Genomic DNA, 57,671 nt, shown 5'->3' on the forward strand with positions numbered 1-57,671 from the left:
ATGAGGTACAGCTTAGATTTTACTTTAGCGTAAATAAGAAGAAAAAAGAGTCCAATGGCCCCAACTACAAAAGCGGAAAGGCTGCGAAACTCACCGCCCCAAAACTGGTAGAAGGATACATAGTCATCTTGGTTTTTGTAGGACAGCATAGTGAAGGGTAATTGATACACTCCCTTCATGAGGTTTGTGGTGATGCGAAAAGCGATAACCTGTCTTTCTTGGCTTATGGTAAATATGATGGGAATTGGCTGGATCGAAAAATATTTCTCATAGGAGTTGGATGAGCCTCGTTGGTAGATTTCCTTACCATCGAGAAAGACTTCCACCCCACCCATATAAGCATCCAGGAGGATCGTCACCTTCTGACCGATCAATTCGGGGGCAAACACGAAATTACCCCGATACCAACCTACCATGTAAGGGCTCTGCTCGGGATAAGCCTTCTCCCAGCCTCCTGGAGTCATCACCGTTGTCCACTGAGATGTATCCGCCTCTGGTGACGCGTGACTTGGCTGGTCCGAATTGGTAAACAGCCATCGGCCAGTTAAATCAAGGGGCTCACTGAGATCCGTAACTTTGATCTCGCACGAGAAGCAGTCTTGTTGTGGCTCTGCGACGAGGCGCGTGGAGTAAACCACTAAGAGAATCATAATGAATCTAAAGCATGTCATGCGTAAAAAGCCCTTGCCTAATTCTTCCATTGAGTTGTCGGAGTCTGGATTGCCATATTTAGGTGACTTGCTGATTCTTTGTTAAAGGCCTAGTTATTTCGATGGCTTCAGGTGCGATGTCAGTGAGGGGAGTGGCTTGTTTAATTAAAAAATTAGCCCTCATCAAATGATCATCATGCAATATTTAAAAATAACCTTTGTCCGATTTTTTAATGGGCTTCCATGCAACCCTGTGATTCCCTGATAACCGAATCTGATTGAGGCCTGTGTCAAATTCTGTTATCACCGAGCCATAGTTTTTCTTGGGATAAAGGATCTCTTATGAATGCAACAACTCTAAAATCACTTCCTGCTTTTATAACTAAAGAACCAAGAAGTTTTTCTGAATCTCTCATGGCGAACTCCATTAGCATTAAAGACCAAGGGATTTGGTTGACCGTTGGTGAGGCTGCGCAGATGGTGGCCCCCGATCATAGCCGTGCCTTTGGTGGTAATTTAAGGCAGCCTAATTTTCGTCGTTTAGTAAAAGCCGCGATCGCCTATACCCTAGGCGCAGGGCGCCATAAACTTGACCTCGCTCTGGCTGCCAGTCAGCAACACTTCAGCGGATTCACGGACGCCAGCAACAAATTTGATCGTGAGCAACGAAGCATTCTTGAAGAAATTGTCAGGGATATCGAATTTCGTACTCACCCTTTAGAGGAAACACAACACTGCCAGCTTGAGTTGGAAAATGTTCATCTCTTGTACGAAACTCAAGCTGTGTTACAGGCAGTTCCAAGGGATCTTCGCAGCTATATTTTGTGGCAACTTGGCCATGGGGACTTGCAGCAAATTACAATGTACGATGGTCGCCCCATCCCTAATACACATGCACGGGTCGAAGGCTTATCGTCAGCAATTCGAGACTTTGCTCAGTATGTCAAGCTTCCATTGGCCGATGCGGTGATTGCTTGGCAAAATGGCCAGAAGGCGCGGAGTGATTCTCTAGAATCTGAAACCAGTGACATTTTTGAAGAGAAACAACGGGCGATTCGTGAGTACTTTGCGACGGCAACTCAGGATCTCCTTAATCTTAACGAGCCCTACAAGCAGCGTTCTGTTGCGATTGTATTGTCTGGCGGTGGTGCAAAAGATCCGATGGTCGTGGACTGTTTGCGACAGGAGATCGAAAGTGGTGGTCATTACAAACTATTTGCAATCGATCAACTTCCTCACAGCACGCCCGAGCTTCAGGACCCTGTTTTTACCTGCGTTCAAGGCTTGCTTAAAACAGCAAGCCTGGCTCTCGATATTGGCAATTCGTCCTTGAAAACGGGCTTTGTCAGTCGCGAAACCGATGAGCCTTACAGGCAACCTATGATGCAGGATAATCTGTTTGGACAGGTAAGCTCTACAGGGATGGCGTAATGATGACTGAACAGCAACTGATTATTCGAATCGCGAACTCGGGTCGTCAGCAGGATTTAATTGATATCTTGCTGACTGAGGACGAATCTCAGTTGCCGTTCTCTCTACCAGATTTAGTCACGTGGCCTACTGGCCAGCGAGCCTGCTCAGAAAGGGCGATTCTACTAATTCGTGCTGGCCTGCGATACTTGGAAGCTAAGCAAGAGCAAAACCCCGAAGTACCAAGGGCCAAGCTAAAAGAGTGTGAACCGTCACCTCAGCCGCAAGCAGTGGCTAACCCACCAAGCCCGGAGCCTCAAGTGATGCAACCAGCGGTGGCTCCCCAAACAAAACCAAAGAGCGAGGTCAAGGCTGGTCGTACGGACTTTGACATTTCCCTATTCCAATAGGAAGCTTTGCGATGAAGCGCTATATCAGGCAAGAGACTTTGGAAACCATAGCTCGCTTTATGAAGCTGTGTTTTCTTGAAGAGGAAGATCAGCAAGGTGTGGCCCGGCTCGTCAGCGTTCACAACGATCACCAAGAAGCGCAGCAGGCACTAGAAAGGCGGTATCAGGGATTCGCTTCGGAAGCTCATTTCGAGGGCTCGCTTCGCGAGGTTTTAGCTTATGTTGCTCATCGTGAATTTGACACCCGGTTTTCCTGGCCGTTACTTCGCGTCTTGAGTAGTCAAGACGTTTTGGAATACTATGGGCTTTCGGCTTTTTTAGATCTGATGCCGATGCAGGAGTTTCCTTTAAGTTAGTCTTTGGTAGGAGTCGTTGTGGATAAGGTTGTCGTTTTGAATCCCCATGCTGGAGATCACGATCGAGATCTAGAATCTTGGAAAGAATTGTTACCCTGGGACATCAGAGTAAGTCAGGAGCCGGGCGATGCTGGGCGTATCAGTCGCGAACTTGCGGAAAACGGTGTTCCTCAGATTATTGTAGGTGGTGGTGATGGCACCATTCGGGAAGTCGCTGATAGCCTAATGAGCCTTGCGAAAGAGAAACGTCCTCAGCTCGCTGTTCTACCATTAGGCACGGCCAATGACTTTTGTAAATCTATCCATATTGGTCCTGAATTAGAAACTGCGATCAAGGCTATCAAGGAAGGTCTGTCGGTTCCGCTAGATGTGATTCAAGTAACCCTTAATGATAAAACCTTCTATGGGATGAACGTCGCTTGCGTAGGGTTTGTGCCCGAGATGACCAAGCGCGTCAGCGGCAGCGATAAGGAGCTTTGGGGTTCTTTAGTCTACGCTTTGAAAAGTGTCGAAACAGCCCAGGAAAGTCGGTGCTATCACCTAGCAGCTCAGCTTGATGGTGAATCCTATGAATGGGATTCATGGAATATCGTCTTGGGCAATGGGCGATTTGCAGGCGGGGGAGTTCCAATTGCTCCCGAGGCAGAACTTGATGACGGATTGCTGGATGTCTATGTGTTTAATGGTGAAACAAAGCTCGACTTTTTGGTCGAGGGAGTTCTGTCGCTCCTTGGGCAACATAGCCAATCCGTAGGAGTGGAAAGCCTAAAAGGCAAGTCATTAAAACTGAACAGCGATCTGTCGTTACCCATTTCGCTGGATGGCGAGCTACTGGGTGAAGGGGACGTGGAGTTTCAACTCATGACAGGTGCTTTAGATGTTGTGGTGGGTCAAAAGACCCAATGAGGCGTATATCTCCTTGAAATGTTTTAATATTTAGCTGGGTTGTTTACCTACTTACAACGTAATTAATTTTCTTTCAGCAGACTCTCACCCGCGAAGGCTGCCGCCACTCAGGCCCCCGCCACAATCAACTTTAACTCATTAAAGTTTGTAATATCAGTGTTATAGCTCACCTTGCGAGGCTCCGTCGGGGCTAGCAGACAGCGTCGTTTGCAGCCTCGATGACTCGTGCTGTTCGAGTAGGATGGCATGCCCTTATGAATATTCGAAAAAATGGTATTTACCATCACAAAAATGACAATTAATATCGGTGTGGAATTCATCTTGTAAAAATGTCTTAGCGACGTTATTTACAGTTTGGGAAACACGATAAATCTATAACATGTTGAAAAATAAATTAAATTAGCTTATCCCAGATGGGCAGACATAACGAGTGTGGCGGGATTGAATTAGGAATTCCTAGTTAAAACAGCGCAGTATATTTTTTTGTAAACGTCACAAACATGGGAACGTACCTTGCAAACTCTAAGGCAGAGATTGCACGATCTCGCAACAACAAGTTGAATGTGGCAGCAGGAGCTAATAAATGGATGAGTTGATAAAGAAGTTCTGTGATTCTTACTCCCTGACAAATAAGGAGCAAAGTATTGTCTTTGCACTCGTGTCGGGATACGCGCAAAGTAGCGATCTGGCAGAAGAGTTTGGTATCTCTGAAAACACGGTGCGGGTTCATATCAAGAATATAAACGCCAAGCTCCGGACCAACTCGAAAGCAGAGATCTTATCCAAGTTTGTACGCTATTTGTATACAAGCTTAAAAGGTCCCGAACTTGATGCTAAGGATACGCCCTACCTCCAATCCCCTCATGGTCAAAATCACCTCGAAATCTAGTCCCAATTCCTATCGCCAGCCTCTCTATGGAGGCTGTCTTAAGGCGTATCAGTGCTAAGCAATAAGAGCCTCTCCTTGTGGGAGGCTTTTGCTGTATCAATGGCTTGTTCTAGGCAAGGTTTCCCTATCAGGTAGATTCGCTGGCAGTCGAAAGAAAGACGAAATTCTTTCGAGGAGTGATGAATATGTTTGTTGTTCGGCGGTTTTTTCTGCTGCTTTGCTTATCCACGCCAGCTCAGGCCATGCATCTGGGTGTTGGGTTTGCAAGCCACACCTCGGGTAGGATGGTGCCTTCTTTTAATGGCGGCTTTGGCTTAGGTAGCAGTTTACTTGTTAGTGGTACCTCCTCGGGAGTCGCAACCAAGGCCTACTATAGCAATCAATACTCACTTAGCTTTCTCTATCGGTTTGACTTTGGCAAACACTGGTTTGGCCAACTCAAAGGTGGGATGGGAGTGGGAGCCACTTACGGCACCAAAGCAGTTGCTGCGAACCCGGATGCAGATGAACAAGATGGAGTCGAGTCAGAAGAACAGGGTGATGTTGATTCAGGGCTTGGGCCTGCGTTTCGCATTGCTTTCAATCCCTTTTCTGGATTCTACATTGGTTTGGACTATGTGCTTGCCATTGGCCCAGGAGCCATCGGTAATGGCTGGGGCGATGTGGGGATGTTTGCCTTGGGATTGGAGATTTAGATGATGACTTCAATCCTAAAAAGTTTCGTTCTTAAAGGCCTTGCTCTACTTTTTGTGTGGTCATCACATTCTACAGCCAGAGCATCAGCAAGTACGTCTTCTGTGGTTCTTCACTTGGGGGAAGCTTTCAGTCCGAATCACTTTCGTCTCAACCTTAAAACCTTCGATATTGGCTACGATGGCAAGGGTGGAGGCTTATACTCCGGGAAGCGTTTATGGAAGGGAAATACCTACGGCGGGGCTGGGTTCTGGGTCGGGTTCTCCAATGACTTTGGGCTATACGGAATGCTTGGTATGGACTGGACGGCCTTTGGTTTTTTACTGACATCGTTTGAATTTTATAGCGTGGGGACCGTGATGGGATCGACCTATGCCATTGCGCAGTTGGGAGTGGGGTTCGAATGGTAAATCAATATGTAGCTCAGGCTTTGTGTCTTACTGTGATTATGATTTTTTCAAGTGGCTTTCGGATTCAACAGGACCTCAAATGGGACATCAATGAGAATGACCCCACCGTCTGGCTTGATGTCGATGCTGCTGTTCTGGCTTTTACCTTTAGCAATAGCGATTTTGATGACGGCTACGATGCTCTCACTGGGGTTGCCGCTGAGAATCAAGCCCGTGTCGTTATCCAAGAAATCATCAACGATTATAATAATATATCGACATCGTACCTTCGTCTCGCCCTGCCTGATGCTCCGGCAACAGAAGACAGTGCGGTATCCACTTTTGATCTGCCAGGGAGAACCATAAAGATTGTATTTGGAAGTCCTTCAGCATTGGGTGCCTCAGGCTATGCCACTTACTCAGGTTCCGCCTATATCGACGAATGTACAGTAACCCTTTCTGAGACTGCCCTTAGCAGTGCTCAGGAATTCAAAGCGACATTGACACACGAGCTTGGGCATTGCATGACCTTGGATCACACCCATGCGGATCGGGACTCCATTATGAGCTACAATCGCACTTCTGGCATGCATCGCCTTGGTGTTGATGAGAAGATCGCTATGACTTATCTCTATCCCACAGATGACGACTACGCTGAGGAAGTGGCGACTTTGGGGCTAAGCTGTAGCCGACTCTGAAACCGACCCCGATACTCATTCTGCCTAGCCTGCCCCTCGATTAGGCAGATATGAGACCAGCTATAAATGGGGATTCCAGCCTCCCGATTTACGGTGTCGATTCTGTAGCGTTCACCTCTAGAGAACAATTCCTAAAAAGTTATCCCAAAATATATTTTCTAAATGTTCTTTTTCAATCATAACGGCAACATCCCAAAGGGGATGAAGCACATCAAAATCCAGTGTTTTGTTTAGATTCGACTGGCTTTGGTAGGCTGGAGCCTGACCCAAAAGCCCGTTGCAGAACGACAAAATACAAGGTGTTTGAGTAGGATAACTTTTTAATATCAGATAGGATGTTTAACCTCCCATCTGATCCTCTTTTACCCTCTTACTCGATCCTGATCCTAGGCGAGATAGCCGCCGTCCACATTGAGGATGGTACCTGTGGTATAGGATGAGGCTTCGCTTGCCAAATACAATGCTGCACCAATCATTTCTGATGGCTGTGCAACGCGGCCCTGGGGAATCAGTGGCAGAATCTGTTTGAGGATAGATTCGTTCTGAGTGATGGCAGACGCAAATTTAGTGTCTGTCAAACCTGGAAGTAGAGCATTGACGCGAATTTTAAGCCCTGCTAACTCCTTTGCGAAGACTTGAGTCATGGCGATAATGCCAGCTTTAGTGATCGAATAGACGCCTTGCATGGGGGCTGGTCGAACGCCGTTCACAGATGCTACATTAATTATGCTGCCCCCACGATCTTTCATAAGCAAAGCCCCTTGCTGGCACATGAAGAAGCTGCCTTTCAAGTTCACATCCATGGTTTTATCGTAGATTCCCTCATCGACTTCGATTGCAGGGCCAAAATGGGGGTTGGTGGCAGCATTATTGACCAGAATATCCAGCTGGCCTACCTGATCGCGAACGAAGCTAAACAGCTCTTTGATGTCGCTCATCTCCCCTGTGTTGCAGGTTTTTATGAGAGCCTCACCGCCGTCTTTTTGAATTTTATCCTGTACGACTTTGAGCCCATCTTCCTTTCGGCTTACAAGAATGACTTTGGCACCAGATTTTGCAAAGCCCTGGGCAATAGCTTCGCCAATGCCACGGCTTGCGCCTGTAACCAAGGCAACCTTCTGATTCAGTTCAAACATAGCGATCCTTTCGAGTCTAGTATTGTCCAGTAGCAATGGAGTGTTGACAGGCTTTTTCCAAGCCTTTGACGCCATGGATCAGTTGGCCAAAGCGAGGGTCTTTGGTTTGGCCAAGTGAAAAACGATAATAGATTTGCTGAGCAATGACAGCTAAACGAAAGAGGCCGAAAGTGTAGTAATAGGAAAAGTGATCCACATTCAGCTGACGTTGCTCGCCGTAATAAGAAACGATCTCGCGTCTGGTGGGGTAGCCCTCCAGATGACTAGGAAGTGTTCGAAATGCCTTCATAAATTCGGGGTCGTCCCCTTGTACCCAGTAGGCTAGGGAATTACCCAGATCCATCAAACTATCGCCAACTGTAGCCATCTCCCAATCCAATATGCCAATCACTTGGCAGGGATCTTCTGGATTGAAAATGATATTATCGAGCTTAAAATCATTGTGAATGAAGCTCGTATGTGATTCTTTGGGCTGCTCATCTTTAAGCCAGCTCATTATCTCTTCATAGTCTGGGGAGTCGTCGGTTCGCGCAGCTCGATAGCGCTCAGACCAGCCTGCCACCTGGCGAGCCACATATTGTGCGGGGTCCGATCGCGATTGCCACTGGCTTGCGTCTAGCTTATGGAGTGCGATCTGTGCATCCAGCGCAGCAAAGCCCTGTCGTCTTCGATCTTCAGGGGGAAGATCGAGGTCTTTGGGCAGGTCTCGACGAATAATCAACCCCACTTTATTTTCCATAATATAGAATTCTGAGCCGATAATGCTTTCATCATCGCTGTAGAGAAGGGCTTTCGGGGCAAGGGGGTATTTGTCTTCGAGAAAGTTGAGGACTCTAAACTCTCGCTTCATATCATGAGCCGTTTTGGCTTTGGTTCCATTGGGTGGCTTGCGCAATACAAAGCTTTGGCTGCCTTGTGAGATTCGGTAGGTAAGGTTCGAGAAGCCTGATGGATACTGCTCAATGGTGATGGCTTCCCCTTCGTCAAAGTCGAGACTCGAATTTGCAAGGAACTGGCGAAGCTTGCTTTCATTCAATTCTTCACCGGGCCTGACATTACTTGGCTGGTCGTTAAGTGTCATCGTTAACCTTCGTCTAGTTTATCTATGATTTTAATGGATCGTTGGCGATGCCTGTCGAGCCCCTTGGGTCACGGTTTCGATCAGGCTCATGATCTCCTTATGGTACTGCCGTAAGGAGACTTTTTTCTGACGGTACTTCCAACGTTTCATATACCAATCTTGGATCAGAGCTTTAATCATTCCGGCAAAAATATCAAAAGACATGGATTCGTGAATGAGCTTCCGTTCTGCGCTCCTTTGCAAGCAATCCAAGATCATAGCTTCCACTTGCAGCGCTCGGTCCAAGGTTTTGCGTCGCGCACTCTCAGGAAAGGAGCGAATCTCCCTAAAGCAGAAGTAGAACCAAGGGTGCATGTCTTCCGCAAGTTGCAAATGATAGTAGATAAGTGTGGACAGTCGATCCATGGGGTCGTGGCGATGATCGAGATAACGCTGGAGGCTATGCCAAACAACGTCTGCTCCGTGGTCGATGATCATAGCTAGGAGGGTGTCTTTGCTACCGATATAGGCGTAAAGGCCCCCCATACTGAGGCCAGTTTCACGGCATAAGTCTCTCAGGGATAGGCTCGAAAACCCCTTGTGGAGACAGATGGTGATGGCCGACTCCATAATGATCGGCAAGTTCTTATGAAGCAGCTTGGTCTTCTTGATAGCGATGTTATCCTGATAATTGTGGATAATAGTATCGAGGGACGAGCGCTTTTGTAGAATCAAGTTTTCTTTGAATTGATCTGGGCCCACATAGGGGGCGATATCAACGATGGTCATGGAGTACCCTCTTGGCGATGCTTAATTTGTGAACTTCATCCGGACCATCATAGATCCGTGAGGCCCGCTCCTCCCGATAGTAGAAGGAGATCACTGTTTCGTCGGTCATTCCTAAGGCGCCGTGCACCTGCACGCCTTTGTCAAGGACCCTTGCTAGCACAGAGGCAACGTAGAACTTGATCATAGAAATCTCATCTTTTGCACCATGACCTTGGCTGAGCTTGTAGGCGGCGTCCAAAACCATCAGCCTAGCGCTGTGGATATCGCACTTAAGCTCTGCGATCCAAGACTTGATCACGTCGCTATCCGCCAGACGTTTGCTGCTGCTGATTTCCCTCGACATCGCACGCTCACAAATCATTTGGAATACTCGTTGGCAAATGCCCAGCCAACGCATGCAGTGGTGAATTCGCCCTGGGCCCAGGCGATCTTGAGCAAGCAGAAAGCCACGACCTCGCTCGCCAATAAGGCTTTCGTCTCCCACAATGCAGTCCTTGAGACTCAATTCTCCATGACTAAAATACCCAGTGCCTCGGTGCCCCATGACGGAAATATTCTGAACCAAGTGAAAGCCCTCTTGGTCTGTCGGGACAAGAAACATACTGGCTCTTTGATGGGGGGAAGCTTCCGGATCTGTGACCGCCATAACAATGCAAAATGCAGCACCGTCGGCAGATGTAGTAAACCATTTCTCACCGTTGATACGGTAGCCACCATCAATTTTTTCAGCGCGGGTTTTAAGAAGGGTTGGGTTGCTGCCCGCTGTTTGGCGTTCTGTCATCCCAAAGCAGCTGCGTAGCTCTCCCTTAACCAGTGGATCTAAAAAACGCTGCTTCTGTTCTCGGGAACCCCATTGGTGAAGTAACTCGATATTGCCTAAATCGGGTGCTTGGCAGCCAAAAATGTAGTGGCCAAGGGGCGAGCGACCAAGTTGCTCAGCAATATATGAAAATTGGTAGATATCAAGAGCTTTACCTCCAAACTCTTTGGGTAGACAAAGCCCCCACAGGCCATCGCCTTGGACTTTGCGGCGAAGCTCTTGAAGTTTCTCCCACCACTTGTCATTCCAATTATAAGATAGAAATTCTTCTTCCAATGGATATAAGTTTTGTTCTATAAAACGAGCAACTCGCTCGCAGATAGCTTTCGTTTCTGGGCTAGGAGTGAGCAATGAATACCTCTTGCATTCCATTTAAAATAGAGCGATTGTTCGATTTTCATCCTTACTACAGAAATGTTTGATGGTCTCTTTAATTTTACTAAAGAGCTAACTCTTATCATCAGTAAGATTTCTCGCCTGAACCATTGCCAATAGATCTGTAAAAAAAGTCGACAAATATTTCCCTGAATCAAATATTTATGCCTAAATACAGCAACTTAGATATCGAGATGCTGAGCACGGATCTTGCTCCTTAAGACTAAGAATCACAGGAGCAGGATCATGTTAATTGCCATTACTGGCGCAACAAGTTTTTGGGGTAGTTCCCTTGCGATGAGCTTTCTTATGGAAGGCCAAAATGTTTTGGCGTTGAGCCCCCATGATCCTGAAGGTGTGTTCACGAAGCGAGCCATTCTTAACGCTGCCAAAGGCTTTAAGTACGATAAGTTCGAATTAGATTGGAACCTCCTCCAAGTGGTTTCGTTCGACCCTGATGGGATTGAGAAGCTTCGTGGCGACAGCCGACTGAGCGACGTTGATGTGGTTTGGCATCTGGCTGAAGATGAGAGCCATGACGCGCACGATTCAGTAGCAACATTTGGGGTCAATCTTACTTTGACTGGCCAGCTACACGATATTTTTTCTCGGGCTTCACCCTATTGCCAGCGGTTTTACTTTGGATCGGTCTTGGGCTCTTGGGGGCGCGACCACGATGCTCTTCGAGAAGTGATCCCCAAGACTCCGAGCTTTCGTAACATGTATCACGCTAGCAAGTGGGCAGCGGAAACCAATCTTTTTATCCAGGCGTCCCAGTACGGGATTCCTGTCACGATTTTAAGAACTCCTGCCATACTTGGCCATGCTCGTACGGGATGGTATGGAAATCAAAAGACGCCGTTATACGACCTGATTGAGGCTGCACTTTATGGAACCAAGCAAGGCAAGAAAGCCATTCGTTTCGGTATCCCAAAAGACCTTAAAATTCCTATGGTGCCCATCAATGACTTGATCGATATGGCGATGGACCTCACATTCCTAGCGAGAGACCACCACAAAAATGAAGTGGTTCATTATAGCAGTGAAAAGCTGATCGAGGTCGAGCGCATGATGATGATGGTTAATAAGCTATTGGGCACCAAAATTAGGCCAGGGCAGCCCAAAAAAGCCTATGAAAAAGTTGCAAACGATATCCTTCACCGTAATCAATGGTTTGATCACAGTCAGCCCCGGATTGAGATGCGGGCTGCAGCAGAAATTCTTGGTCCTCGGTTTCAAGCTAGCCAGCTAGACGAACAAGCCGTTTATAAGTTGGCCAAGGTTTACGTTTATGATTTGATTGCTCAGTTTGAAGGGAAGAAAAAGGGCTTCTGGCATCGTCTGATCCAGAACCTTTCTCTACTGGGGATTCAAGTGAAATTTTCCCGTCCTGTGCTCACTCTTAAAGAGCTAATCGGTTCTAAGATTCTATAGAAGTAGAATTTGACTGATTGAAATTTCTAGTGTCTTTCTAAAAGTAAAAAAAATTTATCTCCGCAACAATCTCTTTACCAATGTTCGTAATAATCCTAGATTCCCCAGCTCGTGAGGTTTTCAATCTTTAATCGGGAGGCTAATTTGAGGTTTATTACAAAATTGCTTATTGTTGCTTGCAGTGCCTTATCGACTGTACAAGTTTACGGAAGCGAACTCTTTGAGTATCACGGCTATGCTCGTGTTGGAGGAGGGTGGTCGGAGCGAGGCACCAGCCAAAGTTGCTTTGCTCTCGATAACACTTGGGGGAAACCCTTTCGATTGGGTAACGAGTGTGGTGGTCTTTATGCGGAATTAAGTCTTGTCAATTGGATAAAGCCCAGCTCGGAAACTGTGGCAGAGCCGTGGTTCAAGTCGGTCTTTACCTTAGCCCTTGCATCAGATCTTTTTGATACTTGGGAGGCTACCAATGATGAAGACCTAGTGGTGGCCTTGCGCGAGGCTTACATCATTGGCGGGAACCTTTTGCCATTTGAAGCAGACCTTTGGATGGGTAAAAGGTTTTATCGACGCTACGATATTCATATGCATGACTTCTTTATTGTTGCCAATACTGGCGGGCGCGGTGCAGGAATTGAAAATATAAAAATCGGTGACGATAGCCTCCACTTAGCCCTCGTCCAGTATCGGGGAGATGGGGACATTACAATTGGCGACAAGACCGCCAATCCTCCGATTGAAACCACCCTTGATGCACGATACGCCAGCGGCCCCTTGGAATTCATCTTGATCCATGGCCAGCACTCGGCTCATGATAGTAGTACTGGTGAAAAACTATACGAGGGCCTCAATGGTCAATCACTTACCAGCATCTATACCATGAATTTAAAGGAAGGATTCAATAAGATATATGCCCAGTATGGTCGTGGTATTTATGGCGCTAAAACTGGAGATGCGAACGGCTTTTTTAACTTTGCCAATACTGGGGCTGTAGTTCAAAAAGAAGATGACATCACAAAAAAGGTAGTCGAAGAGTCCAATAGCTATCGTATCGCAAATCAATATGTTCAGGGTTTCGAAGGCTATGATCTTGCTGCTTCGATCATTTATCAGGGAGACGATTTTGGCGGCTACACGCTAACTTCAGGTAAAGAAGCAGCGAATCGCAGCCTGATCATGGTTGGTGTTCGACCATCTTATTATTTAAGCAAAACATGGAAAACGACTCTCGATCTTGGTTTCGTTGCGATCAGCGATAACATTGTGTCAAGTAATGACGAGAAGATTCAAAAAGATCAACAACTAACAAAGGCAACCCTAGCTTTAGAAGCAGTCAATGGTAAAGGCTACTGGGCACGGCCTTCTCTTCGCTACTTTGTGACAGCAGCCTCTTGGGACGATGACTCCGCAGATAGTATCGGTGGAACTCTTGGCTTTCAGAACAAGGATAATGAAGCATTAACCTATGGTTTCCAAGCTGAGTGGTGGTGGTGATGTCGGGTTGCTCTATTGGTGCTTTGCTTCAATAGAGTGGTTGCGTGTTGCTAGATTGAGGATCATTTCTGTGACTGCTTTTGCCAAGTTTCCACAGATTGCAGAAATGCAGGATCCTCAATTCTTTTGCAAAGCTTTTTCAGTGCCTTAATATCACAGCCTTGCCAGCGAAGCTGAGCAAACGTTTCAGCAATAGGAACGTCCCGACGCAGGGTGGCTAGAGTCTTGTATAGTTTGACTTCGTCCTGATGATCCAGTAGTTGAGCTAGTAGACTCTTGCCGCCACGAACCTTGGGCCAGTGCTCTAGGTCAAAGGGGATATTCTCAATACAACCGAATACCTGAAGAATCTGTGCCGTAGACTTAGCGCCCCAACGAGGAACTCCGGGGATACCATCCGCGCTATCTCCCACCAAAGCGAGATAATCGGGAATCGATTTGGGGGGAATTCCGAATTTCTCTGTGACAGCACCTTCATCGAGATTTGTTTTACGAATGCGATCCCAAGTGATGACTCTGTTACCTTCTACCATCTGGCAGAGATCTTTGTCTGGCGAGCAAATTACGATTTGCTCAAGTGATTTAAGCTTTTTCCACTTGTAAGCTGCGCTTGCTAATGCATCATCGGCTTCGAATTCAATCATTGGCCAGGTGACAATACCTAGGGCTTGCGAGGCATCTTCCACCAATGGAAACTGATTTGCTAGTTCGGCTTCCAAACCTTCACCCGTTTTATAGCCAATGAAGAGGTCGTTGCGAAAGGATTCGATGGTGTGATCAAATGCAGCGGCAATATGTGTTACACCGTCTTGCTTAAGAAGCGAGAACATACTTCTCAGGAAGCCGCGAACGGCTCCCACCTCCACCCCTGAACTGGTGATTGTGGAAGGGTAGGAAAAGTAGGCTTTGAACAGTTCGAACGTGCCATCAACAAGATGAAGTTTCATTGTTATATCCGTGCTTTAGCTGACAAAACGAGGCTATACTTTCGCCTTTGATCTTGGTATAGCAGAGGCCAAGCTTTCCATTGGTCGCAATGGATGATCCCTAAACCATTATGGTGGAGTCTTTAAATGGAATCAATTCCCTACCTTGGCGAGGCGGCATCGCTTCTTTCGGCGATGATATGGGCCGTATCGATGACCTTCTTCACAGCCTACTCAAAACAACTAAGGCCCGATCAGCTCAACCTCTTCAAACACGTGATCGCTAGCCTCTTCTTATGCCTCGGGGTTTTGATTATCAATCCTCCGTGGCCTGAGGCTCCAGAAGTGTATCTGGCATTTTTTCTATCGGGCTTTGTCGGTTTGACCCTTGGAGATACCGCCTTGTTCGCAGCCTTGAGCCGACTGGGAGCCCAAAACACTTCCGTTAGTCAATGCGCAGTTCCGCCTTTAACGGCCATTCTAGCCTTTACCTTTCTCCAAGAGTCTCTTACTTTTTGGGAAATGCTTGGCATGGCGATCACCGTCATTGCTGTCTTCCTAATCCTATCCCATCGCTCAAGTCGCAGCCATTTCACCCTAAGCAAGCGCCAGCTTGTAGAAGGTCTGTTTTTCGCTGGGGTCGCAGCATTGGGGCAATCGTCGGCGGTGGTGATCATCCGCCACTACCTTCAGGGTACTGACGTGATCTTGGGAACGACCCTTCGGATCTTGCCATCTCTTCTCATCCTACTAGCAGTGACCGGCTATAAGGGGCAGCTGAGATCCTTGCTACGATTTCTTAAGGCCAACCCGCGGGGAGCTATAACCCTAAGTGGAGTGTCGTTCATGGGAACGTTTCTTGGTCTTCTGCTTATGTCTCTTGGTGCGAAGTACGCAAAGGCTGGTATCAGCTCGGCCTTAACGTCGACCTTTCCAATCTGGATCATTCCAGTTTCAGCTGTGGTTCTGAAGGAGCCAGTGAGCCTTCGCAAGACGGTATGGACTGTCGTTGCTGTGGCCGGAATTGGGGTGATGCTCGTCTGAGCAATGGGTTTCCCCCAGTATGTCGCTCCTTGGAATGGGTTGTAAGTTATTGATATTATAATGATTGGAAGGTGCCGTGAGGTGATTTCTCAGGACTCCATTCATTTTGCCGATGCTCCTGACAAAGGAGATACGGATCTGTGAAACTGCGATTGCTTGGATTCATATTAGGGATATTGCTTTGTCCGACCCGAGGCAAGGCTGAATCATATCGCTCGTGTGTGACTGAGCATGCATGCGTTTTGCCAGACTCTGAGCAGAAAGCCCTAAGTCTCAGAGGTGAGTGGCTGTTCCACTGGCAGAAGCTTCTCGGTCCAGAGAATGAGTCAGAACTTTTGAACACCAATCTCCGGTGGGACCCGACTCAGGATTGGAATACTAGCGACCAGTTCACTACAGAAGGGTTTGCAACTTATGTTCTGGTTGTCGAAAGTCCTCGGGCTCAAACTACAGAACTATGGATGGATCGTGTGACTTCAGCCTCACGCCTGTGGATCAATGGCCGTGAGGTCGTTCGTACTGGAGTCGTAGCAGACAATGCTGATGATGAGCGAGGGCAGCGTCGGATAATTGCCAAATCGGTGTACCTAGACCAAGGGCGCAATGTCTTTGTCCTGCAAATATCAAACTTTCATCGAACGGTTTCTAATATTCGAGGGGAATTTCTTATTGGACCGGGCTTGGTTGCTGAAAGTAAGCGCCAAGGAATCACCGATGGGTTGGTCTTCGGTTCCATTTTTATCATGCTTTTTTACCATATTTATCTATGGGCGATTCGAAAAACCCGGATTTCACCTCTGTATTTTGCAGTATTTGGCTTTGGGATTGGCGGCCGCTTGATTGTCATGGGGCAGGGGGATCTGTTTGCAAGCTTTGTGGATGTTCCCATCTGGTTGGAATCAAAAGTCGAATACCTCGGGTTTGCTGTTTCGAGTACAGGATTATTACTCTTCATGAACGAACTCTATCCAAAGTTCTTTCGTCGTCGCTATGCCCTGGCTGGTAGCAGCTTAACCGCATCTTGGGCCGTATTAATTCTATTGACTCCCTACGCTATCTATCAACCATTGCTGCCTTTCTATCAGGTTCTCATATTGCTATTCGGCGTGTTGATCTTAGCGGCCATGGTTCGAGCAGTTGTCCATAGGGTGAGCGGTGCTCGCACGTTCACCGTTGGTTTTGCCATGCTTTTTCTGACTGCAATCAACGATGTTATGGTCGCGCAAGGCTTGCTCGATTCTACTCACGTGATTTATTTTGGAATGTTCTTCTTTATTTTCTTTCAGTCAGCTGCGATCGCGTCCAATTTCAATGAAGCCTTCGATCGGGCCGAAAAAGCTGAAAAAGAGGTGCGAGGTTTGAACGAAGGGCTAGAAAAACTAGTCCAAGAGCGAACTGAAGAAATCAATAAGATCCTCTCAAATGTAGAATCAGGCTTTCTGGGTATTGATCGCGACTTTAAGATTCTTCCTGGCTTTACCAAGGCCTGTCACGAGCTCTTGCCGGGCAGCGTATTTGAAGGTCAAAACTTTTTGAGATGTCTCAATTTGGATCAGCGTGCGGAAGAGCATCTTGAGCAATCGATCACACAGGTATTTGATGACATTCTACCAGAGTCAGTCACTGTGCAGCAGATTCCACAGCGGGTGGGTACCGAGTCCCGGTCTCTGAGTCTTGTAGCAGCAGCGATTCGCGATGATCAGGACCAAGAGATTGCTGCCATTCTATTTACGATCAATGATGCCACGTCTTTGGAGCTGGTTGAAAGGCAAGTGAAGAAGAACGAGATGCTGATCACGATTCTCCAGAATTTAGATTCATTCGAATCGTTTCTCGAAGATTTTTGGCACGAGATTGACCAAGCTCGAACCGCCTGCCAGGCTGGTAACGAAAACCAGGTGCGCAGCCTGCTTCACACTATGAAAGGTAATCTTTCAATGTTTGGCCTTCTGGGTGTTTCACAACTTATTCATCGAACCGAAGGCCGTAAGCGCATTACCCTAGAGCAGATTGATGAGATCGCACAAACGGTTAATTCGGTGCTAGAGGACAACGAAGACGTTTTAGGTCTTAAAAAGCGAGACAAGCAGCTGTCAGAAATCAGTCAGGAAGAAGTCGATCAGCTTGTGAGCAATCTGTCGCAGTATATTGCAGATGCAGAGTCTTTGTTTCAAGTGCGACATCGTCTTGATCGACTGATGGACAAGCCTATCGGTTACTATCTCGGGCCGATCGAACAAACTGTCTCGGATCTTGGAGAACGGCTAGAGAAAGATGTTCAGTTCACCCTAAAGGGGCAAGGTATAAAAGTTCCGAGACACTACTCTGAACTTCTTCACAATCTGATTCACCTGATTCGCAATGCTATGGATCATGGGATTGAGGATGCTGATAATCGAGGTAGCAAAGATCCGGTGGGTAAGCTGAGTCTTGAGTTTTCTCAACAAGGAGATGATCTTCGCATAGCAATTGAAGATGATGGCCGTGGAATCGATCCCGAACGTGTGAAGCTTAAAGCCATTGATAAGAAAGTCATCACCGAAGCAGACGCGCAGTCTTTAAGCGTCGAAGAAATCCAAAACTTGATTTTTCATTCCGGAATTTCCACCACTGAAGAAGCGAATGATATTTCTGGTCGTGGGGTGGGAATGTCGGCAGTGAAGGATATAGTTGAAAGCTCAGGTGGACAATTGAAAATAGAATCAGTGGTGGGCAAGGGAACAAGTTTTATCATTACCATTCCCAATCTTTTTGCTCCGCCCCAATACAGCCAAGCAAGCTGAATACCACATGGGTATTGCTCTCCAGCCTCGATCTCGATAAAATATATTAAGAGTTCTCATTGCTTTCTATGACGAGGAGCGTCGACATTGCAAAATCCTCATGAATTCATCGCAAACAACTCCCATGAAGAGATTAGTCGCTGTATTGTTCATCAACTGACTCAGAATGAAAGCACCATTGGCGCCATTCTGAAAACATCTTATGGGTATTTCTGGCTCGATTTCCGCAATGAAGTTTATTCCAATACCTTTTTTCGAACACTCAAGGAAACGTTGTCGGAATTCAATATGTGGCTCAACGCTGAGACCTCCCAGGGCTGTAAGGTGCCGAACTAAAACCTCAACAGGAAGTTTGAAGGGATCGGTGTGACTTAAAGTGTCAAGCCTCAGAAATACTACGATCAACGGCTGCCCAAGATTGGGTAAACATCATCTAGTTTGGTAAATAAGGCCTCTTTACAGAGGCATAACACAGATGCTAGTGCATTAAAACAGATTCTTACCTAGGGAAATAATTGTCTAACATCTGTCGGCTCTGAAAACGACCCAACTATCTCCCAAAAAAATAATAAAGAAGTAGTATTATTGGCTTGTTATAAGCCTTCCCGAGAAGTCTTAAACTGTTCCGCAGTCTTCCGCCGAGAAGTTTCACTGATTCAATCGGGGAGGTATCCGTGGTACTCCAAGGAGTGAAAATTTTCCGCTCGGAAGAAGAGGCGATCTTACTGAACGAACACCTGACGCGCAGTGGCGTCTACAGTCTCTATGAAGCTCACGGTAATAAATTCATACTGAAAGTAAGAGCAGTCGAGATTGACCTTGCCGTCAACCTCATCTCAAATTGTCCCATGCTCAAGGATTTACAGAAGTACAAAGCATCTAAATTGGGGCGCGTCAGCTGATGGACCGATCAAAATTCTCGCGAGAACAATTTTTGCCCAAGCGCGTTTTGATCGTCGAAGACGACAAATCGATGCAGAGCTTGATTCAATCTGCATTTCGCGACAATGGAATTATGGATGTCTTTTGCGTTTCAGACGGGGAAGAAGCCTGGAAGCAGCTTCATGAGTATAAGTTTGATCTGATGACTCTGGACTGGAAGCTTCCTGTGTTACATGGTATGCAGCTATTCAATCGGATTCGCCAAGATCGAAGATTGCGAAACCTTCCCATCGTTGTGATTTCTGGATTCCTGGATCACGAAGACCACGTCCTCACCGAAGACTACTTTTTTACAGCTAGCCTGAGCAAGCCATTTGACGAAGACAAGCTGATGAAGATTTCGAAGGAAATCCTTCGAGATCGTTTCGACTATCAAAAGATCCTACAGCGGGCGGAAACAGCTTACTTCGAAGATTTCGATCGAAACATCGACAAGCCTACTGAGATTATCAATGTCTGGTTGCAAAATATGGGACAAAATCCAAAAGGTGTGTCCATGGCTGCTTCGATCATAAGAAGCTTGAATGGGGTAGAGAGATCCATTTCGATGATCATGGACTCCTTAAAGATTCACCCCACAAGCTCCTTGCTGCTCCATCAACTCGCCATGTCGCAACTGATGTCAGGTGACTTCGATTCTGCTCGGACAAGTTTTCAGAAGGCTAATAACTTTTGTTCACACAACTTGGAACGGATTCTTTGGCTTGGTGAGCTAGAATTGCATCGAGGCAATTGTCAGGCTGGAATTGAATACTTTCAAAAAGCTTTGTCCCATGATACTGGTTCACCAACGATTCAAAAGGATCTTGAGCTTGCTAATCTGATTAAAGAAAAGCTTGCTCATTATTCCGTGAAAGACCTCGAAAATGGCCTTGGTAGCTTTCTTAATTCACTTGCGATTGAAAAAGTCCGTCGCGGTCAGTACGAGGACGGGGAAGGTCACTACGAAAAGGCTCTGTGCTTTTCGGGGAATGTGGTGGCGAAAGCCAAGCTTTATTACAACATGGGAATTTGTGAGGCCCGGCAGGGGCGGCGATCGGAGGCAGTTTCTTATTTCTTCCGATCCGTTGATCTTCTGCCAGATTACAATCGATCAATCGAGGCTCTCAGGAAGTTTGGCTATGACATCCACGAAAATGCCGCTTGAAACTTACTAGGTTCAGGCGCTTTTTTTGGGTTTTCTAGTCCCTTTGAATAGAAAATTGAGCCATCATAAGGGCTATATTTTATTGGAAGAATCTTTGTCGTTGAAGTCCTTCCACGGAATGCCGACCTTTTCTTTGAGGCAGTTATGATTGGGTAGGTCTTGAATTATGAACAGATTTTTACTTCCGTTAACAGTACCATTCTTACTTCTCGGATGTTTTCCCGGCGAGGGTTTCTTCGAGCAAGAAGCCGCGAACTTAGATTCGATTCAGGAAGTCGGAGTCCAGGTCGTAGGTGAAACATCTGTTGCGCAGGTCTTTGCCGGTGCGAACGTGACTCAAAGTATTGAAGTCCCCGAAGGCAGTCCTCTCGAAGGAACGTCCTTGTCGATCCCTCCTGGGGCTTTAAATATTAGCATGAACATTACGATTGAAGAGGCCGTGACTCCAGCGACCGATGGCAGCCTCGGTGATCTTGGTATTGTTGGTGCCGATACTGATTCTATAGCCACGGTGTTCAGTAATGATCAAAACGTCAAGGGTTTTGCTGACGGAATGGCCGGAACCATTCAAGTCTCCACAGGTAAAGCAACAACGGGTTTAGGCCTTGTGGATACCACTCCTGTGATGTTCTCAAGGCACGATAAAGATGACGGTAGTTGTGTCGACACTATTTATCAGCTAAACACTGGAGACTTCGTTACCCTTGCAAGCGGTAAAGAGGTTGTCAAATTCCAAACTGCATACTTTGGTACCTATCAAGTCATCCGGGTGCCCGATCTCAATTTTAGCACGAGTCCGCGCCAGACCCCCTGGGGGACCACCATCCTTGCAGAAGCTGTACCCGAAGAGTGTAAGATCGTAACCAAAACCGAGAAACAGGTTCTTGATACCCAAAACCCTGTCTCGCTAGGAGTCCTCAGCACAGAACTGAATGGCCAGATATTTGCAGTCATAGCACCGAAAATATCGGAAACACCCAAGAAGTGTAGTCTAACATTGCGTAGCGCTGTGGACACTGATGGCAAGACTTTCCAGGCTGCGCAGTCACGGGTTGAAGTCAACCTCGAAGGCAAAGGTTTTCCGCTCAAGGCGGAGGCTTCCTACCAATGTACCTTCAACGATGGTCGCTTTTTGAAAAAGAAAGTAGAGAAGCTGCCTCGTGGTATCCGGCTTCTGGTCGATCGCGACCTGCGACAGGTTACAATCCGAACCGATCTTCCCGAGGGTGGTGCTTGTAAAATCGACGCTTACCATGTCGATGACAAAACGGATACTCATGAGGAAGCGATTACCAACTACAATAACTATCTGCTGGATTTCAATGAAGATAGCGAAGACACGGACTACTATATCCGCGTAAGCTGTACTTATCCCACAGGCTTGGTGCTTAGAACGCCATATGCAAGGTTCGATCTGGGAACCTGCGACACCTGTAAAAATGAAGATGAGGGTGGTGATCAGAATACGACAAATCCTAACGACACGATCCCTCCAACAGTGAATAGTTTCACGTGGGCGACGTCGATCATGTCTCCAGGAGAAGCAAATATCGTGGTCGATGGCTACGATGATCAGGGTGATCTCCGGCGGATATGTTTTGCTATGACAAAGGATACCGGTGGTATGACTGCTCCGGTTGGTTGCTTCGATCTTATGCCAATCGGAGGCAACCAGTACCAGGCTACTATCCAACTACCTGATTACTACGTTCCCTATACCTACGACATTAGTTGGATCGATGTGGAAGACTACTCTGGTAATCGACGATGGTTCAATTCCATGTTTGGTGATACTTACTACCGCGAAGGTTATGATTTAGTCAATGGCGTTCACCAAGAACAAGGTATCTCGACAATGCCAGTCTTTAACTGGAACGTCAATGCAGGGCCCGGCAACAACCCAGATACTATGGCTCCAACACTTCTATCGTTCGGAAACATTGCGAGTACACTAGGCCTCCCTGGGGAGCTTGTGATTCCTTTCTCAATTTCTGACAGTGGCGGCTCTTTGGTGCCTAACATGCCCGCTCCGGTGTGTTTAACTATTGAGAACCTCGTTACGGGTCAACAATCAAATCGCTGTCCACACACAGAGTACATCGCCGCTGGCCAATACGAAGCTTATGTCCATTTAGACAATCAATATGAAAACGGCGACTACGGAATCAAGCAGTTTCTCGTGGGTGACCTAGCTGGTAATCAAGCTACTTACAGCGCTGCAAGTATGCCCGGAAATTATTCAGAAGCCCCTGGTATTAACGTACCAGTGGTGACCCTTACTGGTGGGGCCGATTATTCACCACCATTTATCGATCAACCCAATGCTGTCTTCATGGATCTTGCAACCTATGATGTGGGTGGCGGTTCGGTGATGGCTACCATTACCGTGGAAGCTACCGACCCAAGTGGGCTCGCTAATATCTGTGTTGTCATTGATCAAGAATTTGGCATGTACGAACACCATACGGGTTGTCATGTGCCAGTGGATAATGGGGATGGTACTTTTTCGGCTACGTTTACGCTAGCTGATTACTTTCAGAATGCGCCTCAAAACTATGTCCCAGCAAGGATTGAACTCTTCGATACCGTGGGCAACCGGACCGAGATGTACAAGATGAGTGGCGGAGATACCTATTATACTATCAATGGCAATATATCTGCGGTTCTGATTCCGACATTTGACTTCATAAATGCGACTCCTGACGGAACAGCACCGGTGATTAACTCATTGAGTTTTAACAACACAAACTACACAGTTCCCAACTCTGCAATACTAACGATGAATATAACAGATTCGGGTGCTGGCCTTGATTTCGGAAATGTATGTGTTCGACTGGAAACCGCGGCGTACATAAAGATGATCTATCACTGTGGAATTGCTCAGGCTGTCGGAGGAGATAACTACACTTTGGATGTTCCACTGAACCCTTGGATAGAAAACGGCACCTATAAATTGCTAGACGTGTCAGTTTACGACATGGCTGGTAATTACACAAATCTTTACGCTTCCTTTGGCGACGCACAATATATGTCAAGCCCCCTTGCAGTTTTGTCTTTTAATATCGCTGGAGCGTCCACAGATACGCTTGCCCCGACACTTACGGCGAATGCAGCCTACTTCGATCGAAGTAGCTACAACCCTGGTGACTATGCCTACCTCTTTATCGAGATAACGGATGATATATCAGGCTTTATGCCATTCCAAAATAATCCCTGTTGGCGTCTCACTAACGCGGGCTATTCTGAATGGATCTATATCTGTGGTTCTCTTAGCAATGAGGGAGGCAATCTATGGAAGTTTGGCTTCATGATACCTTTCGGCCAGCTTTATGACACCTACTTCCTAGAAAGCATCGACCTCACTGATCAGGCTGAAAATATGACAAACTACTATTCATCGTCAGCAGCAGGACCTTATAGCCCAGATCCAGGCTGGGCTCCTCCGACTCTGATCGTGAATCCTTAGGCGACTCACGAATCGCTCGGACAAACCATCACAGCGGCTCCTAACTCCAGCATTGTTGGGTAGGGGAGCCGACCCAAACTTAAACTCTCAGGGCGGAATATGTGATGCTTGCCGAATATGAGAAGCTTGGGCTTATCGTCCTTGGAAATCAGCTTGGTTAGCTCTTCGGCAGCTTCGCCAAATAAGACATTCCGCTCTACGTTGAGTGACTCGGCTCCCTGAAGTCTTTCGTAGCGGATTTTGAGCTGTTCCAAGGTTTGTTCGATAACTCGCTCGCGGTAAGTTTCCACCTTGGATAGCTCCTCTTCAGGCATTTTACCAAGAATCACTGCGTTTTTGATGTGGTCTGTAATCCTTTTGATATCTTGCTCGCTCATATCATGTATGTGATAGTGCAACAGATGATCGGCTTTTAAGGCTAGGGCAAGGTCTCTGGCATAGCTCATGATGCTGTTGCAGGAGTCGGTGAGATCGTCGCCACAGTAAATGGTAAGGTCAGGTTTGGTGATTTGGTCACAGCCTTGGGGAACGACAAGAACAGGAAAAGAGCTGCCTCTCATCAAGGAAATGCTTGTCGATAGGCCCTGCCACACTGAGTTCGAGTAGTTTGAGCCTAATACGATCAGGCCAGCTTTTCCTTTTTCAGCAACCTCTTCGATTCCTTCGATCAGGCTATCACGTTTCACGATGATATCGGACTCTACGTCTAAGCCTTCCTGAATCTTGCTCAAGAGCTTCTGGGCATTCTCCTCATCCAACTCATCCATGATGGGACCGTAGGTATCGAGGGGAAAGACTGGTGCCTCACCTGCATAGGCATAGTAATGAAAGGGTTTGAGAATATGGGTGAGAAGTAGCTTTGCTCTTAAACTCTGGCAGAGTGATTGGGTAAAGCGAACAAGATGGGTTTCGTCTTCATACAACGAAAGCCCTAGAAGAATACTCTTGCCAGTGATGTCTTTGAGTTCCATGGGTGCCATCCTTTCCGAGATTCTTGCGATAAGTCGTTTCAGTAAATTTAGTCACTGTCTTACACAAATTATTCAGTCAAGATCTTCAAAGCAAGATCTTTGCCACGCCTAGAATCAGTCCTTTTGGTGCTTAAGGGATCAAACCACACCATCCTAACTCGTTTTGCCAATCACTGCGAGTTTTGAAGCAGATTGGGATTTGCTCGGCAGCCAGACCTATGAAAAATTTTTAAGATGTTATGAGCTGACTTTATTAAAAATAAATTGCGAACTTTTGAACAGAAATGTGCGAGCAAGTTGAGTAGTGCTTGTGGTGCTTAATGTCTGACTCCGGCATCAGAGATGAGTAAATTTACCATATATTGGTCTTAAATCAAAACTAGCAAAGGACTTTTTACGATTTCATAGACACTGAAATGTAGGAAGATGAATGCCTGTGGCTTCAGTAAGATGCCACTGCCGAGCTACTTGCGAGTAGGATCACCTGATCTAATCTGTCACCCGCTGGCGACCCCTTCATTATCCGTTTATTGACAATTAATATGAGTTCTCATAAGACCATTTTAACTAATATAAAAAAGGTCGTAAAAGATTAGGAGAAAAAGGTGATTATCATTAATCAGCGTATGGTTGCCTTAGCGTCTTTATCAAGTTCACTCTTGATTGGGACAGCGGGCCAAGCTCAGGAGTCTGTGGAGAATGAGGAAGCAGCTCCAGCAAAGAAAGTGGAACGAATTCAAGTGACCGGCTCTCACATCAAGAGAACTGATGTGGAAGGGGTGTCTTCGGTCATCGTCATCGATCGTGAAAGCATTGAACGTACAGGCTTTTCCACAGTCAGTGAACTGATGCAAAGTATGACGATTTCATCAAATGGCTCCTATGGTGCATCAGCAGTCAACGACGTTCGGGGAACAGTGACAAATGTCGATTTGAGAGGTTTGGGACCCTCCAATACTTTGGTTCTTCTGGATGGGAAACGGGTTCCAGATGAGGCTGGTCTAGGGGTTGTAGACCTATCTACGATTCCCATGGCAGCAGTTGAGCGCATTGAAGTTCTGAAAGATTCAGCATCGGCGATCTATGGTTCGGATGCTACTGGTGGTGTGGTAAACATCATCACGCGCAAGGATTTGAACGGCTCAGCGTTCTATGCTCGGGCGAGCTCTCCCAAAGCTGAGGGCGGTACGGCAACTGAATTTGCCTACCTTACCGGCGTCAATCAGGGCGACTTCAGGGTACTGACAACTTTAAACTACCGACAGTCGGAACCTATTTTCTATCGGGATCGAGATTGGACGAGAGTTGGCTTGAGTACCTACTCATACCCGGCGAACTACGACGCTGGATCGGGGCTTCTTGCTCATGAGAATTGTCAGGTACCCAAGGGAGATCGTATTCCTGTAGAAACAGGTGGCGATCCAATCTGTTCCTACAACTATGGCAATACTTCCGCGTTTGCACCTGAAACTCGGCAAATCGGGTTCATGAACAACGTTGGCTACGATGTTAATCCAGGGCTTACAGTTTATTCTCGCATTCGAGCAGTGAAGAACACCAATATCTGGAATATGGCGCCCAATGCGGGCTACTTTCAAATTCCTCAGGCAATTGCCACTGAAAAGCAGCCTAGCTTAGGCCTCAAGGGAGAAGTCAGCAAGGATGTGACCCTGCGCTACCGTGCTGTGCCTTGGGGAGTTCGTAAGTGGGAAGAAGAAAAAACCTTGGTTGGTGGAACCCTAGGTGTAGATGGGGAAATCGGCAGCAACTGGACCTGGAGTCTCAGTGCAGGCCACACCCAGAGCAAGAAAGATACCGTCAACCCTCAGGGCTTTATGCTGGTGGATGAGCTTGTTAGTGCAATCCAGACCGGTGAATTCAATCCATTTGAAACTCAGCTCACGCAAGGGAGCATGGCCGTGGTTTCCAGGGCATCCTACGAGCCGTTTCAAGTCATTGATACCGATATGACGAACTACAATCTAAGTGTATCTGGTGACCTTTTTGAGATGGGGGGAGGCTATGCTGGGCTAGCTATCGGTGTTCAGCAAAGCGATCAGAATTACAAGAAGATCATCGATCCACAATCTGAGCAAGGCAATGTCTTTGGTGTTACAGAGGATAAGGGCGCTGAAGGCAATCGCAGCATATCAGCAGCCTTTGTTGAGATGGCATTCCCTGTTGCTGACTCCTTCGAGCTTCAGTTTGCTGCACGCTATGACCAATACTCGGATTTCGGTGGCACCACCAACCCAAAACTTGGCTTTAAGTATTTGCCTACCAGTCGTCTATTGTTTCGTGGAAATGTGGGAACAGGTTTCAAGGCCCCAACCCTTGACGAAATCTATAAAGGGACGCAAGTTGGTCTAACAAACTTGATTGACACTCCGGTTTGTGGTCTCGATTGTGATATTCGAATCGATGAAGTGGAGATTGAAACCTCTGGTAATGAAAGTCTTCAAGAAGAAACATCGCTAGCCTACAACTTTGGGATTGTTGCAGAACCAATCGATGGACTTTCCCTGGGGGCAGACTACTGGTACATCAAGATCGAAGACATCGTTCGTGAGATGGATGCGCAAGATGTACTCGACTCTATCGCTCAAGGCCGCAATTTTTCTGGGGTTGAGATTGAGCGTTGGAACGACGGCAAGCTCAAAAGGATCAAGCTGCCGATTATGAACCTTGGTGAGAGTGAAGATGCTGGTGTTGATTTAAATGCTGCCTACCGTTTTCGTCTGGGAGGCAATCGCCTTTTTGTGAATGCAGACTACTCCCGGAAACTATTTGCCAAAAGCGTTCCATTTCCAGGCCAAGCCCAAGAAGATACCCTTGGCGATCGGGGCGAGCCTCGATGGCGAGCCGTATCCAGTGCCACTTGGCAGTTTGACGATCATGGCTTTACCCTGCGTAATAATTTGATTGGGCAGCAACGGTCTGAGAACGACCCGGATCAAAGGATCGGTTCGTTCTCGACTTATGATGTGCAGTATGCTTGGAATCACCCATGGGGTGGCAACGTTGCAATCGGTGCCTTAAACGTTCTTGAAACCCGTTTCCCAGAAGACCCCACGGAGCGTGGTGGAGACGATGTTCGGGTTCAGGAGCTATACGGGCCCAATGGTCGAGTGCTTTACATGAATTTAAACCAGACGTTCTAAGCCGTTTGCAAGGAGGTGGTGTTCAGGAGGTTAAATCACTTGCCTGAGGTCACCGAACACGGGGCTCTTTGGAGCCCTGCTTCCTTAATATGTTACATAAAGTCAGCTATTTAGGTTTATCGCCAGGGCTGCATCTGACATCCGACTCCAGAATCTTAAGTTCAGCCTCTACTTTCTCGGCCAGATGCCGATTCCAATCCCAAGACCAAAACGAATGCGTTGATGAGTTGGTGTAAAGCGCTGCAACAAAAGATTTATCTAAGGTGGCTAGCACGCATTGATGAGGTCTTGGGAGTGACCATGGGTCTTGGTGTGAGACAGTGTATAAAATTTCTTGTTGTTGCGTGGTCGAGCATCGCGATCTTGGCGGCCGAGGCTGCGGGTGCACCTATCGTTCTAAATCCTGGTCAGGAGCTGAAGGGTTCCGTCATCGGTAAGATGGTCCGCACCTTCGATAATTCTGAACATAAATTTGATTTTACTGAAATTTCCCGAGATCAAAGACTCGATGCCTTCAAGCTGTCTGACTCTGACTTTTTCCGTATGGGAATGTCGACTGGCAGCCTTTGGTTGCACTTTCAGATTCAAAATAACGGTAGCGAGACTCGGGATATTGTCTTAGAAAATCGCTATCCAAATATCGATTGGCTTCAACTGTATAGCAGCAGCTTTAAAAATGGCAACTTGCCACTTTTAAACGGTGATCTTGTACCATTTGATATGAGAAGCTGTGAATTTCGCCTACCTTGCTTCGAACTTGCAGTACCCCCTGGAAGCCACGACTATTACCTTAGAATCGATACCGAAGGGTCCATGTACCTCGCGCTTCATCTGTGGGACCGGGAGCATTTCGATCGCTACGAGCGTCATGACCACCTGATCATGGGCGTCTTGTTTGGTTTTATTATGGTGATGCTCGCTTATAACTTTTTTCTTGCAGTATCATTCCTTAGTCGGACCTACTATATATATGTTGGCTACATAATTTGCGTATTGATCTATAATGTCGGTGGGCAGGGGATTGGTGCAGAGTTCCTAGGTGATGATATTGGCATCTGGTTAGGCAACAAGGGTTTGCTATTTTTTGCCAATCTAGCGATGTCGTTCGGTTTGTTTTTTAGTCTAGGCTTCTTGAACATCTCTGCTCATATGCCGCGTTGGAAGTGGGCTTTTCAGCTTTGGGGAGCGATCTTTGCGGTTAGCGCTTTTGGAGTTTTCTTTCTTCCCTACCATACCCATCTGAAGTTTACCAATTTCAGTATGTCACTCGGATCTATTTTCTTGCTAACAGCAGGTTGCGTCGCTTGCATAAGGGGTTATCGACCAGCATACTTCTATGTTCTGGCTTGGAGTGTCTTGATCGCATCAAACTTCATCGTCGTCTTGAAAATCGTCGGTGCGGTACCCTTAACTTTCTTAACTCACTGGGCGTCACTGCTGGGAGGCTCTATCGAGATGATCCTGCTTTCCCTGGCTCTGGGTGATCGCGTGAAGTTTTTAAAGGCCAAGGATGAAGAAAAAATCCGACAATTGAATGATGAACTTCGCAAGCACATCGATGATGTCGAAGCCATTGTCGAAGAACGGACCGATACCATTCGCTCAATCTTGAACAACGTGAAGGCTGGTTTTGCTATTGTAAGCTCTGATCTTAAAGTAAAAAAGGACTTTACTCAGAGCTGCTATAACCTCTTAGGAGAGGACATTTCACCGGAAACCTACTTTAGTGACTGGCTACAGCTCACAGGTCTCCAAAAGGTGAATCTGGATGTGATGTTAGAGCAAGTGTTCTCAGATATCATGCCTGAAGAGGTAACGATGGCACAGATTCCATCAGTTCACCGGGTTGGCGATCGCTACCTACGTGTGGAAGGGGCGCTTATCAGGAACTCCAAAGGAGTGCCAGATGGAATTCTGATGACGATCACCGATATTACCGACTTGCAAGCCAAAGAGGAAGAAACACGGCGCCAGCAGATGCTCTTGAAAATCATTGGCAACATGGAGTCATTCAACTCGTTTTTGAAGTTTACGAAGCAGCAGCTGAAGACTGTCGATGGCAATAACCCTAGAGAGGTAAAGGGCTTTCTGCATACCATGAAAGGCAACTGCCTAGTGTTCGGTATGAAGGCCATGGCCGATGACATTCATGGGCTAGAGGAGCAGGATCTCCCGAAAGCTGAGACCATAGAGGCATTTGAAAAAAGTTTGAAGGCCTTCTTACTGCGGCACCAGTCGACACTTCACGTTGATTGGAATGAAATTGAAGAAGAGCACTACATTGTGAAAAAGACCAAATTTGGTCAATTGGAAGGCTTGTTGAATTCACTCAAGTTGTCAGCCGAATCCAAAGCTAAGCTCTTTCACTGGCTGCGACGGGCTCAGGTTCGGCAGGTGGGCAAGATTCTAGGGCCCTTGAAGGACGACATTGATCTCCTGGCTCAGCGAATAGGCAAAGACATCCAGTTTAATATTCATGGAGAAGGTGTCGAAGTGATCTCTGCTGACAATGAACAGGCTATCAAGTATGTCATTCACCTGATACGAAATGCGGTGATTCATGGGATTGAAGATGAGCGGCAGGATAAGCCGAAAACTGGCACCATCGATTTAAGGTTTTTTGCCGAAAACCACTGCTTTATTATTGAAATCGAAGATGACGGTAAGGGCATCGGCCATGAAGAGCTTTACAATAAACTAGCAGCCCAATCGGGTATCAGCCGCGAGCAGTTTGAATCACTAACTCTCGTTGAAGTTTTTAAGTCTCTCGATTCCGCCAGCACCGAGGATACCGTCGATCTCTATTCGGGCCGAGGTGTTGGAGTCAGCGCAGTGATTCACTATGTGGAAAGCATTGGGGGAGAGGTAGAGATCGAAACGAAACCAAGGGTAGGCGCGATGTTCCGACTACGCTTGCCTGAGACTCAGCAAGCGGCAGCGGGTCGCGTATCAGCCTAGAGCTGTAATGTGACAACAGGTGTTTCTAACTTGCTGCGGATAGCAATTTTAGGCTCACATAGTACCACCTGACCCGGAGATATAGAAGATTCTGTCACCAGGTACTGGGCAACTCGTTGCAGGCGATCACGGGCCTGATTCAAAGTTTCATTCTGAACGTTTTCAAACTCAGCGGTGCCCTGCTCGGTTTCTGGGATCTGGGCTTCAGTGCAAAAGGTAAAGCTCAGGCTGGGGCGGCTTTTAAGTTGTTCGGCAATGTCTTTCAGCTGGGCCTTGCCTGAGGGGCTTGGCTCGTTCAGGGCACGATCGAATTCCACGGGTTGCAATCGCATGTTTTCAGCGAGCTTCCAGCCTTTCTTGATGAGAGTGTAGGCCATGGCAGGGTTCACCGGCATGGAGCTGGCCAGCAGGGGAAGCATGTTGTTGACCAGTGCGCTGCCCAAGGCACTTGTGAGTTGACTTACCATAAGCTCGCTTAGCTTTTGGCTTAGGAGAATGGACCAGCGAAATTCAGGATTATCCTTATGCCCGGCGATCGGGAAACTAAGTTCTAAGTCACCATCGTCATCAGTAGCTAGGCTTAGCACTGTGGCTAGGGGCATGCCGAGCCGATTGGCAATGGGGTTGCCTCGGCTATTGGTGTTGTCTAATTTAATCTTGTTGATGCTCAAATCAAGCTGGCCTGATACTTGGCCTTTACGGTCTTCCTTATAATCTAGCTTGCCGTGGAGTTGCCCCTGTTCTACCTGGTAGCCGATTTGTTGCCTTAACAGACCTGAAATAGACGTTAGATTCAATGCCTCAAGATCCAGGGTCCAAGCTTGGCGAATGGGTTGCGAATCATCTAGAGTGCCTTTGGCAGTGATCCGACCAAATGAGCCGAAGCCGCTTGTTAGATCAATCTGATCTTCGCTACCATTTGTCTGTTTTTCGATTTTTATCTTGCTAAGTTGAAAGGTCATGGCCTTTTCTTGAGCAGCCAGCGAGACTCCAGGAGGGTCTGCCAGGAATAGCTCGATGATATGAAGCGAATGCAGACGGGAGATAAGTTTGTCAGGTTCAGGGGTTTCTACGAGGAGCTGACGGGCTTCAATGGCCTCTAGTTGCAAGACACTTTCGGTACCATTGCGCATATCAAAACTTGCGATATCGATAGCCCCAATTTTCAGTGGTGTTGCACCAAGGGTGTAGTGCACCTGATTGAGAGCTAGGCTCTGCCAAGTGTAGGTCTGGGTTTCGCGACGAATCTTCATCATTTGATTTTTTAGATTCAGAGTCAGCGCGTCTAGTGTAGAGGTTTCAATATTGAAACTAAGTTTTTCCAGGCCTAGGCTAAGATCATCAGTATGTGTCTCGATATCTTGGGTGCGATCTTGAACATGGACCTTCAGTAACTTGAAACCTTCTCCTGTATGCATGCTAGCAAGCTGCTCTTTGACTGCTGCATTCAAGTCGAGCGAAATCTCTTGGGCGTTTAATTCCAGATCCTGGGAAGCATCTTTAAAGCTTAGTTGAATTCCCTTAAGGAGCAAGTTCTGCTGACTTTGAATGACTAGCTGTTGAGCTGGTACCATTGCCATAGGATGAAAGTTAGTTTCAATTCGACCAGTTAGTTGACTCTGGTCCATAGCAATTTGGCTAAGCTGCTCGCCTTGCTCCACCGAGCTTTTGACATCTTTCAGAATAACTTCAAAGCTAGCCTCAGTGCTTTCCTTTTTTAACTCTAGCTTCAGGTCTGCACTTGACGTGAGGTGGCCAGATAGCTTTAGACTGCTTGGAGAAAAGCCCTGGATGATTGCAGAAACTGTCTCTAGGGGCAAAGCCTCGCTTTTCAGGCTGAGTGTTGACTGCCCAAGTGGCAAGCTCAGTTTTCCTGAAACTATGATGGGGCTATCATCGATACTAGCTTCCAGGTGAAGTGGAATTTGGGCTGGTAGTTGGTGGAGGTCTGTGGGTCCAATGCGGCCAAGCTTTACCTTAATCTGGTGCTGACTTTGATCCAAATCTAAGCCAAAGGCAAGGTCTTCAAAATTAATCTGATCGATGATGACTGGCGCGCCAGCAAATTGTTCAGTATCGGCAGCTGGACTTTGAGCAGCTTCATGTTTTGCCTCTTGGGGAGGGGAGTCAAAGGCCAAGCCTGCGACTTCTAGAATATTGTTTTGGTAGGCTGCTCCAAGGCTAAGCCCAGTAGCTTCGAATTTATCGACCACAAGGGTTCCTTGCAATGCTTCCCACGGGGCCACACCGAGGGAGATAGTTTGCAATGCTAATCGCTCTTGCTTGTTGCGATAGAGTTGGAGCCCACGAATGTCTATATCCCCATCCAACGGGAAAAAGTCGATCTCAGCGATCGATATCTGCCAAGGAGTATAGTCGCTGCTATAGCTCTCGACAGCCCATTTCAAAATTGCAGGCACAGCGAACTTTACAAAGAGGCTTGCTGTTAAGAGAGTGCTTACGAGGATTAGTCCGAGCCATGTGATGCGTCGACTTTTTCCATTAGAGCTTGGTTCTTGGTTCAGTGTTTGGTCTTCCCCTGCCATAGGTTCCTTCTGTGATTTGCGGCTAGATCTGCCAAGGTGTTCCAGTTCTGACGTTCAAAGATATATAGCAGAAAGCAAAGGAAATGACACGAAGCCTTCCCTGGGTGTGTAGAGTATTGAATTCTTAGGCAATCTTACAGAGGACTGTCGCTCCTCTTGAAGGCCTCTGAAATTATTGCCTTTTCAAGCTGAAGCCTTCTATCAGGCCCCTTCCCACCCTCTTAGGGGGCTTTGTATGGATAGGTAACCATAAGATAATACTCATCACAATCTAGGTACATTGGTATACATACCCAGACTCCTGCAGGCTTTTATATCTTTGTGTATGCCCTCTAAATAGAATTTTTAATGTCTAAATGACTTATCTGTTGACTAAGCGAAATGTATGCAGTAGTACTTTGCAATCTTCGTATCCCTCTCGTTACTCACTAGAGCGAGACTTTTAGTTATCAGTTATTGAGGGCCCAATATGATCTCAGTCAGGATTCTGAGTTTCTTTCTGCTATTCTATGCAGGAACCAGTCAAGCTGGACTTTTCTACGGTTCTAAAGCTTCCACAGCAATAGATTTAAACGGTGATAGAAAAGCTGATCTCGTTGTCATGAATGACAATGCTGTAGTTGCAAAGTATAACGACGGCAACAACAATTTTGGAGTGAACATCATGCTCCAAAATTATCCATGGTACGGTAGTAAAGCTAGTACTTTCGCGGATTTGAATGGGAATGGGTTCGGCGATACGGTTGTCGTCAACAATGGTGAAGTTGTGGTCCGTTACAATAACGGGCAAGGGGGATTTACCGGACCAGCAATTTTGCTAAACTCCCCATTCTACGGCTCCAAGGCAACAACCTTTGGTGATATCAATGGCGATGGCTTTGATGACATCATTGCTGTTAACGATTCAGCCACAACAGTAAAGTATAACAACCGTCAGGGAGGCTTCGGTCCACACACAACTATTCTAACAATTCCCTATTATGGCTCTCGGGCAACTCTTTTTGCCGACATTAATGGTGATAACTTCGACGATTTCGTCGTAGTGAATGAAACTTCAACGGTTGTAAAGTATAACAACCGTCGTGGCGGATTCGGTTCAAATGTTTTAATACTTGGCTCAAGGTATTATGGGACCAAATCGACAATATTTGCTGATATCAACGGCGATAACTATGATGACTTTGTTGTATTCAACGAATCTGAGATCGTTGTTAAATATAACAATAGAGGAGGTGGTTTCGGTGCTAATACAGTGCTGAACGTCTACAGCCCCAGTCTCCCAAATAACCAATCCTCTCTAGAGAGTACACAGAATGCGCTGAATATCGAGATCTCCGAACTTGAGCGGCAAGCGGCCGAAAAGAATACTCAAATTGCTTCACAGAGGCAAAATATAAATCAGCTGAACCAGCAGCAGAGTGATTTGGAGAGTCAGCTTTCTCAAGATCGCCAAAGTGTTAAATCTTTGGAAACGCAGCTTGCTACACAAGATCAAACCTCCGAGGATCTTGCAAAGCAATTAGCCAACTTGGAGTCAGGTAATAAGTCTGCTGAAGAAACTCTATCTCAGCTTCGTGGTAAAGAATCAACTCTTGCCTCTCAGACTGAGATATTGGATCTTGAGAAGGTTAGTCTTGCAAAGGAAAAAGCTGTACTTGAAGCCGAGAAACAGCAACTAGGGCTTGATATCGCAGAGGCAAGAAAACAAGTAGAGGTTCTGGAAGCTGAACTAAAATCACAGAGTTTGATTAGCGAAAAGCTTGCTAGGCTTCGGTTGGTGATTGACGAATCTACAAGCACTGAAGATACAATTTCTTTACTGCAAGATAACATCGGCTATCTCCTAACTGAGTCCGGGGATTGCACTGCTTATAGAGTAGCTCCAAAGGTCATTAGAACGGCAGCACATTGTGTGGATCAACCTGAGGTACTAGAAGAGAAAAAAGGTTATAAATTCTATAATCTTCAAGGAGCCTCTTCAGAGGTAGTCTCTGTCAGCAAGCTTGTAAGATCACAAGATCTGGTAGAGCTGACTCTTGCTCAAAGCATTACAAACAAACCGACAATGACATTTGCTGATGTTGACCTCACGAAGGATCTAGATTTTATTTTCTATGATTCACGCTCAGGGTTTACTCCAACATATCGATGCCAGATTTTCTTTTCGGATCCTAGTAACGGGTACTTTATCCATAATTGCCCTAGTATAAAAGGTGCTTCAGGAGGAATTCTTCTTCAAGAGAACAAGATAGTTGGGTTTCATGTCGGAAAGATCGTTGCTGGCGATGGCCTCGGTGTCTTCCATAATGTTCCAGTAGAAGCAAATTTTGCTGATATTCTTGCAGAAACGGAACTAGAGTGGAGTTGTGATTCAAATTGTGTAAGATCGACATCGTTTCACACTCCTTGCCCTACTACATTCAAGCCTTTTAGAATGTGTCGTCAGGAGCAGAAAGTTTCTGATCCAGTCTGCGAAACGGCGAAGGCAGCCGACTGTGCTGCAAGGGAAGCAGAGCGAGCGTTAAAAGCTACAATAGATGGTTTAAAGAGAAACATAGCGAGCTTGTCTGAGAGGAAGAACCAACTTAAGATCAGCGTCGATGGACTTAATCGAACTTTGGTTGATCTTAATAAGACTGCTCTTGGAAGAAACGAGTCTATCAAATCTGTGATTTCTGAGATTGACAAGGTCGCGGTTCAGGCGGATGCTCTTCGAGCAAAGATCACCAGGCAAGCACTTTTTATCGACAAGCAGAAAGAAGCTCTTGCGATTGCTCTAAGAGTTGCCCAGGTTTCAGAAGCCGATATAAAAAATGTAACAAATTCAATCGAGAAGCTTGAGTCTGTGAACCTTAAAAAGGTTACTGAAAACGAAGTTACAAGGGCTGCAAATGAGGTTCTCAAAACCTCAACGGAACAGCTTCATGCTGCATACGTTCAAGTCAGTGATCAAGCTGCAGATCTTGAAAAAAAATCCAAAGACCTTGTTACTCGAAATACTGAAACAGTAGCCGACATAATCGATTCAGCCGGAGATCTTGGCTCTGACATCAACCGAGAGCTTGTAAACCTTAAGAACGATATCTCAGTTGAAAACCTATCCAAGGCTCTCCAGCCTGTGGAAGAACTATTCAATAAAGTTGTCGTGGAAAACTTAGCTAAGGCAGCTGAGTGGTATCTGGAAAGATTTGCAGAAAGCGGTCCGAAGGGGCCGCGAGTCGCAGATGCGGTTGAACAAATGCGCCAGTTTGCGAGAGTCACACTCTGGGGTAAAGCCCTCATCGTAAGCAACAATAGCGGCTGGTTAGAACATCAGTTTAATAAAGCTCTCAAACCTCTCCATGGAGACTTTGTCCCACGTGATGGAGAAGCCGACCAGAACATGGTGTGTTCAAGTAATACTGGTGCTGGGGTGTGTATCGATCCACAGGTTGTGAATGGAGTATTCGCGGATGCGGGGATGGTGTGTGAGAAGGATCTATATGATGCTGTGAGAACTGGCGAGCCAGGAGTTCATTGGGTGCAGGTGGAGCCTGGCGAGTATTGCCGCCTCAGGTGGCAACACGTCGGTAATTATTGGAGAAACGGCTTTCGAAGAAACATGGAGCGCTCCTGGTGCGAAACTTATTGGGGAGCTCAGCGTTTCAATAAAGCAGCTAACAACAAACCCCAAACATTTAGGTGTAAAGATATACGCCCTCAACTCAAAGCTTATCGAGACCAAGTCGCTGCGGAGAACGCAAAGATCCGTAGGGAGTTCGAGCCTGAGTTAGCCCCTGTATTCGAGACAATTAAAGAGCTATTAGGTGATTACAAAGACCCTCAGGACCGCCAAAACGAAGCAAACCTGAAAAAGGATATAGAAAACGAAGAGCAGAAGCAGAAAGATCTACAGGCCAAGCTGAATAATCTAAGCTCTGTTACTAAGAATCTTTCGATAGTTCTTGCGAAAGAGTCACAGATCTCTGCAGCTGACTTAGAACAAAGCCTAGAAAACTTTTTAAATTCCTACAACGATCTTGGCCAAGTTACTGGTTGCGACAAAGAAAAAATGCTTCGAGTCATTGGTCACTATAGTAACTCGAAGTACATGATTTCGCTGTTAGCAAATGTGAGTACAGCTCTCGAAGCTGAATCCGATAAACTTGCAGTTCTTAGAGAAAAAGTTCTTTCCTGGGGGGCTAGAGCAGAGGCTGTTCGATCAAGATACAAGGCACATTGCGTCGCTACGAGCTCCGATGCCAAGGAACTGCTAGATCAAGGGAGACTAGGACAATTCGATTTGCTTGCTCTTAAAGAGAATGTCTCATCAGAGCTTCTTGAGCGGCGTGAGAACTCATCGAGTAGCTATAGCGCCGTAAAAGAAAGAGTGAAACGACTCCTTAATAGGCTTGGTTCATTCTCTACTCAATTTAGCGAACATGACTTTACCGTTGCAAGGTATGCTATCTTCCAAGTGGCGGACCCATATAACTATAGGTTTGTGAGCGAATCTCCTCCTTTTATACATATTTCCGAACCAACTAATTTAGAAGAAGCTGAAAGGGTTTCTCAGCTTTTGGATCGCATGGAGGAAGTCCTCCTACCCTATATTCCTGCGGAGGGCATGTGATATGAATATGAACACTATGAATCCAAGATCCTTTGTGATTGCACTCTTATTATCAGTCCTTAGTTTTGCAAGTACTGTAAGGGCTGATGGATTTAATGCTTCAAATCCTTTTGCTGTCGAAAATGCCTTCGATCTTAACTATGACGTTATCAACCCATGGAGTGAAAATCGTCTCCCTGGAGAGTTCGTCAGAAACTATAATCGAGAGCTAGGAAAGCTTTACGACAACCTAGATAAGAGTGGCCCGTTCAAGTACTGTGCTACCGGTGGTTTCGGTTGTAACTATATGAGCCAAAGCAGCTTCAAGGGGGCATTGAAAGGCCATGAAGCTAGGGCCCAAGAAAGCATCGCTAGCTATCGGAACCGACTAGAGAGCAGGCTGGTAGACTATAGTACTGATATCACCAATATTCAAAATGGCCGAGATATTGAGGGTCCTCTAACAAAAGCTCTTCTGAGAGGTCGAAAAGTTAGCCCAAACTCGCAGTTACAGAGTCAGAAGGGTGAAATTATCGATGAGAATCGACACCTCAATAGTGTGCTTACGAACCGTCAAGACTTGTCTAGCGATGCTCAGGCAATATTAGACAGTGGCGTACTAAAGCCAGAAATACCAGATCCAAATGCAATTGAAGAAGCAGATAACTCTATAGACGACCCTACCAGAGCTATTGACCGCTGGGGTTACAGCTCAGACTTTGACGCTAATTTCGATCAACTGATGAACAAGGCGCAGTTCCTTGCAAACAATGGCCGACCAGGAGAGGCGAATATCGTTGCTTCTATGGCTGGTAGATACAAAGACTTTCACAGGGGACAAACTCCTGCAGCCGTAGCGGTATCGCCAGCGGCAGCAAGCCAGTTTCCGTACCTCAAGTCTTTAGATCAAAGCAGTTTCCAAGGACATGAAGCCGTGAGCATCGGAAATGCCATCAGTGGTCTCGATAATGTAGTCGATGGCGCTAATTTCTATATCGATCTCGCAATGGACCGATTGTCCTACCTCCAAGAGCAACCCGTAATTGGTCAATACCTAGCGACCGCAGAGTTTATCTGGACGTTCCACTATAGGCTTGCCAATAACCCTGACTTTGCTCTGTCTATAGGGGAAGGGGTTGGGGGTGTCGTGATTGATGCGGCAACAGGATTTGCGCAGTTTTTAGCACACCCCATCGATTCCAGCATTGCAGTATATAACGCAGTAGTGGAGTACGAGAAAACTTGGCATGCAATGAAAGGTTTTGCTGTTAAGGCTTACGACGACCTGTCTACCTGCGATCAGGAGACTGAAGAGTGCGGGCAGATCATAGGGCGAATCGGAGGCGAAGTAGCCTTTGGGACTCTTACCGCTGGGGTTGGTACGGCTATAAAAAACACAGCGATAGCAGTAAAAGTAACCAATAAAATCAACTCAACAGTGGGGAAAGTTGCAGGGAAGTTTGCGAGGCGTGGTAAAGCTCTTGACCTTGATGCTGATGATTTAGATACTGTATTTCAGACTGGTTATAGTTTGACGCCATGTGAGATGCCTCTGGCCTGTGCTCCAGACTCCGTTGCGAATGCGGATACCCTGCTGAAGTTAGCTGATGATATGGGGCTTAAGGGTGCTGATGCTGTTGATGGGGTTAAGAAGTTTGGAGGCTCCGCACGTAAAAGTGGGATTAAACACTCCGACGAACTAACAGAATTCGCAACTCCTTTGAAATTGCGGCCGAATAGCACAAGAGTTCCAAAGTCGAAGTATGACTGGAATGACATTGTAAACAACGCCAAGTGGGAAAGAAACGAGCTTAACAAGCATGCATGGGATCGGCACCCAGGACTTGCTAAGGATGGTCCTAACCAGTTACCGAATACGAGACTCTATGATCAAGGAGCTCGCCAAGTAATTCGCGATGCGGATATTGTAGTTGAAAGAACGAAAGGTGATATCTTATTTATCGATAGTAAGAAGGGTCTAGGAACTTCAGTGCAGAAAAAGCCAGACGGCTCTTGGAAACTGAATTCCTACCGTATTCAGACACTAGACCCATAAGGAATTGAGATGCTAAATTGGAACGAATCAGATTTATTATATTTATTCGAACAAGAACCATTTTTTGAGGACGATGATCAATCCTATGAGTACAAGGTGGATTGTTCTGACATCAGCCTTCAATTGAAGGTCATTCCCGATAAGAGTGTCATTGCTGTTCGAATACTTTCCCTGAGAACAGCTAATTGCATCAGCCAGCAATATTATGTTGTGAAAGGAGAAATTACTCTGACTGAGGACACAACAACTCTAGTTGCTAGCGACTGTATTCCAGTAGGGGATGATGAGTTCTATTCAGGAAAAATAAACCTTGATTCAGTCAATATTCGCTTTAGGCTTGAAATTTCCATTAAGCCAGATGTTTTAGTACGAAATTTCTTGTGCTAATAAAGAGAAAAAAATATCTTTGACGTGGCCAAACCAGATGCACTAAAGCTGTTATCAGGTTTGTCAAACTCAAGAGCAGCCCACACGGGCAAAACCTCAACATCAATAGCCTCAAGCAGCTCAAGCAACTCTTTCCCTCCAAGGTGACGAAGCTTGTGATCGTCAACGATCTTGTTCGCCAATGCCATAATGTAAAAAAAGTTCATAGTACCTCCAGGTCGAGGCTTAGGTTTAGAAATGAGTCTTGGGGAGAAATGGTGAGGCGCTAGGCTAGGTGTCCTGGTAGCCAACGCCTTAGAAGCCCCTGCAAAAAAATTAGAGCAGAAAAAACTACTATTGGCATCGAGAAAGAGTATGTAGCTGAGTCCCTAGAGCAGCCAGCTTCCGATGGCAGATTTAGAACTGATATTTCCCCTGAAGAGGTTAGAACCGACCTTGATTTCAACCTTAGAGAAACCATTGGCCCTAACTACGATCGAGACCTAACTACAATCGATTGTGACAATGAAGTTTGCACTGTAGAGATGAAGTATACCAAAGATAAGAATACCAGTACTTTCAATATGCCAATTTACGAATCTCTCCAACACCTTGGAAAGTTAAAAATATCATGGGACGACCAGGATGGTCTTTACAAGATTGAAATTGCAAGGAGGTAATACCGTGAAGCGTATCTTGCTTACAGTACTCTTTATGGCTTCTAGTGTTCTGTTAGCGGACATCGTTGTGAAGCCTGATGGAAGTTGTTCGTATTCGGGGCAGTGCACAGTTGAGATTGTGCCCAGGAGGAATAACAATTTGTCAAGGAGGTACTTGTATCATGCTACCCAAGAAAAAGGTCGATCCCTTCTAGAAGGCCGGGTTTCACCAATCTATCCGCGGCCCGTCGGGGGCTTCCACTCGTTCTGATCCATCATCAAGAAATCTCAAACAGCTCCTCTCTAGCTACTTCTGTACCCGATAAGCTATAGATGAGACCAAGATCGGTAGCGGAAATCCTTCTAGAACTATAAGATAAGATTCCTATCCAGTTCTGATTGCTGGGCCAAATAGCAGAGATATAGTTTACTCAACACACTATGGCTCTTTATGGCCTATCTAGGTGAACTTGAGGAACAAGATTTTCATCAACTTGCCCTTGAGCGAGGGTCTCTGGCTCGCGATGTTTTTCTTGAAGCTGTAGTTTTGTGTTACCGAGATTATTGGAACGAAAACGATCAAAAATTCGGATTTTGTCTTCAGTCCTTTCAATGCACGAGCTGTGACAACTTGTTTGGAGTTCCAGATTTTGACTAACTGCTCCCCAAAATAGAACGCCGAATCCAAGCCCCTAGATGTTTGGGCAATCAACTTTCCCGTAGCTCCTCGATCAGGCGCTTTAGTTCGTCGCGCTCTTGGCGAATGGCAGATACTCGCTTGACCAATTCTAAGTAGACGTGTCCCATGTCGATGGCATCTTGCAAGGCGGTGTGAGCGACATCATCCTTACCAAGTAAGTGTGCCACGAGTTTCTTGGGTGAGCGTGTTTCGATGATTCCCAGCTGGGCATGAAGCACGAAGTTAGCATTCGATGTAATATCGATCATTTGATGGGTGAATAGCTCTTCGACCCATGGGTCACCGAAAACCTCTCCAATCAATCGCCGGTCCAAACCGCCCGTACTTTTCGAAAGGATCACTGCCTTGGGGCGCAGATTTTTGTCATTTGAATCAATTTTGAACTCATCCAAGTAGCGAATTATCTTGTCTTTAGCTTCGTCAACACCGATGCCCTCTTTATGAGCTTTTTTAGCGACCTGCATCAGGTTTTGGTTGCCAAGGACAAAGTCTGAAATCTTGCCTTGGGCTTTCATTTCGTCCACAGAAGGGCACTTGAGATAAACATGAAATGGCTTTTGAATCAGACTCATCGATTTTAGGCTCATTGGAATCATGGCGAATTCCAAGAGATAGGGCTGCCCGACCTCCGCATGGAGCCCTGAGCTTTCGAGATCGAAGCTGAAAATAATTTCCGATGGGTACAACTTTGCCATAACGCCTCTTCCGTTCTATTCTGGATCGGTAGAGAATCATTGAACTTTAACCTTTCGCAGCTTGACCTTTTGCGGGTGTCATGTCACCGAGTAAGCTGGAGTGATAAGCTCCTAAAAATACATATTATCTGGAGGGTTCATCGACGCGCACGTTCTTACCATCGACGGTGAAGATTTCTGAGTCGATGCTGCTGTCATCTTGAAAAAACCTTAGGTAGTAGCGACCATTGGGAACGAATCCAATTTTGAATCGTGATTCGCCCACGAGCGCTGCACTGAGAGCGTTGTCACATTCGTCAGTGGTGTCCGCTACAGTGCCTTCCTCGTAGATACACACTACATTGGCTAGTTGAATCAGCCCGGCTACACCAAAGGCCTCCTTGTTTTTGGCAGCCCGAATCTTTGGAGATAGCTTTAAGCGGGGACCCGTGACTTTGAGGGATTTTCGGAGATCAAAATCTAGGGTAATTCCTATTCCACTGGCATCAACGGTAAAGTTGCTAGCTATTTTGATACCTGAAGTTTCAGCGCTGGGTGCATTCACTTCAATATTGCCGCCCGCCTTATCTATCGCCCGCGGTGGATTATTGGGATCTAAGGTGACCCTGATTTCGCTATAGTTTCCTAATGGAATATCATTCGAGGCGGCGAACACAATTGATTGGCTACCCTGGTAATTGAGAAGGTCGATTTCCTGAGAATAGCTGATAGGAATGTTTACCAGTCCTCCAGATTCCTGCCGGATGATGACTTCTGAAATAGTTATAAAAAATGACTGAAGATCATCAATCGGCGCATCTGTCAGAGCCAGGGTAAACAAACTATCTGCTGCCCCACTGGGGTCATTCACAATAGGTTCATCAGGAAGCTCGCTATCAGGATCAAGCACTGGGTCCTGAGTTCCAGGTGTATCACCATCCTCCGGGTCTCCTACACCTTCTGTTTCTGTTTGGGTGGAATCACCTTCTTCCGGATTGCCAATGTAAGTTCCACAGGCGATCGCAGTTGCGAGAAACCCATAGAACATTAGGCTTAAGCTATGATTGGCTTTCATCCGTCCCCCGAGGCGCGGTTCTTCGAGTTAATCGGCGAGGAGCTGGGATAATTCATCAGAATTTTTTCCCCGAAGGTAAAATTGGGATTCACCCCCGCAAGGGGAGCGGGAGTGAATCCGAGCGAGTCACAGGCTTTTATACAAGAATGATTCATTCTCTAGAGCCAAACAAAGGTACTAAATAACTAAGATCACTTAGTTTATAGATCATTGAATTTGTACAAAAAAACTTCTTAAGCTAGCTCTCAAATGCTACGAAGAGATAAATGTCAAACGGGAAGGTGATCCTGCTTATATCAGATAGCTTTCCTCTCATTCTTCGTATAGCCTAAGAGCGAGGCCCCTTACTGAGGGCCTCGTTTTTTTTCTATAAAAGTTCTACTTTCTTCCATTCCACCAGACTTTTTCGCCAAGGCAGAGCTTTGGGCTGCGATGTAGCAGGAAAATGCCATTACAAAAAAACAAAGGAACTCAAGAAATACCTTGGCATTGAAATATGGTGTGTTGGCTTTCATGGACTGTCTCCTCTAGTAGCAAGTCCTTGTACACAATATACTTCGGTTCCGATCGATTTGGTTTTAGGTGTAATTCAAGGAAGAGTGATTAAGTGAATCAAAATAGAGTTATATAGAACCACCTGGGGCTCTTGAAAGACTGAATCTTGTACAAATAATTTTTTTAGAATTTGATTTCCTTGGCGCGCTTGGAAGCCAAGCGCTGAGAATCCCAAGGGATTATGGGGTCAGCGATTGGATAAATTTTTGGAGAGTCTGCGCTTTACTGTGAGTGCCCAGTTTGAAATTGATGTTTCGCAGGTGGATGCGAATAGTGTTGGGCGAAACTTGAAGGTTTTCTGCTAGATAAGCAGCGGAAGTATCCTGGCCGCCGATCAGGTGGCCCATGACCTGTGTTTCTTTACTAGTCAATCGATGGCTTCTGCAGAAATTTTCAATTTGCTGATTCATGGCAGTCTCCTTTGAGGCACAGCGCTGTCTTCTGTCACAGGCTTGAAAGTATTGCTTTCTTCTTCGTATTCACACCAATTGTAAGATTCTGTGGAGACCTTTTCAGCAACCACGGCTTGATTAACATGGCGATAGACTTCGGTAATAACCATGTCGCTGGATTGTTGCTCAATCTTACAAGCAGAGTAAAGTAACTTTGCTTCGCTAGTGGCTTCTTTTTCATCACCGCAGCCAAGGGCAAACAAGATTAGGCTGATCATGGGCAGAACGATTTTCATTGTAGGGGCCTCCAGATTCAAACTGCGTACTATTTACTAGTTTAAAAATAGTAAGTCAATAGTAAATACTTCGCTGAATCCAGAAGAACACCTGAGTGATTGCAGGTGTTTAGATGGTAGAAGGGGATGGAATGCCCCCGTAAGGGAGCATTTTTAAAAGGAAACTTTAAAAAGAGCCCCTTGTGCTGGAAGAGCCTGCTGGGTTGAGTGTATTGTTGGGTCCAGACTGCCAGACCGTTCCTGAAGCCGGAGAATCGTCTTGACCCTTGATGCATTTCCACTCCACAGTACCATTGGAGTCGATGGTGACAGTGCCTTCCCATTGGGGATAGTTGTCGGGATCGATTTTAATCGCCTGGCTTGCCTTCCAGTTGCCTAGCTCAGGAATATTGCCAACGACGAAAACGCTCTGGCCAAGGACGGTCTCACCGTTGTCACAGATAAACGTGATGTCCCTACTGCCTTCTGGTGGCGGTAAAGGTGTACTGCCATTGTCTCCGCCTTGGCTTTTGCCGACCTTGGCACCAACATGGATTGCTACAGCATCGATGGTAGCCACATCAAAGGAAGCAAAGCCGCTGCCGTCCACAGTTACCGTCGGTCCATCGCAAAGACCAGTAGCCTTATCAAAATTACCGTGAACAATATCGCAGTACTCACCAGCAGGCATTCCTGTTTGCAAACGCTGATTCAAAGATTGGAAGTCGTTGCGATTAATAGCGACAAAGCCAAGACCACCGCGGCCAAACGCGATTTGATTGGAACCGTCGTCCCACCAATGGCTAAGTCGCCACTCGCCAGCTGTCTGGTTTCTAAACTCGACCATGTTTGCGATGCCGTTCCATCGGTGTTCACAGACCCAACCCCCATCAAAACAGCGATCACCGGTATTTGGTCCACGGCTAGGGGGACCTTGATCCTTGTCACTAAAGTAATAGCTCGACATCACCTTGGGGTAGCCATATGGATAGGCTAGCATTGCAATCTCTGCGATGTAGTAGAGGTTGCCAACGTCTTTGTAAGTGAGGGTTCGCTCTGGGTACTGGCGTTGGTCATCATGGTTCGACACAAAGACAACAGCCTGATCGCTGCGCAGCCAGCCCTTACGGTTAATCCATTGCAGCTCTTTCAATGGCTTAAAACCCTTGAAGATAGCGCCCATCTCTCGCTCGAAACGAAACTCAGTAACGTTACCGTTACCAACGTATTCTTCAGGACGAACCGGTTCTCCAAAGGCTTCGATCACCTCTTGAAAAATATACGGATTGCCTTCAAGGCGGCTTACGATCGCTCTCACATCTCCTGCTGGAATGTGCTTTGCTGCATCGATCCGAAAACCTTTCACACCCATACGAGTGAGGTCGTTGAGGTAGTCGGCGATCTTACCTTGAACATAGTCGCTGCTTGTTTTTAGATCGTTGAGACCAACGAGGTCGCAGAACTGCACTTTGTAGCGGTCGTAGTAATCTATTGGTGAGCCGCAGTAATTAAAGTCATTGGGGCCATAGGGAACTTCAGGGTAGTTTCGATTTCCAGAAGCAGCCATGTGATTGATCACGGCATCAACATAAATATCGACACCAACTGCCTGGCAGCGATTCACCATACTCTGGAATTGAGAGCGGTTGCCGCTTCGCCCGACAATCTCATAGCTGATCGGCTGGTATCTCGTCCACCAAGCTCCACCATTGATAGACTTTTGGGGTGGTGATACTTGGACTGCGGCAAAGCCTTTTGGTCCTAACACCTGTTCGCACTCTTCAGCCACATCATCCCAACTCCATTCGAAGAGATGAACGAATGCAGTTCTGGGTGTTGCGCTGGCCTGTGTGACCCAAGCGCCGGCGATCATCGCTAGCAGACTCTTTCTTGCTATCATGAGTTATTCTCTCCCCTGTGTGCGTCTCAGTCCGTCTGTGTAGGTAGTATCAAAACAGCTGAGGTTATGAACGCTTAGAATCAATTTGATTTCATTAAAATCAAGTCTCCTATTCATACAAAGAATATGGAATTGAGACAAACTCCTTACTGTGGCCTCATATTGTAAATTTACGAAACTGAGATAGGAATGTGCGGGTTTTAACTGCTTATTTATAGTAAAGTTACAAGATAAAGTTTTTGAAAATTTTCCGGTGAAGCAAGATAGTAGGATTTATCCCTTGTTTTATCAATACTATAGGGGCTCTCGCGAGGTTGTCGCGACATTTATGTAGTTTTTATACTTCATGGCTTCTATCGACTAAAATTTAGCAATGATTGAGAGACACTATCGCTTCGTATAGCTGATACTCTTAGTTACTCTGGCTGTATCGAGGTTTTTTGGGGTTTGGAGTTAGCAGTGTCTGCAGGTGATTGGAAAGACTTATTTCGAGCGGTTCAAGAAAACAATCTTCCTATGGTGAAGTATCACGTGGATGCTGCTGTGGATTTGGACTACCAGCATCCCGAGATCTTGACCACACCACTAGTTGAAGCCATCAAGCAAGGCCACGATGAGATCGCTATCTATCTTATCAACAGTGGTGCTTCGCTGACTGTGCGTTCTGAGCTGGAGGGGCTCTTACCTCTTGAGGCTGCGAAAAAGTGGCAGAGGCAAGGCTTGAAGCTTCTTATCTTAGAAAACGGAGGAGGTAAAAAGGGAAGTAGTTTAAGCCGATGGCTCGACCGCCTACTTCCCTTCTAACATATGAGATAGCTCTATTTATCAGTCGTCGCCATTAACAGGCTCGAAGTTTCGGGTTTGATTGGCATCAAAGTTTTGATGACAACTTGCGCAATTACCTAGATCACTGAGCATAACGTCACCATCATTCAAGTGCTCTCCCTGACCATCATTGAAGTGACAAGGAAGACAAACTCCCGGTTGCGGGCTACTATGGGTAAACACAAACTGAGGCTGACCTTCATCTGGGGTTTGGTGGCAGGAAACGCAGTCCTGACCAACGTAGTGGCCGCTTCCTGGGCTATTGGCATCGGGGTCAAAGCCATCTGGTGGTCCTTGGTTTGGGTAAGCGCGCAAGCCACTGGCCGGGCGCTGATGGCATTGTTCACAAGTTTCTGGTTTAGGTGTGTGGCTGAATGCTACTGTGGTTTCGGCCCAACTTGGATAGGAATGACAAGAGGCACAGTCTTGGCCTGTGAAATGATCCGGACTTTTTCGGTCTTCTTCGTGGCACATAGCACAAGGGGCTTCGAAGTGGACAGATGAATCGTTGTTTGCCGTAGGCGTGTCTTGATTGGCATTTTGCTCCGCAACTGCAGATGGTCCTGCATCGGATCCTTCGCCTCGCTTGTCCAATGGCGAATCAATTATCCCTGTACATGATGTGATGAAGCCTAGTAGGCAGATTCTGATGAAATATCTCATGGTCCCTCCAAGATTAATAATCTTATCGGTAGAACTAAGTCGCATCTCAAGGATATCTCATTAATTCAATTAAATTAGTGTTTTAAGAATGTGAAATTGAATAATGAAAATATAAGTCGCATCGATGGGTCCCGTGCAAGTCTTAGTCACTTGCCTGGAGCCTAGCAGCTTCGCTCGATCGGCTCCCACGGCAGCTTAACAATTAAATCTAGGATATAGCTGGAGCTGGGTCGATTGAAAAAGGTGGCCTTGCTCTTGCACAGCAGGGTGTGAGAGCAGATAGCTCTCGATCCCTTTTTCTAGTTGTATTTTGTGGAGTTCTTATGGGATTTGAATTTCTTCTTCTCGTCGTGTTTAGTCTTGGCTTCTACTCTGGCTATCAAATGGATTCTGAACCTGATTTGCCTCCCCCCGCTGAACAGTCTCAACAAGTAGAATCAAGTGATGGAACCGACACCAAATAAACGGTAAAAAAATTTCATCTCGGTTAGAATTGAGGGCCTCGAATTCAGAGCTGCCCTTAAACCCGTTTCTGCTTTCCTCTTAAGTTCATTATCAGCCACTTTCTAATTTGCTAGTCAATCTGGATGTTTTTGTGATTTTTCTCTTGAACATCCCATTTATGACGATAGAGACGCTGTTACAGGAGCAGTCTTTTTCATCAGTCCCTTACGGATTGAGAAAGGATCGATCATGATGCCACAGCTTAAACCGGAGGGTAAACTGTCATCAGGAAAGCCTAAAATCTTACTGTTAGAGGATGATATGGATGACGCGTGGTTTATCCAGCGTTGCGTGCCGTCTGGCGAATATTCCATCGTCCACCACGAGTATCTGAAACGTGCCTGTCAGGAAAGTCTTGGTGATGATGATGTAATCATCACAGACCTATCCGTTCACGATTCCAAAGGCATGGATACCTTTAAAGCGCTCCTCGAAAGCTACCCGTCAGTGCCAATTATCATTGTCTCAGGGCTTGACGATCCCGATAAGAGTTTCGAAGCTGCGAAGTACGGTGCCTATAACTTCATCGATAAAAATGAAATCGACCCACGGATATTTCCTAAGCAGATTAAATTTGCCAGGGAAAGAGCGAAGCTTGACAATCAGCTGCGGGAGGCGCGGAAGGCTGCTGATAACCAATCGCAAATGAAATCTGAGTTTCTCGCTCAATTTAGCCACGAAATTCGAACTCCTCTGAACGCCGTTGTGGGTATGACGAAACTTCTCAAAAGCACGACCCTTGATGACGAGCAAAGCGAGTTGGTCGAGGGCCTTGAGTTGGGTGGGAATCGCTTGCTTTCGATTGTGAATGACATTCTCGATATATCTAAGATTGAATCAGGCAAGATGGAGCTGAACTATGAGAAATTCGATCTGAGGACTTTGGTGTCAGACTGTATCCGCGTGTATTCTGCCGATGCAGAGACTAAGGGAATATTTCTTAGTGACTATTTTGATTCTGAGATCCCTGCACAGGTTGAGGCTGACCCTGATAGGATCAAGCAAGTTTTGATGAACTATTTGAGCAACGCGATGAAGTATACCGAGGAGGGTACGATTATCGTGGAAGTGTCGTTCGATGAGCAATCAAGGATTCGGGTTGGTGTTCAGGACTCAGGGGAAGGTATTCCTCAATCGAAGATCGACAAGTTATTTTCATCCTTTGTTCAAGTCAATCGAGACGATTCTACCCGCGGTACCGGCCTCGGGCTAGTGGTATGTAAGAACTTTGCTGAGTTGATGGGCGGCGAGGTGGGCGTTCACAGCGAAGAGGGCAAAGGCTCAGAATTTTGGTTTAGTTTTGTGCCAAAGTCAGTTGAGCATATCGAACGGGCGAGATCGTCGATCGAAGGAAAGAAGATTCTGATCTTTGGGCAAGACATACATGTGCTCGAAATTCTTCAACGGCAGCTTGGTGGCCGAGGTGTTGCGGTAACGTTTGCTGATGCTTCTGATCCCGTTAGTTATGACGAGCGGGACTTTAATCTCATTATGGTGGATACTAGATTTAAACCACCCAGAGACAAGGAAGGCTCGGGAAAGGAAAGGGTTTTACCGAGCATTGTGCTTTTCGATCATGAAGGGCGAGAGGCTGGAGAACTTAAGCTGCGGGGTGCCATGCCCCAAGGACGAGTGATTCAAACCATAGCCTGGGCCTTAGGTGAAGATAAAAAACCACCATCAGACGAGATGCTGCTAACTGACGCTCAAGGTCTTATCGATTTGAAAGACATGAAAGTTCTGGTGGTAGATGATGATCCCTTGAATCGTAAGGTCTTAGCAAAGATGCTCAAAACTTGGCGAATCCAGTCAGATTTCGCATGCCATGGGCAAGAGGCTCTCAATTGCTGCGCTGAAAAAAAATACGATGTGATCTTTATGGATTGTACCATGCCGGTGATGGATGGGTATGAGGCATCCCGCCGTTTGAAGGCTGAGTGCCGTGCGCCCAAGATCGTGGCCTTAACCGCTCACGCTTTTAATGAGGAACGGGAGCGCTGCCAAGAGGCTGGCATGGATCACTTTCTCACCAAACCAATCGATATGGAAACCTTAAAAGGTATTGTTGAGATACTTGCCAGCGATCTTTGTAATCATAAAGAAAAAAAAGGTGCTTAGCGCCTCAATGGTCTAAATTCTCCTGTACTTCGCTGACATAGCGCTTGGGAGGAGGGTTCCACATTCGGTCGGTTCGCGACATGTTCTCGCGACGATCCTCTTGCATCGCCTCGCTTAACGCTTTTTCGAACTCAATGAAAACCTCGCGGTAATTGCTCGTAAAGCGGTTGTCCTCGCGGCCCTTCTTCCAGATTTCGAACAAGTGGTCCTTGCTTCGGCGCTCTAGCTCGTCAAATGTGACGCGAACTTGCTCGGCACGGAATGGATGCATGCCAAGATTTTCAAGAGCCACGCGCCCCATTTCCAGTGCGGAATAGTAGGTTTCGCTCACAATGTAGTCAGCGCCAGCCATGCGAAGGGCATAGGAGTGACCACGGTCAAAGGCGCGGGCGAGGACCTTAAGATTGGGGTAGGTGTGTTTAAGATATTTGACCAGCTCAATGGACGGTTCTTTTTGATCGATAGCCACAACGAAGAGCCTTGCCTGTTCGATGCCTGCTGTATGCAACAGTTCGGGGCGGGTGGCATCACCAAAATAGCTTTTGACATTGATCTTACGCATGAGATCAATCTGGCCAGCCTGGTAGTCGAGAACAACGGTGTTGACCTTATTGGCGACCAAAAGGCGGTTGACGATTTGTCCAAAGCGACCAATGCCTGCGATGATTGCGAGACCTCGCTCTTCAATAACGTCAGGTTCTCGTTGGTCTGACTGTTTGTCAAATGCTGGCCGGATCACGTGGTCGAACAGGATGAACAAACCTGGGGTGAGAAACATAGAAAGGGCAACCACTAGCGACAGAATGCCCGACATCTCGGGAGGAAGCACGTGGCTTTGCACGGAAAAGTTTAGCAAGACAAAGCCAAATTCCCCGGCTTGCGCTAAGCTTAACGTGAAGAGCCAGCGATCTTTGCCTTGGACTTTGAATAAAAGGGCGAGAATGAAGAGTACTAGGCCCTTGCCCAGCATGACTCCCAGAGTCATCGCCAACACCTGCCAGGTGTTGGACGATAAGAGGCCAAAATCAATTCCTGCCCCGACAGTGATAAAGAACAGCCCTAGTAGTAGCCCCTTAAATGGTTCAATATTCGATTCTAGCTCATGGCGGAATTCGCTGTTGGCAAGGACAACTCCAGCTAAAAATGTCCCCAAAGCCGGGGACAGGCCCACCAGACTCATCAATGCAGCGATACCGATAATGAGCAGCAGGGTAGCAGCAGTGAATACTTCTCTAAGCCCCGCGTTGGCGACAAATTTAAATAATGGTCGGCTGAGGTAATGGCCACCAAAAACAACGCCGGCTACCGCCCCTCCGACGACGAGCGCGTAAAGCCAACCAGACAAGCCAGAAACTAAGCTCAGCTCTTCATGATGACCACCAGCAGTGGCTTCCGCACCCACGCTGGCAAGCTCGGGTATAGCAAGCAGAGGGATAAAGGCAAGCATGGGAATCACAGCGATATCTTGAAATAAGAGAACCGAAAAGGCGGTGTTGGCTCCTTCAGTCTTGGTCAGATTTTTTTCATTAAAAGTCTGCAAGACGATGGCAGTGGAGGACAACGAAAAAATTAAGCTTATGGTTATGGCAGTATTCCAAGACTGGCCGAATGCTACGGCGATCGCCGCAATCAGGGTGATGGTTAAGCCAACCTGCAAGCCTCCTAGGCCGAGGAGCCGTGTTCTCATCCGCCAAAGCATGCGAGGCTCTAATTCCAAGCCAACGAGGAATAGCATCATGACCACGCCGAACTCAGCAAAATGTTGAATGGTCGTAGTTTCACTGCCTACCAGCCCCACCACTGGACCAATGATGACACCAGCAATCAGATAGCCAAGTACCGAACCAAGGCCGAAGCGTTTGGCAATGGGCACGGATACCACCGCAGCGCACAGATAGATAAAGGTTTGAATAAAATATTCGATCATGTGGGCTCCTTGATGACCAAATCGAGGTTGGCATTGATGCGGTTCAAGCGGTCTGCGGCTTCATAATCGACTCGCCCTTCTCGCAAGGCTTGGAGCACTCGCTTCCAATCTTGGATGTGATTCTCCAACCGACTATCTTCGACCGCCGAACGAGAGCTGAACAAGGCGAATGGTGGCAAGAAGTTCATGCCTGTGAGGCTAGCTGTTTGTTCCAAGGGCCGTAGAAGCTCGCGGATGGTATAGTGATTGTAGCCCTCCTCACAGTATGCCTGGGCTGGACCACCAGCACTGACTGCACAGAGGAAGGTTTTACCTTTCAAAGCCGCACCATCTGCCCCGTAGGCAAAGCCGTATTCTAGCACCAAATCTTGCCATTCTTTTAAAATCGCTGGCGTTGAGTACCAATAGAGAGGAAACATAAATACCAAAACATCGTGTTCCAGCAGTCGCTGCTGCTCTCGGTCAATGTTGATGCGAAATCGAGGATACTCACCGTATAGATCGACGACAGTCACATCATCTTCGGCTTTGGAAGCCCAAAATAAGGGGAGATTGACTTCTGATTGATAAGGGGCCGGATGAGCAAAGAGGATGAGGATCTTTGCATTTTTTTTCTTCGTCATGAATTTGCCTACTACAGATATCTCTAAAACCAGCTCGATACGGAGCCTTCAGAGTACACTGATCCAAGCAAAGACAAAACCGAGATCTTAGAAATTGTATGGCTTTTGCTGATGGAAAGGCCGTGGAAATGCCTCGCTGTATACCAGCGAGGCTCGTAGCTTTTATTTCTTGACGTAGCTTATCAAGTCATGAATGCTGCGGTTGAGTACTTTTGCCGTGCGCTTGAAGCCCTTCTGTAAAGTCTTTGCTTCTTCGCTGATGAAGTCTTCGAGTGAGGCTTTTGCTTGCTCTGCTTGATGATTAAAATCGTGCATCAAATGCTTGGAGCGGGTGTGTTCGTCATGAGCTTTTTGAATTTCCGCTTTTATGGCAGTTTTTGTTGCTTCCCACTGTTCCTTGATATCCATCAGGCCGAGGTGGCTATGAACACCAAAGCGATCGAGTTTTGTGCGAATGTCTTGTTCCTGACTGTTAAGGTTGCGGTTAACAATCTCAAGAGACTTGATCATGTCCTTGCGCAAATCTCGGCCTTCCATTCCTGCCAAATGCCATTGAACCTGCAGCTCGTCGATCAATGATTTGATGCCTTGGCGAGCCTCTTCAAGGTCTAATATGACGTCGTCCATATCAATGTCTTGGAGCTTAACTTGATCGGGGATGGTGTTGATTGGGTTTTCTTGTTCCATGAGAATCCTCCATTGTGAGATGTCGTAGAACATCTCTGAATAAGCAAGGGCTATACCAACTCTAAAACCCCTGAGTTCGTTGCAGAATCTAAAGAACGACTGTGCCAAATCACACTGGGTTAGGCAATGGAGTGAAATGAGTAAATTACATGGACAATAAGCCTCCTAAATCCACGCCAATTTGTTGTGCAGCGAAGGATTGAAAAAGATGCTAAAAGCCCTTGGAAACTACTAAAAGTTATGGAGTCACGATGAAGTTTTCGATGTTACGAAGTGGCCTGCTGTGCCTGACGTTTCTTTGGTCCCTAGGAAGTGGGGCGAGTATCTCAAAACGCGCTGAAATTGCCGACCAGAAGATGAATTTCGACGATAAATTCCGCCAACTGGAAGAACTCTTACCTACACCTAATGACTATCGTACAGCGTCTGGGGCTCCCGGGTATCGCTACTGGCAGCAGCAGGTAGACTACAAGATGGATCTGCGATTAGACGTAAAAAATCAGAGAATATCTGGTGAAGAAATCATTACCTATAAGAATAACTCTCCCGATTCTCTCTACTACCTGTGGCTTCATCTAGAGTCTCGCTCAAGGGATCAGAGTGCGGGCCGCGTTTTAACCCAGACTGGCTTGGATGAGCCCAAAGTAAGCTATCGCACCTTGCGAAATATCCTGGAAAGCAATGCCTTCGATCTTGATTATCGGATCGAATCCGTCACTGATATGGATGGTAAGGCGATCCCTCATACCATCAACGACACTATGATGCGTGTAGATCTACCGCGGCCTCTTAGGCCAACCCGCAGCCTCTCATTTAAGGTGAAGTGGAGTTTTAATATTCATGATCAAAAGGCGATGGGTGGGCGATTTGGCTATGAGTTTTTTAAGGAAAAGAATAACTACATCTATCAGATGTCGGTATTCTACCCTCGCTTAGCTGCCTACAGCGATGCAGGTGGCTGGCACAATAAGCAGTTCTTGGGGGGCGGTGAGTTTACCCTTGAGTTTGGCGACTACGAGGTGAACATTACCGTGCCGGCAGATCACGTGGTTGCGGCTACGGGAACCTTGGAGAACCCGAGTTCTGTGCTTAGTTCAAATCAGCGGCAAAGGCTGAGCCAGGCTAAGACCAGTTCTAAACCCATGTATATCATCACCCCGGAAGAGGCTAAGGCTAATGAGGCCAAGGGAGCAAGTGGAGACAGTAAAACCTGGCGCTTTAAAGCAGACAAAGTTCGTGATTTTGCCTTTGCCTCATCGCCTAAATTTATTTGGGATGCCCAAGGCTTGAAGAGTGGCGGCCAAGATGTGATGGCTATGTCCTATTACCCTGAGGAAGCGACTCCTCTCTGGGAAACGTATTCGACACATGCCATTGTTCACACTATCGAGCAATATAACCAGTATACTTTCGATTACCCGTATCCAACAGCCATTTCAGTTAATGGCCCGGTAGGTGGTATGGAGTATCCCATGATCACGTTCAATGGCCCCCGTCCTGAGATCGACAAAAAAACAGGTGAGCGCAGCTACTCACGACGCACTAAATATGGCTTGATTTCAGTCATTATCCACGAAATTGGGCACAACTACTTTCCTATGATCGTTAATAGCGACGAGCGGCAGTGGACTTGGATGGATGAGGGGGTTAATACCTTCGTGCAATTCTTGGCAGAGCAGTCTTGGGAAGAAAACTATCCTTCACGCCGGGGAGAGGCCCGCAACATCATCGACTATATGGCGAGCGAGAAGCAGGTGCCCATCATGACGAACTCTGAATCCCTGTGGCAGTTCGGCAATAATGCCTATGGTAAACCCGCCACGGCGTTAAACATCTTAAGGGAGACTATCCTAGGCCGAGAGTTGTTCGACTTTGCCTTCCGTGAATACGCGCGGCGATGGAAGTTTAAGCGACCCATGCCTGCGGATTTCTTTCGCACTATGGAGGATGCTTCTGGTGTCGACCTCGATTGGTTCTGGCGAGGATGGTTTTACAGCACCGATCATGTTGACATCAGTCTTGAAGAGATCCATCACTTCACTATCAATACTCAAAACAAGGAAGTTGAGCGCTCTTTCGACAAAGACCAGTATCAGGCAGAGCCGGAGTCCATTACCAAGCAGAGGAATCGATCCCTGAATCGCCGCGTGGAACGCTACCCGGAGCTTTCAGACTTTTACAATCGCTACGATCGATTTACAGTGACGGGCAAGGATCGCAAAGCCTTCGATAAACTGGTCAAGGGCCTAGAGCCCGAAGAAAAGGCCTTGCTCCAATCCAAAAAGCACTTCTATCAGTTTGAATTTGCCAATAAAGGTGGGCTTGTGATGCCTATCATCCTGCAGCTCAAATTTAGCAATGGCAGCGAAGAGTTGCTGCGGATTCCCGCTGAAATCTGGCGGCGCCATAGCCAGGCAGTGAGCAAGGTGGTACTTTCCGATCATGAGTTAGTGAGTGCAACGGTGGACCCTTTTTGGGAAACAGCGGATGTTGACACCTATAACAATCACTTTCCTAGAAAGCCATACGAGTCTCGATTGCAGGTTTACAAAAGAGAGAAGAGCCGCAATCTTATGAAGGAGATGGCGGAAGACCAGAAGGCCGAAGCTAAAACCAGCGATGCGGCTGAAGAAAGTACAGCTAAGGAGACCCACTAATATGAGTCGGTTTGGAATTCCTAGGCCTAAGTTCCAGTCTGTTTTGACGATGGTTGTGCTGTGCTTTTGGCTTAGCCCTGCTCTTGGACATCGCTATGCCATGAGTCAGGGGATGGTTGAGCACAATAAGTCGACAAAGTCTTTGGAGCTTAGCATTCAGCTCTTCAATCATGATTTGGACCAAGTTTTTCCTAAGATCTGTCAGCGCTATGGCTACAGCCCGTGTTCTCATGAGGAGGCGTTGCTGAGCTATACCAGAGATGGGTTTAAAGTTTTAAAGGCTGGCAAAATCTTGCCATGGCGGTGGGTTGGAGTATCGCGGGAGATCCACCATACGTATATATTCCTGGAACTGATCGGCCATGAAAAGAAGCCTGAAAACATTACCTTCGAGCACAACCTTCTCAAAGACTTTTTTCCCCGTCAGGCGAATCGTGTGGTGTGGCGCACTCGGCCAGACCAAAGCTAGGGGTTTAAGTTGGCTAGGAAACTTTCACCATCTGATGCGAGGGCCAAATTCGGCCCTCCCACAAGTGGGTAGCCATCCCGAAAGCTCAAGGATATCAGTCAGGTCGAGTTAAAACTGAAAAAATGAATGTCGAGTCTTGATTTTCCCGCGTGGAGGGTCGAAACCTCGGTACTTGAGGTTTGTCTTGGGAAGGAGTTCAATTTGTTTAGATTCGCTGGCCAGCAGTTTCAAAGTCGCCAAGACTTGGACCAAGCCCTCTGCACCTATCTCAGCGATCGCATCAACCCTCGGTTTCACAAGGCAAAATTTAAAGCAGATCACGGTGCCATTCGAGAGTTGCGCGATTACCTGAAAACCGTACGGGAAGTTGAGGATCTCGACACTATATTCATCAGCCGCGGTAAAGACGGGTTTGTGTTAACCCTGCAATCACGTGTGATCATTGAGATCGATAAACACCGCTCCACAGGCTATCAATTTCAGGGTCTTAGCTACTCTAAAT

Annotated in this window: 47 protein-coding genes (2 of these 47 cut by a window edge); 28 read left to right on the plus strand and 19 right to left on the minus strand. The window is 46.7% G+C overall.

Annotated features, from left to right (window positions below; all coding sequences use genetic code 11):
- Window positions 1-701, minus strand: the beginning of a protein-coding gene (locus B9N89_RS12335; RefSeq protein ID WP_132318940.1) for a methyl-accepting chemotaxis protein. Its footprint begins 1,372 nt before the window's first position; 701 of the gene's 2,073 nt are visible here — the first part of the coding sequence; its start codon is at window positions 699-701; the stop codon falls past the left edge of the window.
- Between the two features lie 291 nt (window positions 702-992).
- Here B9N89_RS12335 and B9N89_RS12340 point away from each other — a divergent pair, with 291 nt between their 5' ends.
- From B9N89_RS12340 to B9N89_RS12375, 8 genes are all read left to right on the plus strand, one after another.
- On the plus strand, window positions 993-2,081 hold the full coding sequence (locus tag B9N89_RS12340) for a hypothetical protein (protein WP_132318938.1): 1,089 nt from the start codon (window positions 993-995) through the stop codon (window positions 2,079-2,081).
- Window positions 2,081-2,470 carry a hypothetical protein gene (locus B9N89_RS12345; protein ID WP_132318936.1) on the plus strand — a complete coding sequence of 130 codons (390 nt, stop codon included), beginning with the start codon at window positions 2,081-2,083 and terminating at the stop codon, window positions 2,468-2,470. The genes B9N89_RS12340 and B9N89_RS12345 overlap by 1 nt, the downstream gene beginning before the upstream one ends.
- An 11-nt stretch (window positions 2,471-2,481) precedes the next feature.
- A complete protein-coding gene (locus B9N89_RS12350) occupies window positions 2,482-2,826 on the plus strand; it encodes a hypothetical protein (protein WP_132318934.1) in 345 nt (114 codons plus the stop codon).
- Between the two features lie 18 nt (window positions 2,827-2,844).
- A complete protein-coding gene (locus tag B9N89_RS12355; protein ID WP_159455331.1) occupies window positions 2,845-3,732 on the plus strand; it encodes a diacylglycerol/lipid kinase family protein in 888 nt (295 codons plus the stop codon).
- 583 nt (window positions 3,733-4,315) lie between these two features.
- Window positions 4,316-4,621, plus strand: a complete 306-nt coding sequence (locus B9N89_RS12360; protein ID WP_132318930.1) for a helix-turn-helix transcriptional regulator — start codon at window positions 4,316-4,318, stop codon at window positions 4,619-4,621.
- Window positions 4,622-4,806: 185 nt separating this feature from the next.
- On the plus strand, window positions 4,807-5,316 hold the full coding sequence (locus tag B9N89_RS12365; protein ID WP_132318928.1) for a hypothetical protein: 510 nt from the start codon (window positions 4,807-4,809) through the stop codon (window positions 5,314-5,316).
- Window positions 5,317-5,724, plus strand: coding sequence for a hypothetical protein (locus tag B9N89_RS12370; RefSeq protein WP_132318926.1), 408 nt, complete (start codon window positions 5,317-5,319; stop codon window positions 5,722-5,724).
- A complete protein-coding gene (locus tag B9N89_RS12375; protein WP_132318924.1) occupies window positions 5,718-6,401 on the plus strand; it encodes a zinc metalloprotease in 684 nt (227 codons plus the stop codon). Before B9N89_RS12370 ends, B9N89_RS12375 begins: the two co-directional genes overlap by 7 nt.
- A gap of 386 nt (window positions 6,402-6,787) precedes the next feature.
- Here B9N89_RS12375 and B9N89_RS12380 read toward each other — a convergent pair whose 3' ends face one another.
- The 4 genes from B9N89_RS12380 to B9N89_RS12395 are packed head-to-tail and all read right to left on the minus strand — an operon-like array spanning window position 6,788 to window position 10,557.
- The gene (locus B9N89_RS12380) at window positions 6,788-7,537 is read right to left on the minus strand and encodes an SDR family oxidoreductase (protein WP_132318922.1); all 750 of its coding nucleotides are present in this window, start codon (window positions 7,535-7,537) and stop codon (window positions 6,788-6,790) included.
- A gap of 16 nt (window positions 7,538-7,553) precedes the next feature.
- Window positions 7,554-8,618 carry a phosphotransferase family protein gene (locus tag B9N89_RS12385; RefSeq protein WP_132318920.1) on the minus strand — a complete coding sequence of 355 codons (1,065 nt, stop codon included), beginning with the start codon at window positions 8,616-8,618 and terminating at the stop codon, window positions 7,554-7,556.
- Window positions 8,619-8,648: 30 nt separating this feature from the next.
- On the minus strand, window positions 8,649-9,386 hold the full coding sequence (locus B9N89_RS12390; protein ID WP_132318918.1) for a TetR/AcrR family transcriptional regulator: 738 nt from the start codon (window positions 9,384-9,386) through the stop codon (window positions 8,649-8,651).
- The gene (locus B9N89_RS12395; RefSeq protein WP_200820707.1) at window positions 9,373-10,557 is read right to left on the minus strand and encodes an acyl-CoA dehydrogenase family protein; all 1,185 of its coding nucleotides are present in this window, start codon (window positions 10,555-10,557) and stop codon (window positions 9,373-9,375) included. The genes B9N89_RS12390 and B9N89_RS12395 overlap by 14 nt, the downstream gene beginning before the upstream one ends.
- 270 nt (window positions 10,558-10,827) lie before the next feature.
- Between B9N89_RS12395 and B9N89_RS12400 the strand changes: the two genes are divergently transcribed.
- A complete protein-coding gene (locus B9N89_RS12400) occupies window positions 10,828-12,015 on the plus strand; it encodes an NAD-dependent epimerase/dehydratase family protein (protein ID WP_132318914.1) in 1,188 nt (395 codons plus the stop codon).
- A 144-nt stretch (window positions 12,016-12,159) separates the two neighbouring features.
- Complete coding sequence (locus B9N89_RS12405) at window positions 12,160-13,509, plus strand: carbohydrate porin (protein ID WP_159455332.1); 1,350 nt, start codon at window positions 12,160-12,162, stop codon at window positions 13,507-13,509.
- 62 nt (window positions 13,510-13,571) lie between these two features.
- Here the strand turns inward: B9N89_RS12405 and B9N89_RS12410 are convergent, their stop codons facing one another.
- Entirely contained in the window at window positions 13,572-14,456 is an 885-nt protein-coding gene (locus tag B9N89_RS12410; RefSeq protein WP_132318910.1) for a 5'-3' exonuclease, read from the minus strand.
- Window positions 14,457-14,582: 126 nt separating this feature from the next.
- On the opposite strand from B9N89_RS12410, the gene B9N89_RS12415 reads away from it, so the two are divergent.
- From B9N89_RS12415 to B9N89_RS12440, 6 genes are all read left to right on the plus strand, one after another.
- Entirely contained in the window at window positions 14,583-15,479 is an 897-nt protein-coding gene (locus B9N89_RS12415; RefSeq protein ID WP_132318908.1) for a DMT family transporter, read from the plus strand.
- A 140-nt stretch (window positions 15,480-15,619) separates the two neighbouring features.
- On the plus strand, window positions 15,620-18,262 hold the full coding sequence (locus B9N89_RS12420) for a 7TM diverse intracellular signaling domain-containing protein (protein WP_132318906.1): 2,643 nt from the start codon (window positions 15,620-15,622) through the stop codon (window positions 18,260-18,262).
- 87 nt (window positions 18,263-18,349) lie between these two features.
- Window positions 18,350-18,598: a hypothetical protein gene (locus B9N89_RS12425; protein WP_132318904.1), complete on the plus strand. Its 249-nt coding sequence runs from the start codon at window positions 18,350-18,352 to the stop codon at window positions 18,596-18,598.
- 338 nt (window positions 18,599-18,936) lie between these two features.
- On the plus strand, window positions 18,937-19,164 hold the full coding sequence (locus B9N89_RS12430) for a hypothetical protein (RefSeq protein ID WP_132318902.1): 228 nt from the start codon (window positions 18,937-18,939) through the stop codon (window positions 19,162-19,164).
- Between the two features lie 32 nt (window positions 19,165-19,196).
- On the plus strand, window positions 19,197-20,351 hold the full coding sequence (locus B9N89_RS12435; RefSeq protein WP_159455333.1) for a response regulator: 1,155 nt from the start codon (window positions 19,197-19,199) through the stop codon (window positions 20,349-20,351).
- 166 nt (window positions 20,352-20,517) lie between these two features.
- Window positions 20,518-23,817 (plus strand): hypothetical protein, encoded by a 3,300-nt coding sequence (locus B9N89_RS12440; protein WP_132318898.1) that lies wholly within the window; start codon window positions 20,518-20,520, stop codon window positions 23,815-23,817.
- 5 nt (window positions 23,818-23,822) lie between these two features.
- On the opposite strand, the gene B9N89_RS12445 is transcribed toward B9N89_RS12440, so the two are convergent.
- On the minus strand, window positions 23,823-24,788 hold the full coding sequence (locus tag B9N89_RS12445; RefSeq protein WP_159455334.1) for a universal stress protein: 966 nt from the start codon (window positions 24,786-24,788) through the stop codon (window positions 23,823-23,825).
- Between the two features lie 605 nt (window positions 24,789-25,393).
- On the opposite strand from B9N89_RS12445, the gene B9N89_RS12450 reads away from it, so the two are divergent.
- Both B9N89_RS12450 and B9N89_RS12455 read left to right on the plus strand, forming a co-directional pair.
- On the plus strand, window positions 25,394-27,949 hold the full coding sequence (locus tag B9N89_RS12450) for a TonB-dependent receptor plug domain-containing protein (protein WP_132318894.1): 2,556 nt from the start codon (window positions 25,394-25,396) through the stop codon (window positions 27,947-27,949).
- A 222-nt stretch (window positions 27,950-28,171) separates the two neighbouring features.
- Complete coding sequence (locus B9N89_RS12455; protein ID WP_132318892.1) at window positions 28,172-30,907, plus strand: 7TM diverse intracellular signaling domain-containing protein; 2,736 nt, start codon at window positions 28,172-28,174, stop codon at window positions 30,905-30,907.
- Here B9N89_RS12455 and B9N89_RS12460 read toward each other — a convergent pair.
- Window positions 30,904-33,453 carry a DUF748 domain-containing protein gene (locus tag B9N89_RS12460; protein ID WP_132318890.1) on the minus strand — a complete coding sequence of 850 codons (2,550 nt, stop codon included), beginning with the start codon at window positions 33,451-33,453 and terminating at the stop codon, window positions 30,904-30,906. The genes B9N89_RS12455 and B9N89_RS12460 overlap by 4 nt on opposite strands.
- A gap of 469 nt (window positions 33,454-33,922) precedes the next feature.
- Here B9N89_RS12460 and B9N89_RS12465 point away from each other — a divergent pair, with 469 nt between their 5' ends.
- The 3 genes from B9N89_RS12465 to B9N89_RS12475 are packed head-to-tail and all read left to right on the plus strand — an operon-like array spanning window position 33,923 to window position 40,487.
- Window positions 33,923-38,065, plus strand: a complete 4,143-nt coding sequence (locus tag B9N89_RS12465) for an FG-GAP-like repeat-containing protein (protein WP_132318888.1) — start codon at window positions 33,923-33,925, stop codon at window positions 38,063-38,065.
- Window position 38,066: 1 nt separating this feature from the next.
- Window positions 38,067-40,100: a hypothetical protein gene (locus B9N89_RS12470; RefSeq protein ID WP_132318886.1), complete on the plus strand. Its 2,034-nt coding sequence runs from the start codon at window positions 38,067-38,069 to the stop codon at window positions 40,098-40,100.
- 9 nt (window positions 40,101-40,109) lie between these two features.
- Window positions 40,110-40,487 (plus strand): hypothetical protein, encoded by a 378-nt coding sequence (locus B9N89_RS12475; protein ID WP_132318884.1) that lies wholly within the window; start codon window positions 40,110-40,112, stop codon window positions 40,485-40,487.
- Here B9N89_RS12475 and B9N89_RS12480 read toward each other — a convergent pair.
- Window positions 40,484-40,693 (minus strand): hypothetical protein, encoded by a 210-nt coding sequence (locus B9N89_RS12480; RefSeq protein ID WP_132318882.1) that lies wholly within the window; start codon window positions 40,691-40,693, stop codon window positions 40,484-40,486. The two genes, B9N89_RS12475 and B9N89_RS12480, sit on opposite strands and share 4 nt — an antisense overlap.
- An 883-nt stretch (window positions 40,694-41,576) precedes the next feature.
- Between B9N89_RS12480 and B9N89_RS12485 the strand changes: the two genes are divergently transcribed.
- Window positions 41,577-41,783: a hypothetical protein gene (locus tag B9N89_RS12485; protein ID WP_132318880.1), complete on the plus strand. Its 207-nt coding sequence runs from the start codon at window positions 41,577-41,579 to the stop codon at window positions 41,781-41,783.
- Window positions 41,784-41,833: 50 nt separating this feature from the next.
- Here the strand turns inward: B9N89_RS12485 and B9N89_RS12490 are convergent, their stop codons facing one another.
- The 6 genes from B9N89_RS12490 to B9N89_RS12510 all read right to left on the minus strand — a co-directional run bounded on the left by B9N89_RS12490 (window position 41,834) and on the right by B9N89_RS12510 (window position 46,696).
- Window positions 41,834-42,520 (minus strand): hypothetical protein, encoded by a 687-nt coding sequence (locus tag B9N89_RS12490; protein ID WP_132318878.1) that lies wholly within the window; start codon window positions 42,518-42,520, stop codon window positions 41,834-41,836.
- A gap of 124 nt (window positions 42,521-42,644) precedes the next feature.
- Window positions 42,645-43,574: a DUF4382 domain-containing protein gene (locus tag B9N89_RS12495; protein ID WP_132318876.1), complete on the minus strand. Its 930-nt coding sequence runs from the start codon at window positions 43,572-43,574 to the stop codon at window positions 42,645-42,647.
- A 344-nt stretch (window positions 43,575-43,918) separates the two neighbouring features.
- Window positions 43,919-44,089 (minus strand): hypothetical protein, encoded by a 171-nt coding sequence (locus B9N89_RS31345; RefSeq protein ID WP_159455335.1) that lies wholly within the window; start codon window positions 44,087-44,089, stop codon window positions 43,919-43,921.
- Between the two features lie 219 nt (window positions 44,090-44,308).
- On the minus strand, window positions 44,309-44,539 hold the full coding sequence (locus B9N89_RS12500) for a helix-turn-helix transcriptional regulator (RefSeq protein ID WP_132318874.1): 231 nt from the start codon (window positions 44,537-44,539) through the stop codon (window positions 44,309-44,311).
- Window positions 44,536-44,817 (minus strand): hypothetical protein, encoded by a 282-nt coding sequence (locus B9N89_RS12505; protein ID WP_132318872.1) that lies wholly within the window; start codon window positions 44,815-44,817, stop codon window positions 44,536-44,538. The genes B9N89_RS12500 and B9N89_RS12505 overlap by 4 nt, the downstream gene beginning before the upstream one ends.
- Window positions 44,818-44,983: 166 nt before the next feature.
- Window positions 44,984-46,696, minus strand: coding sequence for a carbohydrate-binding module family 20 domain-containing protein (locus tag B9N89_RS12510; protein ID WP_132318870.1), 1,713 nt, complete (start codon window positions 46,694-46,696; stop codon window positions 44,984-44,986).
- A gap of 459 nt (window positions 46,697-47,155) precedes the next feature.
- On the opposite strand from B9N89_RS12510, the gene B9N89_RS12515 reads away from it, so the two are divergent.
- Window positions 47,156-47,500 (plus strand): ankyrin repeat domain-containing protein, encoded by a 345-nt coding sequence (locus B9N89_RS12515; protein WP_132318868.1) that lies wholly within the window; start codon window positions 47,156-47,158, stop codon window positions 47,498-47,500.
- 21 nt (window positions 47,501-47,521) lie between these two features.
- On the opposite strand, the gene B9N89_RS12520 is transcribed toward B9N89_RS12515, so the two are convergent.
- Window positions 47,522-48,184, minus strand: a complete 663-nt coding sequence (locus B9N89_RS12520; protein ID WP_132318866.1) for a cytochrome c3 family protein — start codon at window positions 48,182-48,184, stop codon at window positions 47,522-47,524.
- A 323-nt stretch (window positions 48,185-48,507) separates the two neighbouring features.
- On the opposite strand from B9N89_RS12520, the gene B9N89_RS31350 reads away from it, so the two are divergent.
- Together B9N89_RS31350 and B9N89_RS12525 are read left to right on the plus strand one after the other, a co-directional pair.
- On the plus strand, window positions 48,508-48,648 hold the full coding sequence (locus B9N89_RS31350) for a hypothetical protein (protein WP_159455336.1): 141 nt from the start codon (window positions 48,508-48,510) through the stop codon (window positions 48,646-48,648).
- A gap of 229 nt (window positions 48,649-48,877) precedes the next feature.
- Window positions 48,878-50,806, plus strand: coding sequence for a response regulator (locus tag B9N89_RS12525; RefSeq protein WP_132318864.1), 1,929 nt, complete (start codon window positions 48,878-48,880; stop codon window positions 50,804-50,806).
- A gap of 4 nt (window positions 50,807-50,810) precedes the next feature.
- Here the strand turns inward: B9N89_RS12525 and B9N89_RS12530 are convergent, their stop codons facing one another.
- From B9N89_RS12530 to B9N89_RS12540, 3 genes are all read right to left on the minus strand, one after another.
- Window positions 50,811-52,733 carry a monovalent cation:proton antiporter-2 (CPA2) family protein gene (locus B9N89_RS12530; RefSeq protein WP_132318862.1) on the minus strand — a complete coding sequence of 641 codons (1,923 nt, stop codon included), beginning with the start codon at window positions 52,731-52,733 and terminating at the stop codon, window positions 50,811-50,813.
- Window positions 52,730-53,356: an NAD(P)H-dependent oxidoreductase gene (locus B9N89_RS12535; protein ID WP_132318860.1), complete on the minus strand. Its 627-nt coding sequence runs from the start codon at window positions 53,354-53,356 to the stop codon at window positions 52,730-52,732. The genes B9N89_RS12530 and B9N89_RS12535 overlap by 4 nt, the downstream gene beginning before the upstream one ends.
- Window positions 53,357-53,518: 162 nt before the next feature.
- Complete coding sequence (locus B9N89_RS12540; RefSeq protein WP_132318858.1) at window positions 53,519-54,043, minus strand: hypothetical protein; 525 nt, start codon at window positions 54,041-54,043, stop codon at window positions 53,519-53,521.
- Between the two features lie 251 nt (window positions 54,044-54,294).
- Here B9N89_RS12540 and B9N89_RS12545 point away from each other — a divergent pair, with 251 nt between their 5' ends.
- From B9N89_RS12545 to B9N89_RS12555, 3 genes are all read left to right on the plus strand, one after another.
- Window positions 54,295-56,700 (plus strand): M1 family metallopeptidase, encoded by a 2,406-nt coding sequence (locus B9N89_RS12545; protein ID WP_200820708.1) that lies wholly within the window; start codon window positions 54,295-54,297, stop codon window positions 56,698-56,700.
- A gap of 1 nt (window position 56,701) precedes the next feature.
- Complete coding sequence (locus B9N89_RS12550) at window positions 56,702-57,169, plus strand: DUF6702 family protein (RefSeq protein WP_132318856.1); 468 nt, start codon at window positions 56,702-56,704, stop codon at window positions 57,167-57,169.
- A 201-nt stretch (window positions 57,170-57,370) separates the two neighbouring features.
- Window positions 57,371-57,671 carry the 5' portion of a hypothetical protein gene (locus B9N89_RS12555; protein WP_132318854.1) on the plus strand. The gene runs 254 nt beyond the window's last position, so only the first 301 of its 555 coding nucleotides appear in the window; the start codon lies at window positions 57,371-57,373; the stop codon falls past the right edge of the window.

The sequence above is a fragment of the Pseudobacteriovorax antillogorgiicola genome (assembly GCF_900177345.1).
In the GTDB taxonomy this organism is placed as follows: Bacteria; Bdellovibrionota_B; Oligoflexia; order Oligoflexales; family Oligoflexaceae; genus Pseudobacteriovorax; species Pseudobacteriovorax antillogorgiicola.

Coding starts and splice junctions, on each gene's coding strand:
- B9N89_RS12340 (WP_132318938.1), top strand. CDS start 993: ATGAATGCAACAACTCTAAAATCACTTCCTGCTTTTATAACTAAAGAA.
- B9N89_RS12345 (WP_132318936.1), top strand. CDS start 2,081: ATGATGACTGAACAGCAACTGATTATTCGAATCGCGAACTCGGGTCGT.
- B9N89_RS12350 (WP_132318934.1), top strand. CDS start 2,482: ATGAAGCGCTATATCAGGCAAGAGACTTTGGAAACCATAGCTCGCTTT.
- B9N89_RS12360 (WP_132318930.1), top strand. CDS start 4,316: ATGGATGAGTTGATAAAGAAGTTCTGTGATTCTTACTCCCTGACAAAT.
- B9N89_RS12365 (WP_132318928.1), top strand. CDS start 4,807: ATGTTTGTTGTTCGGCGGTTTTTTCTGCTGCTTTGCTTATCCACGCCA.
- B9N89_RS12370 (WP_132318926.1), top strand. CDS start 5,317: ATGATGACTTCAATCCTAAAAAGTTTCGTTCTTAAAGGCCTTGCTCTA.
- B9N89_RS12375 (WP_132318924.1), top strand. CDS start 5,718: ATGGTAAATCAATATGTAGCTCAGGCTTTGTGTCTTACTGTGATTATG.
- B9N89_RS12380 (WP_132318922.1), bottom strand. CDS start 7,537: ATGTTTGAACTGAATCAGAAGGTTGCCTTGGTTACAGGCGCAAGCCGT.
- B9N89_RS12385 (WP_132318920.1), bottom strand. CDS start 8,618: ATGACACTTAACGACCAGCCAAGTAATGTCAGGCCCGGTGAAGAATTG.
- B9N89_RS12390 (WP_132318918.1), bottom strand. CDS start 9,386: ATGACCATCGTTGATATCGCCCCCTATGTGGGCCCAGATCAATTCAAA.
- B9N89_RS12400 (WP_132318914.1), top strand. CDS start 10,828: ATGTTAATTGCCATTACTGGCGCAACAAGTTTTTGGGGTAGTTCCCTT.
- B9N89_RS12410 (WP_132318910.1), bottom strand. CDS start 14,456: ATGAAACTTCATCTTGTTGATGGCACGTTCGAACTGTTCAAAGCCTAC.
- B9N89_RS12415 (WP_132318908.1), top strand. CDS start 14,583: ATGGAATCAATTCCCTACCTTGGCGAGGCGGCATCGCTTCTTTCGGCG.
- B9N89_RS12440 (WP_132318898.1), top strand. CDS start 20,518: ATGAACAGATTTTTACTTCCGTTAACAGTACCATTCTTACTTCTCGGA.
- B9N89_RS12445 (WP_159455334.1), bottom strand. CDS start 24,788: ATGGAACTCAAAGACATCACTGGCAAGAGTATTCTTCTAGGGCTTTCG.
- B9N89_RS12455 (WP_132318892.1), top strand. CDS start 28,172: ATGAGTTGGTGTAAAGCGCTGCAACAAAAGATTTATCTAAGGTGGCTA.
- B9N89_RS12460 (WP_132318890.1), bottom strand. CDS start 33,453: ATGGCAGGGGAAGACCAAACACTGAACCAAGAACCAAGCTCTAATGGA.
- B9N89_RS12465 (WP_132318888.1), top strand. CDS start 33,923: ATGATCTCAGTCAGGATTCTGAGTTTCTTTCTGCTATTCTATGCAGGA.
- B9N89_RS12470 (WP_132318886.1), top strand. CDS start 38,067: ATGAATATGAACACTATGAATCCAAGATCCTTTGTGATTGCACTCTTA.
- B9N89_RS12475 (WP_132318884.1), top strand. CDS start 40,110: ATGCTAAATTGGAACGAATCAGATTTATTATATTTATTCGAACAAGAA.
- B9N89_RS12480 (WP_132318882.1), bottom strand. CDS start 40,693: ATGAACTTTTTTTACATTATGGCATTGGCGAACAAGATCGTTGACGAT.
- B9N89_RS12485 (WP_132318880.1), top strand. CDS start 41,577: ATGGCCTATCTAGGTGAACTTGAGGAACAAGATTTTCATCAACTTGCC.
- B9N89_RS12490 (WP_132318878.1), bottom strand. CDS start 42,520: ATGGCAAAGTTGTACCCATCGGAAATTATTTTCAGCTTCGATCTCGAA.
- B9N89_RS12495 (WP_132318876.1), bottom strand. CDS start 43,574: ATGAAAGCCAATCATAGCTTAAGCCTAATGTTCTATGGGTTTCTCGCA.
- B9N89_RS31345 (WP_159455335.1), bottom strand. CDS start 44,089: ATGAAAGCCAACACACCATATTTCAATGCCAAGGTATTTCTTGAGTTC.
- B9N89_RS12500 (WP_132318874.1), bottom strand. CDS start 44,539: ATGAATCAGCAAATTGAAAATTTCTGCAGAAGCCATCGATTGACTAGT.
- B9N89_RS12505 (WP_132318872.1), bottom strand. CDS start 44,817: ATGAAAATCGTTCTGCCCATGATCAGCCTAATCTTGTTTGCCCTTGGC.
- B9N89_RS12510 (WP_132318870.1), bottom strand. CDS start 46,696: ATGATAGCAAGAAAGAGTCTGCTAGCGATGATCGCCGGCGCTTGGGTC.
- B9N89_RS12520 (WP_132318866.1), bottom strand. CDS start 48,184: ATGAGATATTTCATCAGAATCTGCCTACTAGGCTTCATCACATCATGT.
- B9N89_RS31350 (WP_159455336.1), top strand. CDS start 48,508: ATGGGATTTGAATTTCTTCTTCTCGTCGTGTTTAGTCTTGGCTTCTAC.
- B9N89_RS12525 (WP_132318864.1), top strand. CDS start 48,878: ATGATGCCACAGCTTAAACCGGAGGGTAAACTGTCATCAGGAAAGCCT.
- B9N89_RS12530 (WP_132318862.1), bottom strand. CDS start 52,733: ATGATCGAATATTTTATTCAAACCTTTATCTATCTGTGCGCTGCGGTG.
- B9N89_RS12535 (WP_132318860.1), bottom strand. CDS start 53,356: ATGACGAAGAAAAAAAATGCAAAGATCCTCATCCTCTTTGCTCATCCG.
- B9N89_RS12540 (WP_132318858.1), bottom strand. CDS start 54,043: ATGGAACAAGAAAACCCAATCAACACCATCCCCGATCAAGTTAAGCTC.
- B9N89_RS12545 (WP_200820708.1), top strand. CDS start 54,295: ATGAAGTTTTCGATGTTACGAAGTGGCCTGCTGTGCCTGACGTTTCTT.
- B9N89_RS12550 (WP_132318856.1), top strand. CDS start 56,702: ATGAGTCGGTTTGGAATTCCTAGGCCTAAGTTCCAGTCTGTTTTGACG.